Annotated in this window: 49 protein-coding genes; 17 read left to right on the plus strand and 32 right to left on the minus strand. The window is 73.3% G+C overall.

The features are described from left to right. Positions 1-101 precede the first annotated feature (101 nt). Entirely contained in the window at positions 102-488 is a 387-nt protein-coding gene (locus ACFWR9_RS21100) for a nuclear transport factor 2 family protein (RefSeq protein ID WP_383844335.1), read from the minus strand. A gap of 375 nt (positions 489-863) precedes the next feature. On the opposite strand from ACFWR9_RS21100, the gene ACFWR9_RS21105 reads away from it, so the two are divergent. Next, positions 864-1,274 carry a hypothetical protein gene (locus tag ACFWR9_RS21105; protein ID WP_383844338.1) on the plus strand — a complete coding sequence of 137 codons (411 nt, stop codon included), beginning with the start codon at positions 864-866 and terminating at the stop codon, positions 1,272-1,274. A 173-nt stretch (positions 1,275-1,447) separates the two neighbouring features. On the opposite strand, the gene ACFWR9_RS21110 is transcribed toward ACFWR9_RS21105, so the two are convergent. The 3 genes from ACFWR9_RS21110 to ACFWR9_RS21120 all read right to left on the minus strand — a co-directional run bounded on the left by ACFWR9_RS21110 (position 1,448) and on the right by ACFWR9_RS21120 (position 3,824). Next, on the minus strand, positions 1,448-2,749 hold the full coding sequence (locus ACFWR9_RS21110; protein ID WP_383844341.1) for a streptophobe family protein: 1,302 nt from the start codon (positions 2,747-2,749) through the stop codon (positions 1,448-1,450). Between the two features lie 74 nt (positions 2,750-2,823). After that, positions 2,824-3,243: a PRC-barrel domain-containing protein gene (locus ACFWR9_RS21115; protein WP_383844484.1), complete on the minus strand. Its 420-nt coding sequence runs from the start codon at positions 3,241-3,243 to the stop codon at positions 2,824-2,826. Then, positions 3,240-3,824, minus strand: coding sequence for a PRC-barrel domain-containing protein (locus ACFWR9_RS21120; RefSeq protein WP_383844344.1), 585 nt, complete (start codon positions 3,822-3,824; stop codon positions 3,240-3,242). The genes ACFWR9_RS21115 and ACFWR9_RS21120 overlap by 4 nt, the downstream gene beginning before the upstream one ends. Before the next feature lie 144 nt (positions 3,825-3,968). Here ACFWR9_RS21120 and ACFWR9_RS21125 point away from each other — a divergent pair, with 144 nt between their 5' ends. Then, entirely contained in the window at positions 3,969-4,424 is a 456-nt protein-coding gene (locus tag ACFWR9_RS21125) for an ATP-binding protein (protein WP_383844347.1), read from the plus strand. 65 nt (positions 4,425-4,489) lie between these two features. Here the strand turns inward: ACFWR9_RS21125 and ACFWR9_RS21130 are convergent, their stop codons facing one another. Continuing rightward, positions 4,490-5,389, minus strand: a complete 900-nt coding sequence (locus tag ACFWR9_RS21130) for an RNA polymerase sigma factor SigF (protein WP_383844487.1) — start codon at positions 5,387-5,389, stop codon at positions 4,490-4,492. A gap of 235 nt (positions 5,390-5,624) precedes the next feature. Here ACFWR9_RS21130 and ACFWR9_RS21135 point away from each other — a divergent pair, with 235 nt between their 5' ends. Next, the gene (locus ACFWR9_RS21135; RefSeq protein WP_383844350.1) at positions 5,625-6,053 is read left to right on the plus strand and encodes a helix-turn-helix domain-containing protein; all 429 of its coding nucleotides are present in this window, start codon (positions 5,625-5,627) and stop codon (positions 6,051-6,053) included. 44 nt (positions 6,054-6,097) lie between these two features. Here ACFWR9_RS21135 and ACFWR9_RS21140 read toward each other — a convergent pair whose 3' ends face one another. After that, on the minus strand, positions 6,098-6,700 hold the full coding sequence (locus ACFWR9_RS21140; RefSeq protein WP_383844353.1) for a ClpP family protease: 603 nt from the start codon (positions 6,698-6,700) through the stop codon (positions 6,098-6,100). Between the two features lies 1 nt (position 6,701). After that, positions 6,702-7,355, minus strand: a complete 654-nt coding sequence (locus ACFWR9_RS21145; RefSeq protein ID WP_383844355.1) for an ATP-dependent Clp protease proteolytic subunit — start codon at positions 7,353-7,355, stop codon at positions 6,702-6,704. A 216-nt stretch (positions 7,356-7,571) separates the two neighbouring features. Here ACFWR9_RS21145 and ACFWR9_RS21150 point away from each other — a divergent pair, with 216 nt between their 5' ends. The 4 genes from ACFWR9_RS21150 (at position 7,572) to ACFWR9_RS21165 (ending at position 10,942) form a co-directional block, all read left to right on the plus strand. Beyond that, entirely contained in the window at positions 7,572-8,054 is a 483-nt protein-coding gene (locus ACFWR9_RS21150; RefSeq protein WP_383844358.1) for a VOC family protein, read from the plus strand. 99 nt (positions 8,055-8,153) lie between these two features. Next, complete coding sequence (locus ACFWR9_RS21155) at positions 8,154-8,951, plus strand: VOC family protein (RefSeq protein WP_383844360.1); 798 nt, start codon at positions 8,154-8,156, stop codon at positions 8,949-8,951. Between the two features lie 31 nt (positions 8,952-8,982). Continuing rightward, a complete protein-coding gene (locus tag ACFWR9_RS21160) occupies positions 8,983-9,684 on the plus strand; it encodes a ribonuclease H (protein WP_383844363.1) in 702 nt (233 codons plus the stop codon). 274 nt (positions 9,685-9,958) lie between these two features. Next, entirely contained in the window at positions 9,959-10,942 is a 984-nt protein-coding gene (locus tag ACFWR9_RS21165) for an aldo/keto reductase (RefSeq protein WP_383844366.1), read from the plus strand. 16 nt (positions 10,943-10,958) lie between these two features. Here ACFWR9_RS21165 and ACFWR9_RS21170 read toward each other — a convergent pair whose 3' ends face one another. Continuing rightward, positions 10,959-11,300 carry a hypothetical protein gene (locus ACFWR9_RS21170; protein ID WP_383844369.1) on the minus strand — a complete coding sequence of 114 codons (342 nt, stop codon included), beginning with the start codon at positions 11,298-11,300 and terminating at the stop codon, positions 10,959-10,961. Between the two features lie 162 nt (positions 11,301-11,462). Here ACFWR9_RS21170 and ACFWR9_RS21175 point away from each other — a divergent pair, with 162 nt between their 5' ends. Further along, entirely contained in the window at positions 11,463-11,972 is a 510-nt protein-coding gene (locus ACFWR9_RS21175; RefSeq protein ID WP_383844372.1) for a DUF6328 family protein, read from the plus strand. A 7-nt stretch (positions 11,973-11,979) separates the two neighbouring features. On the opposite strand, the gene ACFWR9_RS21180 is transcribed toward ACFWR9_RS21175, so the two are convergent. The 7 genes from ACFWR9_RS21180 to ACFWR9_RS21210 all read right to left on the minus strand — a co-directional run bounded on the left by ACFWR9_RS21180 (position 11,980) and on the right by ACFWR9_RS21210 (position 21,497). Next, positions 11,980-12,405: an SsgA family sporulation/cell division regulator gene (locus ACFWR9_RS21180; RefSeq protein WP_383844375.1), complete on the minus strand. Its 426-nt coding sequence runs from the start codon at positions 12,403-12,405 to the stop codon at positions 11,980-11,982. A gap of 51 nt (positions 12,406-12,456) precedes the next feature. After that, complete coding sequence (locus ACFWR9_RS21185; protein WP_383844378.1) at positions 12,457-13,434, minus strand: LLM class F420-dependent oxidoreductase; 978 nt, start codon at positions 13,432-13,434, stop codon at positions 12,457-12,459. 57 nt (positions 13,435-13,491) lie between these two features. After that, on the minus strand, positions 13,492-15,099 hold the full coding sequence (locus ACFWR9_RS21190) for a serine/threonine protein kinase (RefSeq protein ID WP_383844380.1): 1,608 nt from the start codon (positions 15,097-15,099) through the stop codon (positions 13,492-13,494). A gap of 294 nt (positions 15,100-15,393) precedes the next feature. Next, positions 15,394-16,353 (minus strand): threonine/serine dehydratase, encoded by a 960-nt coding sequence (locus ACFWR9_RS21195; protein ID WP_383844490.1) that lies wholly within the window; start codon positions 16,351-16,353, stop codon positions 15,394-15,396. 8 nt (positions 16,354-16,361) lie between these two features. Further along, positions 16,362-17,039 (minus strand): AIM24 family protein, encoded by a 678-nt coding sequence (locus ACFWR9_RS21200; RefSeq protein ID WP_383844383.1) that lies wholly within the window; start codon positions 17,037-17,039, stop codon positions 16,362-16,364. Positions 17,040-17,102: 63 nt separating this feature from the next. Next, a complete protein-coding gene (locus tag ACFWR9_RS21205; protein WP_383844386.1) occupies positions 17,103-18,407 on the minus strand; it encodes a CAP domain-containing protein in 1,305 nt (434 codons plus the stop codon). A gap of 114 nt (positions 18,408-18,521) precedes the next feature. Further along, complete coding sequence (locus ACFWR9_RS21210; protein ID WP_383844389.1) at positions 18,522-21,497, minus strand: ATP-binding protein; 2,976 nt, start codon at positions 21,495-21,497, stop codon at positions 18,522-18,524. 197 nt (positions 21,498-21,694) lie between these two features. Between ACFWR9_RS21210 and ACFWR9_RS21215 the strand changes: the two genes are divergently transcribed. Continuing rightward, a complete protein-coding gene (locus tag ACFWR9_RS21215) occupies positions 21,695-22,564 on the plus strand; it encodes a universal stress protein (protein WP_383844392.1) in 870 nt (289 codons plus the stop codon). A 28-nt stretch (positions 22,565-22,592) separates the two neighbouring features. On the opposite strand, the gene ACFWR9_RS21220 is transcribed toward ACFWR9_RS21215, so the two are convergent. The 3 genes from ACFWR9_RS21220 to ACFWR9_RS21230 form a co-directional block, all read right to left on the minus strand. Further along, positions 22,593-23,825, minus strand: a complete 1,233-nt coding sequence (locus tag ACFWR9_RS21220; protein WP_383844395.1) for a DUF4032 domain-containing protein — start codon at positions 23,823-23,825, stop codon at positions 22,593-22,595. 9 nt (positions 23,826-23,834) lie between these two features. Then, positions 23,835-24,581: an MBL fold metallo-hydrolase gene (locus tag ACFWR9_RS21225; protein WP_383844398.1), complete on the minus strand. Its 747-nt coding sequence runs from the start codon at positions 24,579-24,581 to the stop codon at positions 23,835-23,837. Between the two features lie 76 nt (positions 24,582-24,657). Further along, the gene (locus ACFWR9_RS21230) at positions 24,658-25,287 is read right to left on the minus strand and encodes an alpha-ketoglutarate-dependent dioxygenase AlkB (protein ID WP_383844401.1); all 630 of its coding nucleotides are present in this window, start codon (positions 25,285-25,287) and stop codon (positions 24,658-24,660) included. 110 nt (positions 25,288-25,397) lie between these two features. On the opposite strand from ACFWR9_RS21230, the gene ACFWR9_RS21235 reads away from it, so the two are divergent. Further along, positions 25,398-26,021 (plus strand): TetR/AcrR family transcriptional regulator, encoded by a 624-nt coding sequence (locus tag ACFWR9_RS21235; RefSeq protein WP_383844404.1) that lies wholly within the window; start codon positions 25,398-25,400, stop codon positions 26,019-26,021. Between the two features lie 66 nt (positions 26,022-26,087). Further along, positions 26,088-27,761, plus strand: coding sequence for an FAD-binding dehydrogenase (locus ACFWR9_RS21240; protein WP_383844493.1), 1,674 nt, complete (start codon positions 26,088-26,090; stop codon positions 27,759-27,761). A 40-nt stretch (positions 27,762-27,801) separates the two neighbouring features. Here the strand turns inward: ACFWR9_RS21240 and ACFWR9_RS21245 are convergent, their stop codons facing one another. The 3 genes from ACFWR9_RS21245 to ACFWR9_RS21255 all read right to left on the minus strand — a co-directional run bounded on the left by ACFWR9_RS21245 (position 27,802) and on the right by ACFWR9_RS21255 (position 29,426). Next, on the minus strand, positions 27,802-28,155 hold the full coding sequence (locus ACFWR9_RS21245) for a DUF488 domain-containing protein (protein WP_383844408.1): 354 nt from the start codon (positions 28,153-28,155) through the stop codon (positions 27,802-27,804). Next, positions 28,152-28,406, minus strand: coding sequence for a WhiB family transcriptional regulator (locus ACFWR9_RS21250; RefSeq protein ID WP_383844411.1), 255 nt, complete (start codon positions 28,404-28,406; stop codon positions 28,152-28,154). Before ACFWR9_RS21250 ends, ACFWR9_RS21245 begins: the two co-directional genes overlap by 4 nt. A gap of 114 nt (positions 28,407-28,520) precedes the next feature. Beyond that, positions 28,521-29,426 (minus strand): LysR family transcriptional regulator ArgP, encoded by a 906-nt coding sequence (locus tag ACFWR9_RS21255; protein ID WP_383844496.1) that lies wholly within the window; start codon positions 29,424-29,426, stop codon positions 28,521-28,523. A gap of 69 nt (positions 29,427-29,495) precedes the next feature. Between ACFWR9_RS21255 and ACFWR9_RS21260 the strand changes: the two genes are divergently transcribed. Further along, positions 29,496-30,110, plus strand: a complete 615-nt coding sequence (locus ACFWR9_RS21260) for a LysE/ArgO family amino acid transporter (protein ID WP_383844414.1) — start codon at positions 29,496-29,498, stop codon at positions 30,108-30,110. Between the two features lie 73 nt (positions 30,111-30,183). Here ACFWR9_RS21260 and ACFWR9_RS21265 read toward each other — a convergent pair whose 3' ends face one another. The 3 genes from ACFWR9_RS21265 to ACFWR9_RS21275 all read right to left on the minus strand — a co-directional run bounded on the left by ACFWR9_RS21265 (position 30,184) and on the right by ACFWR9_RS21275 (position 32,692). After that, positions 30,184-30,639, minus strand: a complete 456-nt coding sequence (locus ACFWR9_RS21265) for a cyclic nucleotide-binding domain-containing protein (protein ID WP_383844417.1) — start codon at positions 30,637-30,639, stop codon at positions 30,184-30,186. A gap of 314 nt (positions 30,640-30,953) precedes the next feature. After that, positions 30,954-32,432 (minus strand): aminotransferase class I/II-fold pyridoxal phosphate-dependent enzyme, encoded by a 1,479-nt coding sequence (locus tag ACFWR9_RS21270; protein ID WP_383844420.1) that lies wholly within the window; start codon positions 32,430-32,432, stop codon positions 30,954-30,956. 44 nt (positions 32,433-32,476) lie between these two features. Further along, positions 32,477-32,692 carry a hypothetical protein gene (locus ACFWR9_RS21275; RefSeq protein WP_307009496.1) on the minus strand — a complete coding sequence of 72 codons (216 nt, stop codon included), beginning with the start codon at positions 32,690-32,692 and terminating at the stop codon, positions 32,477-32,479. 168 nt (positions 32,693-32,860) lie between these two features. Here ACFWR9_RS21275 and ACFWR9_RS21280 point away from each other — a divergent pair, with 168 nt between their 5' ends. The 5 genes from ACFWR9_RS21280 to ACFWR9_RS21300 all read left to right on the plus strand — a co-directional run bounded on the left by ACFWR9_RS21280 (position 32,861) and on the right by ACFWR9_RS21300 (position 36,105). Next, positions 32,861-33,298 carry an ATP-binding protein gene (locus ACFWR9_RS21280; protein WP_383844423.1) on the plus strand — a complete coding sequence of 146 codons (438 nt, stop codon included), beginning with the start codon at positions 32,861-32,863 and terminating at the stop codon, positions 33,296-33,298. Positions 33,299-33,484: 186 nt separating this feature from the next. Then, entirely contained in the window at positions 33,485-34,336 is an 852-nt protein-coding gene (locus ACFWR9_RS21285; RefSeq protein WP_383844426.1) for a SigB/SigF/SigG family RNA polymerase sigma factor, read from the plus strand. Between the two features lie 24 nt (positions 34,337-34,360). After that, positions 34,361-34,621 (plus strand): DUF5133 domain-containing protein, encoded by a 261-nt coding sequence (locus ACFWR9_RS21290; protein WP_383844429.1) that lies wholly within the window; start codon positions 34,361-34,363, stop codon positions 34,619-34,621. 187 nt (positions 34,622-34,808) lie between these two features. Continuing rightward, positions 34,809-35,642 carry a DUF1206 domain-containing protein gene (locus tag ACFWR9_RS21295; protein ID WP_383844432.1) on the plus strand — a complete coding sequence of 278 codons (834 nt, stop codon included), beginning with the start codon at positions 34,809-34,811 and terminating at the stop codon, positions 35,640-35,642. A 28-nt stretch (positions 35,643-35,670) separates the two neighbouring features. Further along, entirely contained in the window at positions 35,671-36,105 is a 435-nt protein-coding gene (locus tag ACFWR9_RS21300; RefSeq protein ID WP_383844434.1) for a hypothetical protein, read from the plus strand. Between the two features lie 18 nt (positions 36,106-36,123). Here ACFWR9_RS21300 and ACFWR9_RS21305 read toward each other — a convergent pair whose 3' ends face one another. The 8 genes from ACFWR9_RS21305 to ACFWR9_RS21340 form a co-directional block, all read right to left on the minus strand. Further along, complete coding sequence (locus ACFWR9_RS21305; RefSeq protein WP_383844437.1) at positions 36,124-38,370, minus strand: FUSC family protein; 2,247 nt, start codon at positions 38,368-38,370, stop codon at positions 36,124-36,126. A 100-nt stretch (positions 38,371-38,470) separates the two neighbouring features. Further along, complete coding sequence (locus ACFWR9_RS21310; protein ID WP_383844440.1) at positions 38,471-39,847, minus strand: NAD(P)/FAD-dependent oxidoreductase; 1,377 nt, start codon at positions 39,845-39,847, stop codon at positions 38,471-38,473. A gap of 368 nt (positions 39,848-40,215) precedes the next feature. Then, positions 40,216-41,949 carry a PP2C family protein-serine/threonine phosphatase gene (locus ACFWR9_RS21315; protein ID WP_383844443.1) on the minus strand — a complete coding sequence of 578 codons (1,734 nt, stop codon included), beginning with the start codon at positions 41,947-41,949 and terminating at the stop codon, positions 40,216-40,218. Continuing rightward, positions 41,946-43,010 (minus strand): ATP-binding SpoIIE family protein phosphatase, encoded by a 1,065-nt coding sequence (locus tag ACFWR9_RS21320; RefSeq protein WP_383844446.1) that lies wholly within the window; start codon positions 43,008-43,010, stop codon positions 41,946-41,948. The genes ACFWR9_RS21315 and ACFWR9_RS21320 overlap by 4 nt, the downstream gene beginning before the upstream one ends. Then, the gene (locus tag ACFWR9_RS21325) at positions 43,010-43,450 is read right to left on the minus strand and encodes an anti-sigma regulatory factor (protein ID WP_383844449.1); all 441 of its coding nucleotides are present in this window, start codon (positions 43,448-43,450) and stop codon (positions 43,010-43,012) included. The genes ACFWR9_RS21320 and ACFWR9_RS21325 overlap by 1 nt, the downstream gene beginning before the upstream one ends. Then, positions 43,450-43,881, minus strand: a complete 432-nt coding sequence (locus ACFWR9_RS21330; protein WP_383844452.1) for an STAS domain-containing protein — start codon at positions 43,879-43,881, stop codon at positions 43,450-43,452. Before ACFWR9_RS21330 ends, ACFWR9_RS21325 begins: the two co-directional genes overlap by 1 nt. Then, positions 43,878-44,768 (minus strand): STAS domain-containing protein, encoded by an 891-nt coding sequence (locus tag ACFWR9_RS21335; protein ID WP_383844455.1) that lies wholly within the window; start codon positions 44,766-44,768, stop codon positions 43,878-43,880. The genes ACFWR9_RS21330 and ACFWR9_RS21335 overlap by 4 nt, the downstream gene beginning before the upstream one ends. Before the next feature lie 154 nt (positions 44,769-44,922). Beyond that, complete coding sequence (locus ACFWR9_RS21340) at positions 44,923-45,315, minus strand: STAS domain-containing protein (protein ID WP_383844500.1); 393 nt, start codon at positions 45,313-45,315, stop codon at positions 44,923-44,925. Positions 45,316-45,359: the final 44 nt, after the last annotated feature.

The raw sequence follows: 45,359 nt of genomic DNA on the forward strand, positions 1-45,359 counted from the left end.
CCACACAAACACTATCTCTTGTTGTGCGCCTGATCTTTTTTTTTTACCGAGCCGGGGGGGGGCCCCCCCCCTCCGGGACTCGGGTCGTTCCCCGGGCACCCTCACGCCCCGGCGGGCACCCGGTCCAGGAAGCCGAACACGGCGCTGATCCGGCCCTCGTCGTCGAGCGTGACCACGTCGAACCCGGCCACCGGTGCGGAGCCGTCGGCCTCGCTCACCAGCTCCCAGGAGAAGCGCGCCGTGTCGTGGTGCCCGTCCACGGCACCGGACAGCCGGAAGGCGAAGCCGGGGAACTGCTCGTGCGCCGCCGCGATCACGGCCGCGATCTGCTCGTGGCCGCGGACTTCGGCCAGCGGGTCGGTGTAACAGCCGTCATTGGTCCAGGCCGCGGCGACCGCCTTGGCCCGCGTGTCCGGTGCCGCGTTCCATGCCTCGAAGTAGCGGGCGACGGCGTCTTCGTGGCGGCGGGCGGGTGCGGATGCGGACATGGCGATCAGCCTCCATCGAGGTCGTGTGCGCTGGTCAGGGACCGGATCCCGGTCTCGGCGACCCGGTACCGCAACCATGCCCGCACCTGCGGGCACCGTCGATTACCCCCGGGGTCATGGCGGCACCCCGCGCGGCCGCCGGTGGACCGTCCACCCGGAATCGGGATTCCCGACGGCACGGGTCGGCTTTCGGCCATCAACTGCCGTGAATATGCCAGGAGACTGGCCGGAAATTCATGGTGACAGTGATTCATCGGTGAACATACTCACCTCTAGGGCCTCTCACACCATGCGACAGCGCCCTCACGCACAGCACACGAGCCGCACGGACGCCCTGCCCGACCGGCAGGCGGTGGGTGACGGGGGAGGGTAGCAGTGCACGACGAGTTCCTGTGCCACGTCACGGCCTACGGCGTCTGTGACGGCCGGCGCATCGGTGTCCCGCTCGGTACCTACCGGGCTCCCACCCTCGCCCTGGCCCTGTGGTGGCTGCGCGACCGCGCCTCCTGGATGGCCGAGCGGCTGGACCCGCAGCCCGACACCCCCCACTTACCGCGCGCCGCCCTGACCCCCGTCGCCGACGACGCGCCCGACGTGCCGCGCGTGCTGCGCACCTGGTGCGCCGACGACCTCCAGCAGGAACTGGTCGCCGACGAACTGGCCGCGGGTCACCTGGTGCGGATCGCGACCAGGGACGACACCACCGAGTACGAGCTGATGGCCGAGTCCGTGGACGCACTCCGCATGCAACGGGCCTCCCCGCCCCTCGTCGTCCCGGTGGCCTGACCCCTGCGCCGCAGGCGCCCCGAGGACACGTCGGACCGCCCCCGGCGCCTGTCCGACGATCCCCGTCTGTACTGTGGGACCCTCATCGCAGGCGCTCCGGGCCTTGTGATCGCACGTACCGGACGCCGCCGGACCCGCCCCACGGGCGGACGACGGGAGTCGTCGGACAGGACCTAGGAGCCCGTCGCAGCCCGGCCCGTCCGCCGGCCCGCCCACCGTGCGAGCAGCGCGCCGAGTGTTCCCGCGACCAGACCCCACAGCAGGGCGAGACCCACCGCGCCCCACAGTCGCGGCCGCAGGAAGAGCCGGCCGGACAGGCCGCCGCCGAGGTCGCCGATGCCGAGTACGGACAGCCCGTAGTGGGCGAAGACGCGGCCGACGAGGCCGATCATCAGGACCGTCAGCGCCAGGGCCACGGCCAGGTGCATCGCGTGCAGCCAGACCGGCATCCTGGCCGGTGAGCGGAGTGCCATGACGAACCCGGCCGCCACGACCAGGACCGCCGCGGCGACCAGCAGCCACCACATCCGCCCGTCCTGCTCCGTGAGCGTGCCCAGGTTCACGGTCGAGACGTCCTCCGTGCGCAGCACCTCGTCCACCACGCGCGGCATCGGCAGCCCGAACGGCCCCTCGACCCGCCCGTTCCAGGTCCCGCCCAGGCCGATCGTGAGCGCCGGCCACGCCAGGTTCGGCAGGCCAAGGAGCAGCACGGCGAAGGTGTCCGCCGGATGCCCGCGCGTCCCGGCGACGACCAGGCCGACGACGACGCCGATGACGACGTAGGCGAGCAGCAGCGCGACCATCGCGTACGCCGCCGGCCGCACCGACGTCTGCAGGCGCAGCAGCCGGCCGGGCAGCGGCGCCCCGCGTGAGACCAGCAGGGCGAGCACCAGCACCCCGGCCAGCCACAGGAGTCCGAAGAGCACGGTCAGCGGCACGTCCGCGGTGAAACCGACGGTCGGGGTGATGCCGAACAGGTCGCCGAGGTCGCTCAGCGCACCCTCGCCGAGCGAGACCTCGAAGGTCTGCCGCGCGGCGAAGGCCAGCCCGAGGAGGGCGAGCAGCCACAGGAACGCGATCCGCCCGGCCCAGCCGGCCAGCTCCGGGGCACCGGCGACGGCGCGGTGGCGCAACGGCCGCAGGAAGCCGTAGGCGATCACCAGCGCACCGGTCAGGGTGACGGACAGCGGCATCACGGTCAGTCCCGCGTCGGTGTCGGCGAACTCCCCGGCGTCTCCGGCCAGTTCCAGCGCGCCGCCCAGGGCGGTGACGACGGTCGCCACGACCACCCGCGGGAAGGCGTTGTCGGGCAGGTTCGCGGCCCCGGCCGCCCACAGTCCGAGCGCGGCCGCGACGCCCATGGCGACCAGCGCGGCCAGCACGGTGGCCAGGGCCTGCGCCCAGCCGTGCCGGGGGACCGCCCGACCGGGGGGTGCGGCCCTGCCAGGGGGTCCGGAGGGGTTTCGCGCACTCACGCTGCCACGCTAAGCAGGCCCCGCCGGGCCCGCCCGCCGACAGGGCCGTCCGCGCGGCCGGCCGGGGGCGCCGCTCAGGCGGCGCGAACCACCAAGGCGTGGTCGCCGAGCCCCAGCAGGCGGCCGGGCGACACCTCGCCCCTGGTGGTGAAGACCGCGAGGACACGGCCCGTCGCCGTGTCGAAGGCGGCGTCCAGCACCGTGCCCTGCGCGGTGCCCGCCTCGGTCAGGACCCGGCGGCCGAGCAGGTCGTGGTGGGTCACGACCGGCTCGGTACCGCCCGTGGACCGGACCCGGACGGCGCTCGGCCCGATCGTGACCACCGCGTCCCAGGCCAGCACCTTCTCCCGGTGCAGGTGCCCGACGCGGAACCGGACGCCGCTCACGCTGCCGGAGGTGACGTCGACGGTCAGGGATACCACGGTGCCGAGCGGACCGGCCCCGGCGGCCGACGGCACCACCGGCAGCCCCCGCACCTCGGTGAACAGCATCACGGCAGCGAGCCCCGCCACGGGCCGGGCACACCGCCCACCAGGGAGCTGAAGCCCGGCAGATCGTCGGCGACGTGCCGGACGGCGTCCTCGGGCAGGACGAGGGCGCGACCGGTGACCGAGAGAGTCCCGCCGCGCGGCACGTACACCCGCCGCCGGTGCCGGGCCGGCCCCGGCACGAACCGCCGGCTCGCCGCCACCCGGAAGCCGACGACCCGCCCGGCGGTGCCGCCCTCCACGACGACGTCGAGCACCGTGCCGACCTCGGCGCCGGCCTCGGTCAGCACCCGCGCGCCCAGCAGCCGGGCCCGCAGGGGCTGCTGCCGCGCCGTCATGGCCGCGGAGTTCACCAGACCCCGCCGGTCGCGGATCATCACCGCGTCGTGGCCCAGCGCGTACACGGCCGCCCAGGGTAGGCCGTCCTTCAGGGAGCCGGACAGCAGCCCTCGCCCGGTCAGCGTGAAACCGGTGATCCGGGCCGCGGCGGCGTCGCATACGGTGTCCTTGACGTGGGCGACGGCGTCGCCGCCGAGGGTCACCACCGGCCGGGTGGTGATGCTTCGCGCGGCCATCAGCTCGTTCATCGCACCCCTTCCCGCCTTCTCGGGTTCCCCGCTCCACTGTGACGATGCCCGCACTACGAGAAGACGGGGACTGCGCCGCGCGAGTCGGGGTACGAGGACGGGTGCAGCAGCGTCCGGCCAGTCCGGCTTCCGAGAGAGACACGCATGACCGAACACGTGGACGGGGCAGTGATACCTACTGGTTTCGACGTCCCCGTTGAACCGCTGAGGCGGGCGGCACACTACTCCGGTGAGCCGGGATGCATAGCGCAGGCGCGAGGTTTCGCCGCGCTCTTCCTCGACCGGCTGAGGACCGAGTGGTGCGCCCTGATCGGTGCCCGCTCCGACGGCGCGGTCCTGCTGGTGGTGAGTGAACTCGTCACCAACGCCGACCGCCACAGCAAGGGCCCGTACATCCTGGAACTGGAGGGCACCGGCGCCTCGGTGGCGGTGACCGTCTACGACAGCAGCGGCGCGGTGCCCGAGCGGTTCCCCAAGGACCCCGAACGCGTGGGGCACCACGGCCTGGAGATCGTGCACGCCCTGGCGGAGACCGTCGTCGTCGAACCCGTCCCGGTCGGCAAGCGGGTGCGTGCCGTGGTGCCGCTCTCCGAGGCGTGAACGTGAATGTGGTGCTCCTCATCGAAGTGTGAGGAGCACCACGAAGAACCACGGGCACCGCCGGGTCAGGCGCAGCCGAGTTCGCCCAGCATGCCCTCGCGCAGCCGCGTGATGATCCGCTTGATCAGCCGGGACACGTGCATCTGCGAGCAGCCGAGCTCCGCGCCGATCTCGGCCTGGGTGGCCTCCTCGACGAACCGCATGTGGATGATCCGGCGGTCGCGCTCGCTCAGCTCGGCCATCAGCGGCGCGAGCGAGTGGAAGTCCTCGACGAGCCGCAGCCCGTCCTCCTCCACACCGATGAAGTCGGCCAGTACCGACTCGCCGTTCTCCGGACCGTCGCCGGTCAGCGCCGCGTCCAGAGAGGACGAGTTGTAGCCGTTGGACGCGATCTGGCCCTCGATCACCTCGTTCTCGCCGATGTTCATCAGCGTGGCGAGTTCGGCCACGGTGGGCTCGCGGTCCAGGCGGGAGGAGAGTTCCTCGCGGGCCTTGGCCAGCTCCACGCGCAGCTCCTGGAGCCGGCGCGGCACATGCACCGCCCACGTGGTGTCCCGGAAGAAGCGCTTGATCTCGCCGACGATGTACGGCAGCGCGAACGACGTGAACTCGACCTCGCGCGACAGCTCGAACCGGTCGATGGCCTTGATCAGGCCGATCATGCCGGTCTGGACGATGTCCTCCATGTCGTCCCCGCGACCGCGGAAACGGCCGGCGGCGAACCGCACGAGCGACATGTTCATCTCGATCAGGGTGTTGCGCGCGTACTGGTACTCGTGCGTGCCCTCTTCGAGCTCCGTCAGGCGCTGGAAGAACTGGCGGGACAGCTGCCGCGCGTCACGCGGCGCCACGGTGCGGGGGTCCACGACCCCGGGCAGAGTTCCGTCACCCGTCCCGCCCCCGGCGGTCTTCCCGACAACCTGCGCTTGCGGCCGGACCACGGCGGTCTCCCTTACCTCTCCCACGAAAGTCACGGTTCAGACGTCTCCCTAGGTTTTTTCCCGCCTGCGGGTACCCGGGTCACGGCAGCACATACCCCCCGTTCTCACGGGTGGCGGAAAACGGGTGCCGCCGCGTCGTCGCGGGGTGATGCCTCCTCTCTCAGCGTAGTCCCGCGGGTGGCGCCCGTCACCCGCGGATTTCCCTCAGGGCGGAACGCCGGCCCCTTCCGTGACGCGGCCGGGCTCCTAGGCTGAGGAGGTGACCAGCCACGTGCCGAACGAAGCCCGCGTCATTCCGCTGCGCCCGCAGGCCACGCGCCCGGGAGCCCGCCCCGCCGTCCCGCCGGTGCCCCCCGAGCGAAGGCCGCCCACCGTCCGCGAACCCCTCTGGCGCGATCTGGTCGGCGACGTCCTGCGCGGCGAACGCCTCGCCCAGGAGCGGACCCTGAAGGAGGTGTCGGACGCCGCCCGGATCTCCATGCCGTACCTGTCGGAGGTGGAGCGCGGGCGCAAGGAGGCGTCGTCGGAAGTGCTCGCCGCCGCCGCGGGCGCCCTCGGGCTCTCCCTGGGCGACCTGCTGGCCCGGGCCCACGGAGAGCTGGTCCGCCTCACCTCGCGGCACACCGGCGCGGGCGCCGGCCGGGGCGCCTCCGGCGCGCGGTACGACGGGATGTGCCTGGCCGCCTGAGCGACCGTCCGGGCCGGCGCCCCGTGCGACGCCGGCCCGGTTCCTCACACCCTCGCCACGCGCCGGGCGAGTACCTCGTCGGCCAGCCCGTACGCCACCGCCTCCTCGGCGGTGAACACCTTGTCGCGGTCCATGTCGGCGCGCAGGGCCGCGACGTCGTGACGGGTGTGCCGGGCCAGCACCTCCTCGACCTGGGAGCGGATCCGGACCATCTCCTTGGCCTGCAGCGCCAGGTCGGAGACCGTGCCCTGCCGGCCGCCGCTGGCGGGTTGACCCAGCAGGACCCGCGCGTGCTCCAGCACGAACCGCCGCCCCGGATCCCCGCCGGCCAGCAGCACGGCCGCCGTGGACGCCGCCTGCCCGACGCAGAACGTCGAGATCGGCGCCTGCACGAACGTCATCGTGTCGTAGATCGCCATCAGCGAGGTGAACGAGCCCCCCGGGGAGTTGATGTAGACGGCGATCTCGGTCTCCGGGGCCGACGACTCCAGGTGCAGGAGCTGCGCGATCACGACGTTGGCCACGCCGTCGTCGATCTCGGTGCCCAGGAAGATGATCCGCTCCGACAGCAGCCGGCTGAACACGTCGTAGGACCGCTCGCCCTGCGGGGTGCGCTCGACGACGTTCGGAATCGTGTAGCTCCCCATGTCACAGTCCCATCCGTCGGGCGGGGGCGGCCGGGCGTACGTCCGCGAGGGACTGGACGACCCGGTCCACGATGCCGTACTCCTTGGCCTCCTCGGCCGTGAACCAGCGGTCGCGGTCGCCGTCCCGGGAGATGGTCTCCGGGGTCTGGCCCGTGTGCTCGGCGGTGATCCGCTCGATGGTCCGCTTGGTGAACTCCAGGTTGTCGGCCTGGATCTCGATGTCGGCGGTGGTGCCGCCGATGCCCGCGGAGGGCTGGTGCATCATGACGCGCGCGTTCGGCAGCGCGTAGCGCTTGCCCGCCGCGCCGACGCTGAGCAGGAACTGACCCATGCTGGCGGCGAAGCCCATGGCGAGCGTCGAGACGTCGTTGGGGATCAGCCGCATCGTGTCGTAGACGGCGAGCCCCGCGTGCACGGAGCCGCCGGGGCTGTTGATGAACAGGCTGATGTCGCCGCGCGGGTCCTGGGCGGACAGGATCAGCAACTGGGCGCAGACCCGGTTCGCGGAGACCTCGTCGACCTGCGTGCCCAGCAGCACGATCCGCTGGTCGAGCAACTGCGCGGCGAGCTGTTCGTCGAACCGGGTCGTGGGGGTGTCGCCCTCCTCCGCGCGGGGCGGTGCCGCGGGGCCGGGGCCGGCGATGAGTGGAGACATCGGCGCTCCTTGTCGAGTCGTGGACGGTCTTGGAGGGTGGGTGGTACGCGGCTTGCGGCGCCGCGTTCCTTCACTCGTTCACTCTCGGCCCGCCGCGGACCCGGGCGGCGCGTTCTCTGCCCGCGGCAGATTCGCCACGAGCAGAGCGATTACTTTCGCGGTCCGCGCCGGTCGACAGTGGTGACCGAGTTCGACGCCCAGGCCCAGGAGGCAGTCATGAGCACCGACGGATTCACCACGTGTCTCTGGTTCGACGGCGCGGCCGAGGAGGCCGCCCAGTTCTACGTGTCCCTCTTCAAGAACTCCGGCATCGGCGCCGTCACCCACTACCCCGAGGGCTCGTTCCAGCCCGCCGGCACCGTCCTCACCGTCGACTTCACCGCCAACGGCCAGAAGTTCGTCGCCCTCAACGGCGGCCCGGAGTTCCGGTTCAACGAGGCGGTCTCCTTCCAGATCTCCTGCGAGAACCAGGACGAGGTCGACCACTACTGGGCGAAGCTCACCGAGGGCGGCGGCGAGGAGGGCCCGTGCGGCTGGCTCAAGGACCGGTTCGGCGTGTCCTGGCAGGTCGTCCCGATCCGGCTGGAGGAGATGTTCCGCGACCCGGACCCCGCGAAGGTCGCGCGCGCCAACAAGGCCATGATGGCGATGCACAAGCTCGACATCGCCGCACTGGAGCAGGCGTACGCCGGGAAGTGAGGCGTGCCTCCGGCGCGCGGGGCGGGCCGGGGGTGACTAGCGTGAGGAAGCGGACGGCCCCTGCCGTCCGGACCAGTCATTCGCACGGGAGGCGGCACCATGGCCGTGCAACCTGAAGGGGCCCCTTGCTGGGCCGACGCGATGTTCGGCGACGTCGAGGCAGCCAAGAGCTTCTACGGCGACGTCCTCGGCTGGACCTTCGGCGAGGCGTCGTCGGAGTACGGCAACTACACCGAGTGCTACGCGAACGGCAAGGCGGTGGCGGCCGTGGTCCCGCCCATGCCCGGCCAGGAGGGCCCCGCGCAGTGGTGCCTCTACCTCGCGTCCCCGGACGCGACGGCGACCGCGGAGCGGATCCGGGCGGCCGGCGGCGAGGTCGTGATGGAGCCGATGCAGGTCGGCGACTACGGCACCATGTGTCTGGCCCGCGACCCGAGCGGCGTCGTCTTCGGCGTCTGGCAGAGCGGCACCCACGAAGGCTTCGAGGCGATGGCCGAGCCCGGCGCGTACTGCTGGGCCGAGGTCTTCACCCGCGAACCCGGGAAGTCGGACGCCTTCTTCCCCCAGGTCTTCTCCTACAAGGCGAAGCAGATGGAGGACGACGCGGTGGACTTCCGCCTCTTCGACCTCGGCGACCGCACCGTCCTGGGCCGCATGGCCATGGGGGACGACTTCCCGCCCGAGGTCCCGCCCTACATCAACGTCTACTTCACCGTCCCCGACTGCGACGCCGCCGTGGCCCGCGCCACCGAACTCGGCGGCATCCTGAGCTTCGGGCCGATGGACACCCCGTTCGGCAGGTTCGCGGCGCTGAGCGACCCGCAGGGCGCGAGCTTCTCGGTGATCGACATCACCAGGACCGAGGGGGAGATGCCGAAGATGACGGACGTCGCCTGAGCCCCGTCCGGGCACCCCGCCGCGCCATGGCATGATCGGGCGCATGGGTGAACGTGTGGTGGCCGCGTGCGACGGGGCCTCGAAGGGAAACCCGGGTCCGGCCGGCTGGGCCTGGGTGGTCGCCGACGCCTCGGAGAGCCCGGTCCGCTGGGAGGCCGGGCCGCTCGGCAGGGCCACCAACAACATCGCCGAACTCACGGCGCTTGAACGCCTGCTGGCGTCGACCGACCCGGACGTGCCGCTCGAGGTCCGCATGGACTCGCAGTACGCCATGAAGGCCGTCACCACCTGGCTGCCCGGCTGGAAGCGCAACGGCTGGAAGACGGCCGCCGGCAAGCCGGTCGCCAACCAGGAACTGGTCGTGCGCATCGACGAGCTGCTCGCCGGCCGCTCGGTCGACTTCCGCTACGTCCCCGCCCACCAGGTCGACGGCGACCGCCTCAACGACTTCGCCGACCGCGCCGCCAGCCAGGCCGCGGTGGGCCAGGAGCCCGCGGGCAGCGGCCTCGGCTCCCCGGAGCCGCCGCCCGCCCCCGACGTCCCGGCGGCCGGGAAGGCACCGCGCCGCAAGCCGGGCACCACCCGCAAGAGCAACGGTTCCGCGGCGCGCACCATCAAGGCGAAGTTCCCCGGACGCTGCCTGTGCGGACGTGCGTACGCGGCGGGGGAGTCCATCGCCAAGAACGACCAGGGCTGGGGCCACCCGGAGTGCCGCACGGCGGCCGCCGGCTGATCCGCGCCGGCCCCTCGGCCGGGTGGCGCCGTTCCACATCCCCACCCTTGCTGCTCTGGGTCTACGGGTAAGGGTTCGGCCCCGGCGGCAGCACCTCCGTCGTCGAGTGCGAGCCCGAGACCTGGACCGGTCTTGGCCTGGACCGGGCAAACGAGAACCTGCCCCGCTACCTCCGGCTGCCCCCGGAACGGATGTTCGCCCGGCTGGGCCGGCGCCACTCACCCCTGCTTCCGTACGTCCCGCCCAGGCGCCCGGCGGATGACAGACTGACGCCATGGACGAGCGCACTTTCGACAGGTCGGATCAGCACGCGTCGGTGGTCGGCCTCGGCACCTGGCAACTGGGCGCCGACTGGGGGGACGTCGACGACAAGGAAGCCCTCACGGTGCTGGAGGGGGCGGCCGAGTCGGGGGTGACCTTCTTCGACACCGCCGACGTCTACGGCGACGGCCGCAGCGAGGAGACCATCGCCACGTTCCTGCGCGGCAGGCCCGACCTGCACGTGCTGGTCGCCACCAAGATGGGCCGCCGGGTCGAGCAGATCCCCCAGAACTACGTTCTCGACAACTTCCGCGAGTGGAACGACCGGTCGCGCCGCAACCTCGGCGTCGACGTCGTCGACCTGGTGCAGCTGCACTGCCCGCCGACGTCCGTCTACTCCAGCGACGAGGTCTTCGACGCCCTGGACACCCTGGTCGAGGAGGAGCGCGTCGCCGCGTACGGCGTGAGCGTGGAGACCTGCGCTCAGGCGCTGACCGCGATCGCCCGGCCGAACGTGGCGAGCGTGCAGATCATCCTCAACCCGTTCCGGATGAAGCCCCTGGACGAGGTCCTGCCCGCGGCCCGGGAGGCGGGCGTCGGCGTCATCGCCCGGGTGCCGCTCGCCTCCGGACTGCTGTCCGGCAAGTACACCCGGGACACCGTCTTCGCCGCGAACGACCACCGGAACTTCAACCGGCACGGCGAGGCCTTCGACCAGGGCGAGACCTTCTCCGGCGTCGACTTCGCCACCGGTGTGGAGGCCGCCGCGGAGTTCGCCGCGCTCGCCCCCGAGGGATACACCCCGGCCCAGCTGGCCCTGCGCTGGGTCGTCCAGCAGCCCGGTGTGACCACGGTGATCCCGGGAGCCCGTTCGCCCGAGCAGGCGCGCGCCAACACCGACGCCGCCCGGCTCCCGGAACTGTCCGACCGGACGCTCGCCGCGGTCCGCGACCTCTACGACCGGCGGATCAAGGACCAGGTCGAGGGCCGCTGGTAGCCGGTGCGCCGCGGCCTCACGGCACCAGGAGCAGCTGCCGTTCGCGCTCCTGGTCGCCGGCGGCCGCTCCCTCGTCGCGCGTGCTGAAGGCGTGCGACAGCGTCGTGCTCGCCGCCTCGACGGCCTGCGGGGTGCCCTGAACGGTGACCGTCACCGGCGCGGACAGGGCGGCCCGCGCCGGTGCCGGGGCGGCCTCCGGTGAGGGCGGGGAGTCGAAGGTCGCGGTGCGCACCGTCGCCCGTTCGTCGGCCGGACGGCCGTCGGGTGCCCCGAAGACGTCCTCCAGGGCGCGGACGATGGTCTGCGCGTCGTCGAGTCCGCCGCCGCTGAGCGTCACGGTGAGCTGTGTGTCGGACATCCTTCGCACTTCCTCCCTGCGGGCCGACTGGTCCGGCCCGTGTAACCGCTCGCCGTTCCCTCAAACCGGGGGTCCTCGTCCCGGCCCGGCGCCTGAGTGCGGGGATCGCGGGAACAGAGACGGGAACGGAGAACACGCGGGCGACGGCGATCGGGAGGAACCGTGACTGACTCGGGCACGGCTGACGGCGAGGGGCGGCGCAGAGGCCGCAACGAGACCGAGGAGGAGCGGGCCGACCGGATGTGGTCGGAGCTGATCCAGGAGGTACGCGTCGCGCAGATGGGCGTGCAGATCCTGTTCGGCTTCCTGCTCACTGTCGTGTTCCAGTCCAAGTACGACGAACTCTCGGCCACCGACCAGCGGATCTACCTGGTGACGGTGGTGCTCGGCGCCGTGACCACCGGCGCTCTGATCGGCCCGGTGTCCCTGCACCGTCTCGTGTCCGGGCGGCTGGTCAAGCCCCAGGCGGTGAGGTGGGCGTCGCGGCTGACCATGCTCGGCCTGGTGGGGCTGCTCGCCACCATGGCCTGCTCACTCCTGCTGATCCTGCGCGTCGCGACCCACAACGGGTTCGTGCCCTACGTCGTGACCGGCGTCGTGATCTGGTACCTGCTGTGCTGGTTCGGGATCCCGATGTGGACCCGGCACCGGCACCGGCACACCGCCGACTGAGGCGGGGTCAGCCCTCGGCCGTCAGTTCCGCGAGGAAGTCGTCGACGCGCACCTGCTCCCTGCCCGGCCGGACGACGGCGTGCGTCTCGCGCAGGAACGCCTGGACGGCCGCGGCCCAGACGAACACGACGGCGCGGTGACGGTCCCCGTCGGACCGGTCGTCGCCCAGCAGTTCGATGCGGAGTTCGTCCCACACGCCCCGCGACTCGGGCCGCATCCGTACGTCGCCGACGCCGACCGGCCGGGTCAGCCCCTCGCCCACCATCTGCCGGTCCAGCGTCCAGCGGGCGAGTACACGGCCGTCGTGGCTGAACACCACGGGGAGCGCGAACGGGTCCCGCGCGTCGTAGGCGAAGTGGGCGAGGACGGGAAAACGGTCGGTGTCGCCCGTCTGGAGCTGCACGACCAGGGTCCGGTGCACGGCGGTGTTCACGAGTGGCCTCCAGCGGGACGGACGTAGAGCCCTCTAGTACCCCGCGGGTGTTCAGCTACCGCCCAGCGCCTCGCGCAGCGCGGGCAGCAGGGTCTTCTCCGACCAGTCCAGGAAGGCGTGCTGGGTCTCGCCGCCGATCTGCACCAGGGCGATCTCGGTGAACCCGGCCTCCACGTACGGGCGCACGGCCGCCACGAAGGCGTCCGGGTCGTCGCCGCAGGGGATGGACCCGGCGACGTCGTCGGGGGTGACGAACTGGGTGGCCGCCGCGAAGGAGTCCGGGTGGGGCAGCTCCGAGTTGACCTTCCAGCCGCTGCCGAACCAGCGGAACTGGGCGTGGGCGCGTTCGACCGCCGCGTTCCGGTCGGGGTCGTAGCACACCGGCAGCTGGCCCACGCGCGGCTTGCCCGCGCCGCCATGCCGGTCGAAGGCCGCCAGCAGTTCCGCCTTGGGCTCGGTGGCGATCACCAGGTCGGCGAACTCGCCCGCCAGTTCGCAGGAGCGGTCGCCGGAGACGGCGATGCCGATCGGCGGCGCGCTCTCCGGCAGGTCCCACAGCCGGGCCGACTCCACGTCGAAGTGGGTACCGCGGTGGTTCACGTGGCCGCCGTCGAACAGCGCCCGGATGATCTCCACGGCCTCCCGGAGCATCTCGTGCCGTACGTCGACGGACGGCCAGCCGCCGCCCACCACGTGCTCGTTGAGGTTCTCGCCCGAGCCGAGGCCCAGCCGGAACCGGCCCTCGGACAGCAGTTGCAGCGTCGCCGCCTTCTGCGCCACCACCGCCGGGTGGTAGCGGAAGGTCGGACACGTCACATATGTCATCAGCGGGATGCGGGAGGTCGCCTGCGCCGCGGCGCCGAGCACGCTCCAGGCGTAGGGCGAGTGGCCCTGCGAGCGCAGCCAGGGGAAGTAGTGGTCCGAGGTCACCGAGAAGTCGAACCCCACCTCCTCCGCCCGCACCACATGGCCGACGAGTTCACGCGGGCCGGCCTGCTCGGTCATCATCGTGTATCCGATCTGCGCCATGGCGTCCGGGTCCCCGCCCGGCCCGAGGGAAAACCGTCGGAAACGGGAGGGAAGCGGTCAGGCCGTGTCCTCCCGGAAGCTTCCGAGGAACGCGGTGAGCGCCCGTTCGTTCTCGCCGTCGTCCCAGTCGGCCGCCGGGGTCGTCCAGCGCAGCGAGAAGCTGCGTCCGCCGCCGAGCAGGAACCCGCGGCCGAAGGTGCGTATCCGGTCGCCGTCGTCGTGGGCCACCCACTGCATGTCGGCGGCCTCCCGCCCCCGGTACGTCGTCGCCCGGATCTCGCCGATCCGCCGGTAGCCGCCCGAGCGTTCCAGCCCCGGCTCGACGTCGTCGCGCCACACCGCCACCGGGTCCGCGCCCGCGCGCTCGCTGTAGGTGACCGCGAGGGTGCGCGGGTCGCCGGACGCGCCGAAGACGACCCGGTACGCCCCACCCGGCACCCGCGAGGTGTCCAGTCGCCGCCAGTTCCCGGGCAGGGCCACGGAGAAGCCCTCCGGCGCGTCGTAGCGGCTGAACCCGGCGGGCAGGGCCGCGTCACTCGGCTTCGACGGTGACGGACTCGCGCTCGGCGGGGGAGTGGGCGAGGCGGGGGCGGTGTCCTCGGGGGAGGAGTCATCGGGGGACTGGACGACGGGGGCCGAGGGGCGCTGCCCGGCGTCCGTGGCGGAGCCGTCGTCGGTGCCGGGCAGCCCCTGGGTGGCGGCGACGACGGCGACCGTGACCGTGACGAGCGCGAGAGCGGTACCGGCGACCATGCCACGCCCGCTCCACCCCCGGCTCGCGTCCCGGGCGGCGGCGTACACACCGCGCAGCCGGGGGCGCGGAAGCTCGCGCACGGCCGTGTCGGGGTCCTCCGTCAGTACCCGGGTGAGCGCCTCGCGGACCACCGGGCGGGTCAGCCGCTCGCGGGAGTCCTTGCGCAGCAGCCCCAGCACGGCCTGGGTGAGCGGACCGGTGCGGACCGGGGTGCGCAGCGGCAGCCGGTCCACGCCCTTCAGCGTCGCCTCGGGCCGGCCGCGGTCGCGGAAGGGCGGACGCCCCTCGACCATGGTGTAGAGGATCGCGCCCAGGGTCCACAGGTCGGCCGCGGGGCCGATCCGCTCGTCGCGGGCCTGCTCGGGCGAGGCGTACGAGGGCGCGGTGAGCCGCGGGGCGAGGGTGGCGCCGGCCAGACCGAATCCGGTGACGACGACCGAGCCGTCCTCGCGCACGAACACCTGGCCCGGGCTCAGCTCGCCGTGCGTGATCCCCTCGCCGTGCGCGGCGTCGAGCACGGCCAGCAGTTCCAGGCCGACCCGTGCCGCGCGCACGTAGTTGAACGTGCCCTGCCGGTCCAGGAGATCGCCGAGCGGCACCCCGCCGACCCACTCGGTCACCGTCCACAGGGCGCCGTCCGCGACGGTCGCGTCGACCACCGGGGCGATCCGCCCCGGGCACAGCCGCTCCACGGTCTCGCAGGTGCGGACCACCCGCCCGGTGGCCCGGCGGGCGGTGTCGTCGGCCTGTTCCTCCGGGAGCGCGATCCGCGTGACCAGGCACGGACGGCCGGTGCCGGAGTCCTCCCCGGACCAGCAGACACGGTTCGTCTCCTGGTGGACGACCTCCAGCAGGCGGTACCGTCCGGCGACCAACTCGTGTGTGGAGGCGTGCGCCCAGCCCATGGCCATCCCTCGTTCGCACCGCTGGCTCTCAGCTTGTCCAGGGATACGGTGAGCGGGCCCGGGTGCGTTCAACGAATGCGCGATCGGGGCCGCTTTCTGACCCTTCTTCAAAAAGCGCCGAACACCTGCGCGAGTATGTATGCGGGGAAAGCGACCGGCCCGGTGCGCACCAGCCCTGAACTGCGTGGTCGCGCACGTCCGTCCGTCCCGAATTCCGGCACCGGACCGCACGGCACCGGAATTCCGATGCCCACCTGGGGTAACCGGCGGTAAATGCGGATCCGGTGCCGGAAAACGGTGTCAGCGCAACCCGAACCCGTCCGCCCAGGACGTCATGTCGGCGACCGTGGCATTGCCGCCGCACACCACAAGACCGAGCCGGGCGCCGTCACCCACCCGCTCCACCACACGCCGGGCCGCCGGCAGCAGACACCCGGCCGCCGGCTCGGTCCACACCTTCGCGTGCTCGGCGAGCGCCAGCGACCCCTCCACGGCCTCCCGGTCCGACACCACCAGCACTTCGGTGACCAGCGCCGACACATGCTCGTACGTCACCTGCGAGACGGCCGGGGCGCTGAGTGTGGTGACGATCGACGACAGGGCCACGGGCAGCGGCCCGCCCGCCGCCAGCGCCCGGGACATCGCCTCGGCGCCCTCGGTCTCCACGCCCCACACCCGCAGCTCCGGCCGCCGCGCCCGCCGCGCCGCGGCCACGCCCGCGATCAGACCGCCGCCCCCGATGCTCACCAGCACGTCGGTGAGGTCCCCGGCGTCCTCCTCGAACTCCAGCCCGACGGTGCCCTGGCCCGCGATCACCACCGGGTCGTCGAAGGGGTGGACCAGGGTCAGCCCCTCCTCCCGCAGCCGCGTCACGAGCGCGAAGGCGCTGTCCATGCCGTCGGTGAGCCGCACCAGCGCGCCCGCCTCCTCGGCGGTCTCGACGGAACGGGCCGGTGCCGTGCGCGGCATGACCACCGTCGCCTTCACGTCCAGGGCCGCGGCCATCACCGCCACGGCGATGCCGTGGTTGCCGCCGCTGACCGCGACGACCCCGGCGGCCCGCTCGGCCTCGGTCAGCGACAGCAGCTTCGCCGTCGCGCCACGCGCCTTGAACGAGCCGGTGCGCTGGAGCAGCTCCAGTTTCGCGGTGACCGGAACCCCGACCAGTGCGGACAGCCCGGGGCTGGGCACGGTCGGGGTGCGTACGACATGTCCGGCGATCCGCTCGGCCGCGGCTTCGATCTCCGTGATCCCGATCAAGGCGGTCATCAGTGCTGCTGCGCCTTCTGCGGCGTTGCCTCGCTCGGCCGGACGACGACGAAGCCCTCGCCCTGGAGGAGCAGTTGGACGGCCTCCCCGGAGCCGCCGCGCAGCATCGAACCCATGGACTGCGAACGGTGCAGGGAGGTCTGGAGCCCCGCCGACCAGCCGACGATCGCGTCCGTGTCGACGTAGACCGGGTACTGCGGGGAGACCGGGATGACCAGCGGACTGCCCTCGCACACCAGCCCCAGCCTGCCGTGTCCCGTGAAGACACTGTTGAACAGCCCGCCGCCGGCGATGCCCGAGCCCTTCACGGTGGAGATGCGGTACGACAACGAGGCGTCGAAACACAGGACGTTGCGGCCGTTCACCGTGAACTCGTCGCCGGGCTCGACCTCCACGATGAAGCAGTTCTGCGCCTCGTGCGCGAACCAGGCCTCGCCCTGTCCGCGCACCGCCATCAGCGGCAGCCCCTCGCCGGTGACCGCGCGCTTGAGCATGCCGCCCACGCCCTGGCCCTTGCGTTCGAACTGGAGTCCGCCGCGGTAGGCGATCATCGCGCCCTGCCGGGCGAGCATCTCGCCGTTCACCGAGTAGCGGATGCACTTGGAGTTCTCGACGGTCATGCCCGGCGCGGAGGCGGGCTGCACCATGTGCTCACTGGAAAAGAGGTCACCCTTCATACCGGCATCCTGACCCGGAGAGTGCCGTTCCGCCAAGATCGGTGCCGAGTCCGTTCCAGGTGTTCAGCCGCCGAAGAGCTGGGTCCAGTAGGTGCCCGCCCGTCCGCCGCCGGCCAGGCCGACGCCGATGTGGGTGAAGTCGGCCTTGAGGATGTTGGCGCGGTGTCCGGGGCTGTTCATCCAGCCCTCGACCACGCCGGCCGCGGAGCGCTGCCCGCAGGCTATGTTCTCGCCGACCGTGCGCCGGGCGGCTCCCGCGGCGGCGGCCCGGTCCCAGGGCTTCCCGCCGTCGGGGTCCGTGTGGGCGTAGAAGTCCCGGGCCACCATGTCCGCGCTGTGCGCCTGCGCGGCCCGGGTCAGCGCGGCGTCGACGGCCAGCGGACGCAGCCCCGCCCCGGCCCGCTCCCGGTTGGTGAGGCCGACGACCTCCGCCGTGGTGCGGTCCAGCCCGTCCGGGGTGAGCGGCACGGCCCACAGCGCCGTCCAGTACGTGTCGCCCGAGGGGCCGCCGGTGGCGTGACCCCAGCCGGCGTGCGTGAAGGCGGTGTCGTGCAGCGTGCGCCGGGTGCGTTCGGTGCCCAGGCAGTACGAGACGAACTCGGCGGGGGTGCGCGGGCCGGAGACCAGGTGCTCGCCGACGGCGAGGTAGGCGAACCCGGCCGAGACGACACGCTGATGCACGGAGAGACCGTCCCGTGTCTCGACGCTCAGGGTGCCCGCGGCGGCCATCGCGGCGGCGTGCGCCCCGGCCGCGGAGACCAGCCGGGCGTCCGCGGTCAGCGGCGGGGAACCGGCCGCCGTCCGGGCGGAGTTGACCAGGCCGAGGAAGCCGTCCGCGTCGGAGGTGAACGCGGTGGGCGGGGCCGGGGTCCCGTGCGGAACGGGGGCGTCGTCGATCACGTCCACCCCGAAGTCCCGGGCGAGTCCGGCGAGTCCGTCTGCGTACCCCTGGCCCAGGGCGCGCAGCTTCCAGCGTTCGCCGCGCCGGTACAGCTCCGCGAGCAGCAGCACGGTCTCCTGCCCGGGGCGCGCGGGGGTGAACCGGGCCAGGGTCCGGCCTGCGGTGTCGGTGACGTGGAGGGCGGGGGAGGGGAGCGCGCTCAGGGCGGCCCCGGGGTCCGACGGGCTGACCACCACCGTCACCCGGCTCGCACCGGGCCGCAGCCGGGCGGGATCGACGGTGAGCGTCCCGCCGAGGAGCCGGGCGCCGGGCGCCTCCGGCTGGTTGTAGAAGACGAAGTCCCCGTCCCCGCCGACCTTTCCGCCGTCGTCCGTGACGAGCGCCGACACGTCGAAGGGGCCGGGCACCCGTACCTGCACGGGGCCGCCGGGCAGAGGGACGTTGCCCCCGGGGACCAACTCGCTCATCGTGCCGCCCTGTGTCGTGGTTCGCGCTCCGGGTGCGGGTAGGGGTACGCGCACGGGTGTCGGTGCCGGGTCAACGTCCGCCGGGCGGCGGGGGTTCCCGGCGCCGCGCCCGCCTCATCGGTCCGACGACGCCGGCTCCGGGACGATCAGGCCCTGCCGGTAGGCGACGGCGACGGCCTCGGTGCGGCCGGCCGCGTGCAGCTTGCCGAGGATGTTGGAGACGTGGACGCTCGCCGTCTTGGCGCTGATGAACAGCTCCTCGCCGATCCGGCGGTTGCTGTGGCCCAGGGCGAGCAGCCGCAGGACGTCCCGCTCCCGGGCGGTGAGCACCGCGGCCCCCGGCCCGCCGCCGGGCGCCGGGTCCGTGAGGCGGCCGCGGCGGGTCAGGTCGTCCAGCCGCTCGCGCAGCACCGTGGCGCCGAGCCGGTCGGCCTCCCGGCGTACGGCTTCGGCCTCGGTGGCCGCCTCCTCGCGGCGGCCGGCCGCCAGCAGGGCCTCCGCGAGGCGCAGCCGGCACCGGGCGAGTTCGTAGGTGTCGCCGAAGGTGAAGGCGGCCACCGTCTTCTCCCAGGACGCCGGGTCCGGGCCGGTCCCGGTGGTCCGGATCCACTCCGCCTCGGCCCGCGCCAGCCACGCCTGCCCCTCGGGGCCCTGGGGCGTACCGTCCTCCCCGTACCCCGCGGACGACCGCGCCTGCGCCACCAGTTCGGCCGCGGTGTCCGCCCAGTCGGCGGCGCCGGGCTCGTCGCCGGTCCTGCGCAGCTCCACCACGGTGTCGGCGACCGCGGACAGGGCGAGGGCGGCGAGCCTGACGGTCGCCAGGGGCGGTGTGCCCGCGTCGTCGCTGAGCGACTCGACGGTGGACCGCATCGAGGTCACGGCGTCCGTCGCGTCACCGCGCAGGGCGGCGGCGTCGGTCAGCACGATGCCCCCGACGAGCCGGGCCATCCAGTCGAACGGCCCCTTCAGCAGCGCCCGGGCGCGGTCGGCGGCCCCCGCATCGCCGCGCGCCAGGGCCACGTACAGCCCGGGACCGAGGATGTGACCGCCCCAGGCGGGCAGCGCCCCGCTGTGCTCCTCGTACCCGCGTACGCACTCGTCCCAGTGCCCCAGCGTGTACTGCACCAGCAGCCGCAGATACCGCATCTCCCGCGGATACGGCGAGGACAGCAGCCCGGAGCGGCGGGCCCGGTCCAGTCCCTCCGACGCCCGGGTCAGGCACTCCTCCAGGTCACCGGACTCGAAGCTGCCGATGGCCAGGTTGTACAGGGCGCGCAGCTCCACCGGCGCGTTGCCCGCCCGCCGTGCCAGCTCCCGCGCCTCAAGGAGCCGCTCGCGGCCCTCCGGGGTGCTCCGGTTGCCGCCCTCCAGGCTGGTCAGGGAGATCAGGAGGTCGGCGCGGGCGTCGGTGATGCCCAGCTCCTCCGCCACTCCGAGGGCCCGGCGCGCCACGTGCAGCGCCGTCCCGTTCTCCCCGACCTGGCGGGCCGCCATCACGTGGGTGGCCGCGGCCCACAGCCAGGTCGCCGACGGGGGCTCGGCGGGGATCAGGCCGAGCGCCTCGCTGCTGTGGGCGTACGCCGCCGACTGGTTGTCGACGCTGAGCAGGTTCCCGGCGAGCGTGTAGCGCACGCGGGCGGCCAGTTCCAGGTCGGCGTCCTGGCCGAGGCCGGCCAGCGCGGAACGGGTGAGGGAGACCGCCCGGTGCACCTCTCCGGCGTGCGCCGCGGCCGCCGAGGCGCGCAGCGTCAGCGTCACCGCGTCGGGTCCCGTGGGCCGCGCGGCGGCGTCGACCGCCGACCACAGGTCGAGGGCCGCCTCGACGTGCCGCAGCTCCTCGGCGGGCGCGCCGACGCGCTGGGCGTGGTCGGCGGCCTCCAGGGACGCGGCCAGCGCCTCGGGCAGGTCGTGGCTCTCACGGTAGTGGTGGGCGCGTTCGGCCGCGCTGTCCGAGCGGCGGTCCGGCCCGGCGAGCAGCCGCGCGAACCCGCCGTGCAGCCGGGCCCGTTCCCCGGGGAGCAGATCGGCGTAGACCGCCTCCCGGGCCAGGGCGTGCCGGAACGAGTACGTGTCCCCGTCGCCGGAGACGAGCAACTGCCGCTCCACGGCCTCGCGCAGCGCCGACTCCAGCTCCTCCTCGGGCAGCCCCACGGCGTCCCGCAGCAGATCGTGCCCCACGCGCCGCCCGGCGACGGCGGCGGTCCGCAGGACCTGCTGCGCGGTCTCGGACAGCTGCTCGAAGCGGATGAGCAGCACGTCGGCCAGGCCGCTGGGCACGCCCCCCGCGGGCGCGTCCGTGGCCGCCACCAGCTCCTCGGCGTAGAAGGCGTTGCCCTCGGCGCGTTCGACGATCCGGTGCACGGTGGTGTCCGGCAGCGGCCGGTCCCGCAACGCGCGGACCAGCCGGGCGACGTCGGCGTCCGGCAGGGGACGCAGCTCCAGCCGCTCCACGGCGGGCAGCCGCACCAGCTCGGCCAGCAGCGGGCGCAGCGGGTGGCGGCGGTGCAGGTCGTCCGCCCGGTAAGAGGCGAGCACCGCCGGCCGGTGGCCCGGGGCCCCGCCGGCCGGCCGCTGCAGCACGCCCCGGCTCAGCAGGAACCTCATGAGATCCCGGGAGGACTGGTCGGCCCAGTGCAGGTCCTCCAGGACCAGCAGCAGCGGCGCGACGTCCGCCAGGTCGGTGAGGAGCGCGGCCACGCCCTCGAAGAGCCGCAGCCGCGACCGGGTGGCGGCGTCCCCGTCGTCCGGGCCGCCGCCGAGCAGCCGGTCGGCCACCGGGTGGGCGGCCAGCACGGCGGCGAACCGCTCGTCGGCCGCCAGAGCCCCGAGGATCTCGGTGAACGGCAGATAGGGCAGACCGACGTCGCCCAGGTCCACGCAGTGCCCCGTGAGCACGGTGGTCCCGGCCGCGGCGGCCCGTGCGGCGACCTCGTCCAGGATCCGGGTCTTGCCGACCCCGGCGTCCCCGGCGACGAGCACCGCCCGGGCCTCCCCGGCGCGGGCGCGCTCCAGGACGCCGGTGAGACGCGCGAGTTCGTCCTCGCGGCCGACGAGTGGGCTGGTGAGTGAGGTCTGCGGCACGCCGCCCATCCTGACACGAGGGTCCGACAGCGCCTCCTGTCCGTGGGGCCGGGATTGCCCGCACCGGTCGGGGATCGCCGGACCGGTCCGGGGGCGGTCAGCGCCGCAATGTGGCGGCCCAGTCCTGCTCCCACTCCAATGGCATGCGGACATCGTAGGGAAGACTGGTCCCCATGGACGTCACCGCGACACAGGGAGGGACCCGTATGACGCGCCCGATCACGGCAGGCGTGGACGGTTCGGAGGAGAGCCTGGCCGCACTGGCCTGGGCCGCGAGGGAGGCGGTCCGCCGGGAGGCGGAGCTGCACGTCGTGCACACCTGGCAGGCGCGGGACTCGGCCGGCACGGGGGACCGGGACGCGCAGGAGCGGTGGGTGCGGGAGGCGGTCGCCGAGCCGGTCCGGAGCATCGCCGAGCGGCACCCGGAGCTGACCGTGTCCACGGAGGTCCGCGAGGCCGACGACCCCGTCGCCGTACTGCTCGCCGCCGCGGCCGACTCCGGGACACTGGTGCTCGGTTCGCGCGGCCACGGGGCGGTCGTCGGATTCCTGCTCGGGTCCGTCGGCCGGCAGGTGATCGCCGAGGCGACCCGGCCCGTCGTCCTCGTGCGCGCCGGTGACGAGGCCGCGGGCGAGGCCGCCGGCCGCGAGGTCGTCGTCGGCCAGCAGGGCGAGCCCGAGGACAGTGCCGACGTGATCGGGTACGCCTTCGAGGCGGCCGCCGCGCGCGGCGCCACCGTGCGCGCCGTGCGGGCCTGGACCCTGCCGACGGTGTTCACCTACAGCCCCGGCTCGATGGCGCTCGCCGACGAGGCCGGCGGGCTGGAGCAGTACGAGCGGAAGGCGCTCGGCGAGGCGCTCGGTCCCTGGCGCGAGCGTTTCCCGGACGTCCCGGTGGTCGAGCACGTGGAGATGGGCAGCGCCGGCCAGGTGCTGCTGTCGGTGGCCGCGAACGCCCAGTTGACAGTCGTCGGCCGCCGCGCCCGCCGTACTGCCGTCGGCGCCCGGGTCGGGTCGGTGGCGCACGGCGTGCTGCACCACGCGGACTGCCCGGTGGCGGTGGTCCCGCACACGTGAGACCGCACGGGCGGGGCGGCCCGGGGCGTCAGTCCGACGTGGGCTGAAGGGTCTCCCGGGCCTTGGGCAGGATGTTGACGAGGTAGTCCTCGACGACCGTGTCCAGGCCGATGTCGTGCTGGGCCCGCTCGGAGAGGTACCAGCGGTGCTCAAGGAGCTCGTGGTAGATCTCCGCCGGGTCCATCGAGCCCCGCACGTCCGGCGGCACGGCGCGCACGGTGGGCCGGAAGACCTCGCGCACCCAGCGGTGGGCGAGGACTTCCGGACGGGCGCCGAGGGGGTCGCCCGGGGCGTAGTCGTCCTGGGTGGCCATCCAGCTCTCCAGGTCGTTCAGCAGCCGCCTGGCCTGGTTCTCCTCGGCGTCCAGGCCGGTCAGCCGCAGCAGCTGGCGCTGGTGGTGGCCGGCGTCGACGACCTTGGGCACGAAGGTGACCGTGTCGCCGTTGGAGGCGTGCTCTATCTGCATCTCGGCCACGTCGAAACCGAGGTCGTTCAGGCGCCGGATCCGGCGCTCGATGTAGTGGTACTTTCCCGCCGGGTACACGGAGGTGCGGGTCAGTTCCTCCCACAGCGTCCGGTAGCGGGCACAGATCTCGGTGCCGAAGTCGATCGGGTCGACGGACGGGTGCAGCGCCCCGGAGGCCTCCAGGTCGAGCAGTTCGCCGCTGATGTTCACGCGGGCGAGGTCGAGGTCGTAGTCGCGCTGTCCGGGGCTGAGCCGCGGGTGCAGGTCCCCGGTCTCGGCGTCGACCAGGTACGCGGCGTAGGCGCCCGCGTCGCGTCGGAAGAGCGTGTTGGACAGCGAGCAGTCGCCCCAGGCGAACCCCGCCAGGTGCAGCCGCACCAGCAGCACGGCGAGGGCGTCCATCAGACGGTGCATGGTCGCCGGGCGCAGCGTGGTCTCGAACATCGACCGGTACGGCAGTGAGCCGCCGAGGTGCCGGGTGACGAGCACCGGCTCCAGCTCCTCGCCGGCGGTGCCGGTGCGGCCGGTCACCACGGCCAGCGCGTCCACCGCGGGGATGGCGAGCCGGTCCAGGTCGCGCAGCAGCTGGTACTCGCGCAGCGCGGGCCGTTCGGCCAGCTCCTTGACGGCGATGACCTCGTCCCCGGCCCGGGCGTAGCGGACGACGTGCCGGGAGATACCGCGCGGCAGCGGCACGAGGTACTCCTCGGGCCACTGCTCCAGCGGCAGCTGCCACGGCAGTTCGAGCAGGAGCGCGGGGTGCTCCGGATTGGTGGCGCTGATCTGCAAGGCCATGCCAAGACTCTAGGCGGCCCGTTCCCGGGCCAGGAGCGCGGCTTCCTTGACGAGGCCGCGGTGGACGGGCCCGTGCCCGGGGAGCAGGACGTCGCCGTCGAGTCCGGCGAGGACGTCGAGGGAGCTCAGGGTGCGCGCCCGGTCGTGGTGGAACATGTCGGGCAGCAGCTGCGGTCCCTCGATCCTGGCGGTCGCGTGCCCGCTGACCAGCGCGTCCCCGGAGATCACCACCCCGGCGTCCGGGAGGTGGTAGGCGCAGTGCCCGTCCGTGTGCCCGGGGGTGTGCACCGGCACCGGCCGCCCGGGCAGGTCCAGGGCGCCGCCCGGCGGGAAGGGCGCGGGCGCGGTCACCGGGTGCTGCTCGGTGCCGCCGGAGCGCAGCACGTGCGCCATCCAGGGCAGCACGCCCGGCCGCCAGGCGTTGCGCAGGACCGTGCCGACCGAGACCTGCTGGAGGAAGTCCCGCCGGGCGTGCGGCACTTCGGCCTCGTGCAGCAGGACCGGGGTGCCGTGGGCGGCGCGCAGGTACTCGGCGGAGCCCAGGTGGTCGTTGTGCGCGTGGGTGATCAGTACGGCCGCCACCGCCTCGGGCGAACTGCCCACCGCGGCCAGGGAGTCGAGCAGCAGCCGCCGGTCGCCGGGGTAGCCGGTGTCGACGAGGGTCACCGCGTCGCCGTCGGTGAGGATCACCCAGTTGGTGTGGGAGCCGTGCACCAGGTAGGTGCCGTCGGCCACTTGTCGTACGTCCGCGCTCATGGGGTCTCCCGCGTTCCCTTTCCGCCCCCGCTCGCACCAGCCAAGCAGACCCGGCACGCGGACGGCCGCCCGCCCCTCAGCGCACGCCGTGCGGACGGAACTGGACGCTGATGCGCGGGCCCGCGGCACGGGTGCTCTTCGGGACGCAGTGCTCCCAGGTGCGCTGGCAGGAGCCGCCCATCACGATCAGGTCGCCGTGGCCGAGCGGGCGGCGCACGGTGTCGCCGCCCCCGCCCGCAGGGCGCAGCAGCAGATCCCGGGGTGCGCCGACCGAGAGGATGGCGACCATCGTGTCCTGGCGCGCGCCGCGTCCGATCCGGTCGCCGTGCCAGGCGACGCTGTCCCGGCCGTCGCGGTAGTGGCACAGCCCGGCCGTGGTGAACGGCTCGCCCAGCTCGCCGGCGTAGTGCGCGGACAGGGCGTCGCGGGCCTCGGTCAGCAGTGGGTGAGGCAGCGGGTCGCCGGCGCCGTAGAAGGCGAGCAGCCGGGGCACGTCGACGACCCGCTCGTACATGGCACGCCGCTCCGCGCGCCACGGGACCTCGGCGGCCAGCCGCTCGAACAGCGCGTCGGCGCCGTGCAGCCAGCCGGGGAGCAGGTCGATCCAGGCCCCCGCCCCGAGGTGGGTGCGGCGCAGTCCGCCGAGCGGGCCGAGCCGGACCTCGTCGGTCTGGTCGAAGAGCGAGCCCTGGAGGTGCGTGGTCATGGGACCAGCGTACTCTCTATTCGAAAAGATGTTCTAAATCTGTTCTCTCTCTTTCGATACGTCGGTGTATCCGATACATTCGCGCATCGAACGGAGCGAAGGAGCCGGGCATGGCGGTGAAGGCGCCCACCGGGCGGGTGACCAGGAGGCGCGTGCGCACCCGCGCGAACCTCCTGGACGCGGCGTTCGCGGTGTTCGCCGCCAAGGGGTTCGGACGGGTCTCGATCGAGGAGGTCTGCGAGGCGGCCGGGTACAGCCGGGGTGCCTTCTACTCCAACTTCGACAGCCTCGACGAGCTGTTCTTCGCCCTCTACCGGGACCGGGCCGACCTGATCGCGGAGCAGGTGGCCGGCGCCCTCGCCCAGGACGGACCCGGCCTGGACGTGCCCGCCGCCGTGGACCGCGTCACCGAGGTGCTGCTCCTGGACCGGGACTGGCTCCTCGTGAAGACGGACTTCCTGGTGCACGCCGCCCGCGACCCGGAGGTCGCCGGTGCCCTGCTGGAGCACCGGGCCCGCCTCAGGCGCGCGATCGCCGACCGGCTCGCCCGGGCCCGCGGGCACACCGCCCTGCCCGCCGTGCTGGGCGACGCCGAGAGCGCCGCGCACGCCGTGGTCGCCGCGTACGACGGGGTCACCACCCAACTGCTCCTCGACCGGGACGTCGAGCACGCCCGGGCCTGGCTGGGACAGCTGCTCACCGCGCTGCTCACCGACGGCAGCACTCGTCAATGACAGAGCATGAAAGAGCAATGACAGAGCAATGACAGAGCAATGACAGCGAAGGAAGGGACGGTCGCCATGGATGCCGACGTCATCGTGGTCGGAGCGGGCCTGGCGGGCCTGGTCGCGGCCCATGAGCTGACCAGCCGGGGCCGCAAGGTCGCCCTGCTCGACCAGGAGAACGCGGCCAACCTCGGCGGCCAGGCCTTCTGGTCCTTCGGCGGCCTCTTCCTAGTCGACTCCCCGGAGCAGCGCCGCCTCGGCGTCAAGGACTCCTTCGACCTGGCCTGGAACGACTGGCAGGGCAGCGCCGGCTTCGACCGGGCCGAGGACGAGGACTCCTGGGCGGTGCGGTGGGCCCGGGCCTACGTGGAGTGGGCGGCGGGGGAGAAGCGGTCCTGGCTCGCCGGGCACGGCATCAGCTTCCTGCCCACCGTCGGCTGGGCCGAGCGCGGCGACCTGAGGGCCGGCGGACACGGCAACTCCGTGCCCCGCTTCCACATCGCCTGGGGCACCGGTACGGGCGTGGTCGAGCCGTTCGTGCGCCGCGCCCAGCAGGCGGCGCGCGACGGGCTGCTCACCTTCCGCCACCGCCACCGCGTCGACGAACTGGTCGTCGAGGGCGGCACGGTGCGCGGCGTGCGCGGCACGGTCCTCGCCGACGACGACGCGCCGCGCGGCGTCACGTCCGGCCGCGAGGCGGCCGGTGACTTCGAACTCACCGCCCAGGCCGTGATCGTCACCTCCGGAGGCATCGGCGGAGACCACGGCATCGTCCGCCGCCACTGGCCCGACCGTCTGGGCACCCCGCCCGCCGAGATGGTCACCGGCGTCCCCGCCTACGTCGACGGACGGATGCTCGGCATCAGCGCCGACGCGGGCGCCCGCCTGGTCAACCGCGACCGGATGTGGCACTACACCGAGGGCCTGCGCAACTGGGACCCGATCTGGCCCGGCCACGGCATCCGCATCCTGCCCGGACCGTCGTCCCTGTGGTTCGACGCCCTCGGCCGCCGGCTGCCCGACCCCTGTCTGCCCGGCTACGACACCCTCGGCACCCTCCGGCACCTGCGCACGGCGGACGGCCTCGCCGAGCACGACCACTCCTGGTTCATCCTCACCCAGAAGATCATCGAGAAGGAGTTCGCGCTCTCCGGCTCCGAGCAGAACCCCGACATCACCGCCAAGGACCGGGCCGGCTTCCTGCGCGAACGCGTCCTCGGCAAGGGCGCCCCGGCCCCGGTGGACGCCTTCCTGCGCAAGGGCGCCGACTTCGTGACCGCGCCGAACCTGGAGCAACTGGTCGAGAAGATGAACGGGCTCACCGACAAGCCCCTCCTGGACGCGGCCCTGATCCGGCGCCAGATCGAGGCCCGCGACCTCCAGATGGCCAACCCGTACGCCAAGGACGCCCAGGTCCAGGGCATCCGCAACGCCCGCCGCTACATCGGGGACCGGCTCGGCCGGGTCGCCGGACCGCACCGCGTCCTCGATCCCGCGGCCGGCCCGCTGATCGGCGTCAAGCTGCACATCCTCACCCGCAAGACCCTCGGCGGCATCCAGACCGACCTCGACTCACGCGCCCTGACCGCCGACGGCACACCCGTCGAGGGCTTGTACGCGGCCGGCGAGGTGGCCGGCTTCGGCGGGGGAGGGGTGCACGGGTACAACGCGCTGGAGGGCACCTTCCTGGGGGGCTGCCTGTTCTCCGGACGGGCGGCCGGTCGCGACGCGGCGCGGGGGACCGCCTGAACGGCGACCGCGAACGCCACACCGGCACCGCTGCTCCGCCTCACTCCCCGTCGAGGAGGCGGAGCAGCACGGCGGCGTGGCTCTCCTCGGGCGACTTGGACGCCGTCAGCAGCGTCACGTCCCCCGCGCCCGCCAGTTCCCGCACGTGGTCGAGGAGTTCCGCCTCCTCGGGCGCGGCCAGTTCGGCCTCGTACCGCTCGGTGAACTCCGCGAAGGAGCCCTCGCCCGCGTGGTACCAGCGGCGCAGCCCGGTCGACGGGGTGAGGACCTTGGGCCACTCGTCCACCCGCGCCGCGTCCTTCGACACGCCCCGCGGCCACAGCCGGTCCACCAGGACCCGCACGCCGTCGTCGGGCTCGGGCGGGTCGTACACGCGGCGCACCCGGACGGTCACGCGCCCGACCTTCTGCGTACCGCCTCGCGCCGCTTGAGCGCACGGCGTTCCAGCTCGCTGGTCCCGCCCCAGACACCGATGGACTGCCCGGTGTCGAGCGCCCATCGCAGACACTGCTCCTGGACCGGACAGCCGCGGCAGACCGCCTTCGCCTGCTCGGTCTGCAAAGCGGCCGGGCCGGTGGTGCCGATGGGGAAGAACAGCTCGGGATCCTCCGTACGGCACGCGGCGTGTTCTCGCCAGTTGTCCATCAAAGTCACCTGCGATCGGTTTCGTTCGCGCCCTCGTGCATGGCTTACTCCGATGCGGGTGACCTGTCGACGGCGGGCCGAAACCGGCTCCACGCCGCGGACACCGCGATGTGTCTAGCGTCGCAGTGCCCGCCGGGCCGTCGCCATCACCGCGTCGGCCACCATGGCCAGCGCCGGCGAGTCGAGTTTCCACTGCTGCCAGTGGAGCGGGACGTCCACCGCCCGGTCCGGTGCGAAGTCGACGAGCCTCCCGGCGCGCAGTAGCGGCCGTGCCTGCGGTTCCGGGACCATGCCCCAGCCGAGGCCGGCGGCGACGGCCTCCACGAAGCCCTCCGAGGTCGGTACGTAGTGCCGCGCGGTGCTCGCGCCGCCGTGCCCGAACCGCCGGGCGAAGCCGTCCTGGAAGTCGTCCCGCCGGTCGAAGACCACCACGGGTGCCACGGCCAGCGCCTCCCGCAGCGGCCCGCCCAGATGCCGCGCCGCGAATCCGGGTCCCGCGCAGGGCAGGTAGCGCATCCGGCCCAGGAACCGGACGGCGCAGCCCGGGACGGGGTCGGGCGAGGAGGTCACCGCGGCCATCACCACGCCCTCCCGCAGCAGGGCCGCCGTGTGGGCCTCGTCCTCGCGGCGCAGCTCGAAACAGAGCCGGGGCTCCTGCGGCAGCTCCGTGAGCGCGCCGATGAACCAGGTCGCGAGCGAGTCGGCGTTGACGGCGACCGACACCCGGGTGGGCTCGCCGGCCGCCCCGCTCAGCCCCAGCTCGGCGTACGCGTCCCGCTCCAGCCGGGCGACCTGGCGGGCGAGGCGCACCAGCACCGCGCCGGACTCCGTCGGCCGCACCGGCTTGGTGCGCAGCAGCAGTACCCGGCCGGTGCGCTGCTCCAGGGCCTTCACCCGCTGACTGACCGCGGACGGCGTCACATGCAGCGCGGCGGCGGCCGCGTCGAACGTGCCCTCGTCCACCACGGCCAGCAGGGTGCGCACCTGGTCGAGCGGCAGATCCGCGGTTTCCTCCGTCATCACGAGCGCTAAGGATACGTAAGAATCTTTAGCTGTACCTGCGGTGATCGTCCGCTTAGCGTCGAGAGCATGACCAACGCCCTCACCGCCGCGGCCGCCGGCTTCGGTACCGGACTCTCGCTCATCGTCGCCATCGGCGCCCAGAACGCCTTCGTCCTGCGTCAGGGGATCCGCCGCGACGCCGTCCTCGCCGTGGTCGGCATCTGCGCGCTGTCCGACGCCCTGCTCATCGCCCTGGGCGTCGGCGGGGTCGGCGCGGTGGTGGTGGCGTGGCCGGACGCGCTGACCGTGGTCGGCTGGATCGGCGGCGCCTTCCTGCTCTGCTACGGCGCCCTCGCGGCCCGGCGCGTGTTCCGCCCGGCCGGTGCGCTGCGGGCGGAGGGCGACACCTCGGGTTCGCGCCGCCGGGCGGTGCTCACCTGCCTGGCGCTGACCTGGCTCAACCCGCACGTCTACCTCGACACCGTGTTCCTGCTGGGCTCGGTCGCCGCCGACCGGGGCGCTCTGCGCTGGACCTTCGGTCTGGGCGCCGTGGTGGCCAGCCTGGTCTGGTTCGCCGCCCTCGGCTTCGGCGCCCGCCACCTCGGCCGCTTCCTGGCCCGGCCCGCGGCCTGGCGGGTGCTCGACGGACTGGTCGCCGCCACCATGATCGTCCTGGGGGTGAGCCTCATCGCCGGCGCCTGAGCGCGCGCTCGAACTGGTCCTGGCGGCCGCGGTGCCGGCGCTGCGCCGCTACCGCGTCTGAGGGGGCCTTCGCCTACAGGGAGCCGCGCCCGTGCAGCGCGTAGTGCTCCATGAGCCGGCCCCTGGTGGTCTCCAGCCGGTGCGCGAGGATCTCGGCGACCGACCGCACCAGCACGATGCCCAGGTGCGGGTCCTCCTCGCACAGGTCGAGCACCGTGGCCGCGTCGAACTCGTAGGCGCGCACCTGGCTGAATGCCTCGGCGCCGAAGTCCCACTCGTAGGGCGGGAACAGCCAGGACCAGCCGAGCAGGTCGCCCACGCCGAGGCTGGCGACGGTGACCTTTTGCACGGACGTCACCTGCTGGGTCAGTGAGACCGCGCCGGAGCGGATGACCCAGAAGCGGTCGGCCCGGTCGCCCGCCTCGAAGATCCGGGCGTCCTCCGGAAAGGAGATCTCCCGCGCGAGTGCCATCAGCCGCTCGCGCTGGGCCGGGGGAAGGGCGGTCAGGAGTTTGATCGCTTTGGTCATGGCACGGGGCTCCTCGCCGGCGATTCGGTTCCGGGGCTTTCCCTATGCCCATTTCAGTCGGTCTCGGCGCGCTGGGCCATTCGGCGGACGGCGGATCCCGTACGGATTCGGTGCGGAATCCGGGGACGGCGGTGCGCGGGCATGAAAAAGCCCTGGCCGGACGGGGGAGGCCGGCCAGGGCCGTTAGCGGTGACCGCGGAGGACTTTTCGGTCGACTCCGTCGCCACGTATGGATGAACGCTAAACCATCCTGGGGTGTCCGGGGAAACCGGGGCGGCGACACGTGACCGGACTCACGCGCGGGCGGGCCCGTCTCATCCACCGCCCTCCGCGACCACCCGGACCGTCCGCAGCGACGGATCGCTCGGGTCCGGAAGGTACATCCCGGCGTCCAGGCCGGTGCGCAGATACCGCAGGACGGGCTCGGACAGCCGCTCGCCCGGCAGCACGGCCGGGATGCCGGGCGGATACGGCGTGATCATCTCCGCCGCGATCCGGCCGGCGGCCCGGGCCGCCGGCACGTCCTCGGTGGGCCCGAAGAACGCGTCCCGGGGCAGACACACCTGCGGCATCCGCAGCCCGGCCGGCGACGGCACCTCCACGCGCGGAGCGGGGTCCAGACCGGGGGCGGCACTCGCGAGGTCCTTGAGCGCGGCGAGCAGTTCGCCCGCGGTCTCCCGGTCGTCGCCATGGGTGAGCTGGGCGCCGACGCGGCGGTGGTCGGTCACGTGCGCGACCACGCTCCGGTGCTCGCGCAGCCAGTCCGCCGCCTGGAAACCCGAGACGCCGAGCCCGTCCAGGTCGACGATGACGGGCAGCGGATCGAAGCCGTGGGCCAGCCCAGGACCGCAGTAGTCGTCCCGGTCGTCGACGTGCATGCCGTCGATCTCCTCGACGGCCGCGCGGACCTCGGCCGCCAGGTCCAGCGCCCCGCCCATCAGCTCGTGCCCGCCCAGCGCCATCTGCCGGCGCCAGCCGTCCAGCCCGGCGAAGATCAGCGCCGAAGGGCTGGTGGTGCCCAGCAGGTCGGCCCGCATGGCGAGGAGCTTCGCCGGGACCAGGTCACCGCGCAGGTGGAAGACCGAGCCCTGTTCCAGACCGCTGCCCATCTTGTGGATGCTGGTCACGCAGATGTCCGCGCCCGCGTCCATGGCCCAGGACGGCAGATCCCGGTGGAAGGGGAGGTGCGCGCCCCACGCCTCGTCGACGATCAGCGGCGCCGAACGCCGGTGGCAGACCCCGGCCACGGCCCGCAGGTCGGCGCTCGCACCGTACGGCGTCGGGCTGGTGACCAGGGCGCCCTTGGCGTCGGGATGGGCGGCGAACGCCTTCTCGAACTCCTCGGCGGAAGGCGGGTGGGCCAGATGCCGCTCGGCGTCCCAGCGCGGCTCCACCCAGACCGGCTCGATGCCGGACAGGATCAGCCCCGACACCACGGCCTTGTGGGCGTCCCGGCCGATCAGCAGCTTCTCGTGCGGCCCCGCGACCGCCAGCATCGCCGCCTTCACCGACAGGGAACTCCCGCAGGTCGAGAAGAAGGTGTGGTCGGCGTGCACGGCGTCCGCCATCAGCTCCTCGGCGCGCCGCAGCACCCGCCCCCGGGTGAGCCGGTCGTCGAGCCCGCCCGTCGCCAGCACGTCACCGTAGAAGACGGCGTCGCCCAGCACCTCCCGGACCGCGGGGTCGGCGCCGCGCGCCTGCTTGTGGCCCGGCGGCGTGAACGACAGGCGTCCCTCGCGGCGGTAGGCGACGAGGGCTTCCAGGACGGGTGCTCGGGTGTGGTCGACGGTCATGCCGGGCCGGTTTCCCGTCCGGCGTCAATCCGTCCCGTCGCCGCTCACTGCGGGTGACGCCCCGGGGTCAGCACCTCGTCCAGCACTCGCAGGACGGCCTCGTACGCCACCGCCCGTACGGCGGCCTCCCGGGAGCCCTCCGGATCGGTCGGCCGCAGTTCCGCGCTCCGGTCTCGCCAGTTCCGCGTCTCCTCCAGCGCACAGGTCCTCGCCCGGTGCATCCGGCGGAGCAGTTCGTCCGAGTCCACAACATCCGTCATGTACTCCGCGTACCCGCGCACGGCACCCGGATGGCCGTTGGGCCGTAAGGAGGGCCCCAGGTTTGCCGGTGCGGGCAGAGGTCAGCCGGAAGGGACGGGTCCGTGCGGCGCCCACCCCGGCGCACGGTCCGGACCCAAGGCTCATGTCACCGATCAGGGAGCGGACGTATGTGCGACAGGCACACGACCGAAACCGTCGTGGATCAGTACGGCGCGGACCGGTACCGGCCGTGCCGGCCCGCCGACGCCCGCAGAGCCGTCGAACGCGCCGTCACCGGGCGCCGGGGCGCCGACGGTCCCGCGCGGTACGACGCGGGTGCCCTCTCGGACGCCGTACTGGTCGCCTCAGAGCTGACCACCAACGCGATCCTGCACGGCGGCGGCATCACCGACTTCCGGGTCGACGTCGTGGGACCCGGCGTGCGCCTGTCGGTGAGCGACCGCAGCCACGACCTGCCGGTGGCGGTGCCGCCCACCGACGACCAGGGCCGCGGCCGCGTCGGCGGCCGGGGCTGGCCGATCGTCTGCCGGCTGGCCCACGACGTGCGGGTGGCAGACCTTCCCGCCGGCGGCAAGTGCATCACCGTCCTCGTTCCGCTGTCCTGATGACTTTTCGAGAAGCGGAGTTTGTTCCCCCGGGGCGGGGGCAGTCGCAAAGTCGTGCTTCGGACCGGAGGCGCAGCAGCGGGAGTGGTATGGCCGCTTCGGACCTCCGGATTGCTTCCGGAGTTCGCCCGGACGGCGTCGTTCCCGCGGAATGTCCCGGATACCACCGTTCAGGAGCGAATCCGCATGCTCGTTGAAACGCCCACCACCCGTCCCGCGGCTCCCGACGCCTCCGCCGCCCCCCACCGTCGCCGGCACGACGACGCCCCCGACACCATGGCCCTCTTCGGCCGCCTCGCGGGTCTGCCGGACGGTCCCGAGCGGGACGCCCTGCGCGACGAACTCGTCAGCGCCTGGCTGCCCATGGCCCACCGGATCGCCGGCCGGTTCCGGGACCGCGGCGAGTCCCTGGAGGACCTGCGCCAGGTGGCGGCACTCGGCCTGGTGAAGGCCATCGACCGCTTCGACCCGGAACGCGGCGCCTTCGAGAGCTACGCCGTGCCCACCATCACCGGCGAGGTCAAGCGCCACTTCCGGGACCGGATGTGGGCGCTGCGGGTTCCCCGCCGGGTCCAGGAGCTGCGGAACAAGGTGCGGGTGGCGCGTCGCGAACTCACCCAGAGCCCGGGCAGCCCCGAACCCTCCCTGACCGCCCTCGCCGCCCACACCGGGCTGACCGAGGACGAGGTGAGCGCCGGCATGGAGGCGCTGGAGAGCTTCAGCACCCTGTCACTGGACGCCGAGCTGTCGGCCGGCGACGACGGCTACAGCCTCGCGGACACCCTCGGCGCGGCGGACACCTCGTACGACACCGTGATCGACCGCGAGTCCGCCAAGACGGGCCTGCGCCGGCTGCCCGAACGCGAGCGCGCCATCCTCTACATGCGCTTCTTCGAGGACATGACGCAGAGCCGGATAGCCGACCAGCTGGGCATCTCGCAGATGCACGTCTCGCGGCTCATCAGCCGCAGCTGCGCCCGGGTGCGCGACGAGGCGATGGGCGAGCGGGCGGGCGGCGGCCGGCCCCCGCGGAACTGACCGATGCCATGAGGGGACGCACAGATGCTGATGCCCCACCCCGCGGTGCTGCGCGCGCTCGTCGAGCGGTACGAGGCGGCGAAGGTGAGCGAACCCCCCGACCCCTCGGGCGGGCCGGGCCCGGCGACACGGGACCTGGAGTACACGCTCTGCGTGTCGATGGGCACGCGCGACGTGCGACAGGCCCTGGAGACGGCCCGTCGCCTGCTCGCGACGGGTGCGGCCAGTGCGGCACCGGCGGCCGGGCCGGGGCCCGTCGCCGAGCCCGCGGGAGTGGCCGACTGACCCGGGACGGGACACCGGGGAAGGCGTGAACTCCGGCCCGTACACCGCTGGGCGGTGTACGGGCCGGACCGTGTCCGGCGACCGGGACGACACGGCCCCGCCGACGCGCGAGCCGCGCGACACGCACGGACTCTCCTGCGTGCGGGGCCGATGCCGGGGCATGCGGAGTCCCGGAGGGGAGGTCCACATGAACGCACGAGTCATGGCACGCACCGGCCGCAGCGGAGCCCGGAGGGCCGCGAACGGATCGGCCGCCGAGGGGGCCGCCAGGGCGGGGCTCACCGCTCGCGGAGTCATCTACCTGCTGGTCGGCATCCTGGCCCTGCAGATCGCCTTCGGCACCGGAAACCGGCAGGCGGACCGGGGCGGCGCCCTGGAGGAACTGGCGGACAAACCGTTCGGCGCCGTACTGCTGTGGGCGCTCGGCATCGGGCTCGTCGGCATGGCCCTGTGGCGGCTGTCCGAGGCGGCCTTCGGCGCCACCGGCAAGGACGGCCACAAGGCGAAGAAGCGGGCGCCGGCCGCGGCCCGCTGCGTGTTCTACGCCTTCGTCGCCTACTCCGTCCTGGCCTTCGCGGCCGGCGCGGGCGGCAGCGGTTCCAGCGACCGGCAGTCCCGGGACATCACGGCCAGGGTGATGGAAATGCCGGCCGGACGGTGGCTTGTGGGCCTGGTCGGCGCCGGCATCGTCGTCGCCGGGGTGGTGATCGGCGTCCAGGCCGTGCGCCGCACCTATCACAAGAAGCTCAAGCTCGGCGCCCTGAGCGCCCGGTCCCGACAGCTGCTCGATGTCACCGGTGTCGGCGGCGGAGTGGCACGCGGTGCCGTGTTCGCCGCGGCGGGCGCCTTCGCCGTGCGGGCCGCGGTCGACTACCAGCCCGACCGGGCCAAGGGGCTGGACGACACCCTGCGCTCCTTCGCCGAGACCCCGCTCGGACCCTGGCTCCTGGCCTGCGTCGCCGCGGGTCTGGTGCTGTTCGGGGTGTTCTCCTTCGCGCTGGCACGCTGGCGCCGCGTCTGAGGCGGGCGGCACGGGGAACACGGGGCGAATGAACGAACACGAGATTCCTCCGCCGGACGGACGTCCCGTGGACGTCTACCTCGACCTCCTGCGCGTCCGCATGCCGAACGACGACTACCAGCTGCTGCTCAGCGTGGTGGAACCGGTCCTCCAGGCGATCGACGAGCAGCAGATGCCGACCATCGACTTCTCCCTGGACGGCGACAACGCCGAGGCACTGCCCCAGGAGATCAGGGACGAGGCCGCCCTGGTCATCGCCACCGCCGTCACCGGACGGCTGGACAACGAAGTCGTCGAGATCCGCACCGACGAGACCGGCCCGGTCCGGGTCGTCACCGACGCGACCACCGCCTCCGACCCCGAACGGCTCGGCGAGATAGCCGACTACCTGAAGGAACGCCACCGGCAGAACGAGGAACTGCGCGGCATCGCCGAGGCGAGCGGTCTGCCCAGCGACTTCTGACCGCCCGGCTCCGACCTCTCAGCGCTGCGGGGTCTTCACGGCCACATCCAGCGGCCGGGCGAGGCCGACCACCGCCTCGTCCAGCCGCTCCAGGTGCCGCAGTACCCGGCCCGTGATACGGCCGTACCGCGGCACCCCGGCGGCGTCCGGCTCCAGCAGCGAGGCGATGCTGGGGCCGGTCTCCACCTCGGTCCTGGTGTCCTGGTCCGCGACGTGGGCGGCGATCGCCTCGATGTTGCGCACCGTGCGCCGTACCGCCCCGCGCAGCCTCGGGTCGGCCGCGATCGACGGGTGGGTGGGCAGCAGCTCGGCCGTCGCGGCCAGGGACCGCGCGTGGTAGGCACACGTCTCCAGCAGCGCCACCACGTACTGCGCCGTGCTGCGCCGGGTGCGCAGCGGCGTGATCGGATGGGTGAGCGGTTGCACGGCGGCCCGCAGGTCGCCCAGCGCCTGGTCCAGCTCCCGCGCCAGGTCCAGCAGGTCGGCCGCGGGACCGCCGCTGAGCTGGTCGACGGCGCCCTCGGTGACGTCGGTGAGCCGCTCCAGCACCGTGCCGAGCAGTTCGTTCGTCCGCCGGTCGGTCCGTATCGGCAGCACCAGCGCCGCCGCGACGATCCCGCACGCCGCGCCCAGCGCCGTCTCCTCCACCCGCAGCAGCAGCACCGACATGCTGTACGTGTGCAGCAGGGTGTACAGCAGCCCCAGCATCGCCGTGACGAAGAACGACATGAGCGTGTAGGACAGTGGCGCCGTGTAGAACATCGCGAAGATCAGCACCAGCACCAGCCCGAACGCGGTCCACGTGTGGTTGCCCACCAGACCGGCCAGCACGATGCCGGCCACCACCCCCAGCACCGTGCCCAGCAGCCGGCGGTAGCCCTTGACCAGGATCTCGCCGGTGGACGCGGTGTTGATGAAGACGATCCAGCAGGTGAGGACCGCCCAGTACCAGCGCTGCGTCGACAGGAGCTCACCGCCCACGATGGCCAGCGACGACCCCACCGCCACCTGCACCGCGGCCCGCGTGGTGGGCCGCCTGAGCCCGGTCGGCTCGTCCTCGGCCGCGGCCTCCTCACCGGCGTCGATCGCCGCGTCCTCGGCGTCCAGCTCCTCCCGGGAACGGGCCGTCGCGGGTGAGTCGTCCGACTCGTCCTGCGGCCCGTCCAGCGCGATCCGCAGACCCATGACCGCCCGCGCGCTCTCACCGATGCCGCGGAACACGTCCTGGACGGCCGGGGTCGCCTCGGGGAGGTTCTCCTCGTCGCGGTAGCCGAGGAGCCGGTTGCGCAGATGGGACAGCGCGGTCCCGCGCGCCTCGGCCGGCGGCTTCAGCACCAGCGTGCGCAGCGCCGCCAGATCCCGGCGCAGTATGTCCGTCGCCTCACCGGGCGCCGGTGAGCGGCCCACCGAGGGCGCGGGCGCTCCCGGCAGATGCAGCGTCAGGGTGTCCGCCCGCTCCGCGCTGCGCGCGGTCAGCAGCAGGAGGCCGAGGCGTTCGGCGGCGATCTCGGCGTCCGCGATGCGCCGCTGCACCAGCCGCGCGGTGGACTCGTCGGGCGTGCCCTCCTCCAGCCGGGACTGGATCATCAGGGCCGTCTCGTGCAGCCGCGCGGTGCCCTCGCGCAGCCGCTCCAGGGTCTTCTCGATGTCGTCGGGACCGGCGTCCAGCAACTCGGCCTGCGTGGCGATCAGCTGCGCCAGCCGGGCCCGGAACGCCTGCCGCAGCCGTCGCAGGATCCGCGCCGGCGTCGCCGGTACGACCCCGAAGCGCACCACCGCGCTGGACGCGAACGCCACCGCGAAGGCGCTCCACAGCCCCGGCAGCCCCGACACCTTCGCGCCGACGAACAGCGACACGAAGTAGACCTGGAAGCCGATCAGCCCCAGCGCGGTGCCGCGGTCGCCGAACCGGCGGACGAAGACCGCGCAGAAGATCAGGACGACGAAGATCGCGTCGCCGAGGATCACCCGCGAGGTCAGCAGCGTGCTGAGCGACACCGAGGCCAGGGCGACGGGCAGACCCAGCGCCAGCGTCACGGCCTGCGGGCCCAGCTCCTTCTCCCGGATGGCGAACGTGGCGACCATCGCCGCCATGGCGCCCGCCACCAGATGCTTGACGTCCACGCCGAACACGGCGAGCACCGCCAGCGTCAGCGCGATGGCGCCCACCGTCCGCAGTCCCGCCGTCAGCCGCAACAGCCCGGGGTCGGACGCGGCGACGCTGTCCCGCAGCCGCGTCCGCACCGAGCGCCCCGCTGCCTTCACGCCGCCGTACACTCTCCCGATTCACAGCCGATTCCCGGCCGGTTCACGCCGAGATCCACTTCTCAGCATGTCATGCCGCGGGCCGGACCGGGCCGCGGGGTCACCGCTCCGCCAGGCCCGCCCCCTCGACCCGCTCCCGCACCTGTTCCGGGGTCAGATAGGCGTCGGTGTACTCGAAGTCCCTCAGCTTGGCCGGTTTGCGGGCCTGGAAGCCGGTGCGTACGAAATCGTCGCCGGCCACCGCGTTGATCGCCCAGTTGGCCGCCACCCGGGCCTTCGCGACGCCCGTGCGCAGCGCCGACCAGTGGTAGCCGCGGGCCACGGCCTGTGCCGGCAGACCCTTCAGCTCGATGCCGAGCGGCTTGGAGACCGCGTCGGTGCCGCCGAGGTCGACGACCAGACCGAGGTCCTTGTGGACGTACGGCCGCATCGGCTGGTTGCGCAGGGTGGCGATGAGGTTCTCGGCGACGTGCCGGCCCTGCCGCATCGCGTGCTGGGCGGTGGGCGGGCACACGGCGCCGTCCTGGCCCTTGGCGAGGTCGGGCACCGCCGCGGAGTCGCCCAGCGCGAACACCCCGTCGTGATCCGGCAGGCACATCTCGGCGGTGACCGCGAGCCGTCCCTTGACCGTCTGCGCGCCGAGCGTGGCCATCAGCGGGCTCGCCACCACACCCGCGGTCCAGATCAGCGTGCGGGTCGGCACCACCCGGCCGTCCGTGAAGGTGACCTCCTCGGGCCCGGCCTTGTCGATGGACACGCCCAGGGAGATTTCGATGCCGCGCCGGGCGAGGACCTCCTGCGCGTCGCGCCCGAGTTTCTCACCCAGCTCGGGCATCAGCTTCGGGGCGATGTCGATCAGATGCCACTTGATCAGGCTCGGGTCCAGCCGGTTGTAGCGCTTGACGGCCGCGTGCGTCAGCCGCTGCAGACAGGCCGCCGTCTCGGTGCCCGCGTAACCGCCGCCGACCACCACGAACTGCAGCCGGGAGGCGCGCTCGACCGGGTCCTGGCTGGCGTCGGCGAGATCCAGCTGGGAGATGACGTGGTCGCGGATGTACGCGGCCTCCGCCAGCGTCTTCATGCCGAACGCGTTGTCGGTGAGCCCCGGAATGTCGAAGGTGCGGGTGATGCTTCCGGGCGCGAGGACGATGTAGTCGTAGGGCTCGTTGACGATCTGGTCGGTGATGGTGCGCACCACGCAGACCTTCGCCTTGAGGTCCACGCCGATGGCGCCGCCCGGGATGATCCGGGTCCGGTAGCGGCTGCTGCGGCGCAGGGAGAGCGCGATCGACTGCGGGGTCAGCACCCCGGAGGCGACCTGGGGCAGCAACGGCAGATAGAGCTGGTAGGAGAACGGTGTCACCAGGGTGACGTCGGCCTCGCGGGGGGAGAGCTTCCGCTCCAATCGGCGGACGCACTCCACGCCGGCGAAACCTGCGCCGACCACCAGAATCCTGGGTCGTGTCACGGTGTTCATCCCTTTCTGCGGCTTCGGACGGTCCGCCGCGAACGCCCTTCGCCTGCCCCTGGATCGCTGCTTCGCACCTAGGGGCTGTCGATTGGATCAGCCCGGCGGGCGCGGGGCGTGGCACGCACTCCCCCACTGCCTTAAGGGCGTGGGAGGTACCCCCAGCGGCGTTGTCGTCGGTTGCCAGGGCTCCGCCCTGTCGCCCTCCTCCGCCTTGCAGCTGCACGCACCACACCCCGCTCACGGTCTTCAGCGGTACCGCCAGTCGGGGCCGGGCCGATCCAAGCGACAGCCCCTAGTCGATCCCATCGTGCCCCCGCAGGGTCGGCCAGCCGGGTGCGGCAGGCGGGTGCGGTCAGGGGAGTGGCGGCGTCGGGTCAGGCCCGGCCGTGCAGGTGGCAGAGCAGCAGGCACACGTCGTCGTCGCGCTCGGAGTCGCTGAGCAGCGGACGCAGGAGCCCGTCCGCCGAACCCTCCAGGTCCGTCTCCAGCTCCGCCGGCGCGAACGAGCCCAGCGCGTCGGCCAGTCGCCCGATGCCCGGGTCTATGCCCAGGGCGCGGCGCTCCACCAGACCGTCGGTGTACAGCGCGAGCGTGGAACCCGGCGCCAGCGGCACCGCGTGGTCGGCGATCTCCTGCCGGAGCGGGATGCCGAGCATCGCACCGGGCTTGTCGTCCAGGATCCGCACCTCCCCGTCCGGGGTCCGCAGCACCGGCGGCGGATGACCGGCGGCGGCCCACGTCAGGGTCGGGTCGTCGGGGTGGAAGCGCGCGATGACGGCGGTGGCGAACAGGTCGGGCTGCAGATGGTGCAGGAACGTGTGCAGCCGGGTCAGCAGCCGGCCCGGACTGCCGCCGTCCACGGCATACGCCCGCAGCGCCGTACGCAGCTGACTCATCATCACGGCGGCGCGCAGCCCGTGCCCGGTGACGTCGCCGACCACGGTGATGACCCCGCCGTCGGGCTGCCGGAACGCGTCGTACCAGTCGCCGCCGATGTTCAGCCCGTGGGTGGCCGGCAGATAGCGCGCGGCAAGACCGAGGCCCGCCGGGGAGGGCAGCTCCGTCAGCAGGGCCCGCTGGAGCGTCTCCGCGATGTCGCGGTTGTGCTGGTAGCGGCGCGCGTGGTCGATCGCGATGCTGGCCCGCCGGGTCAGCTCCACCAGCATGACGGCGTCGTCCGGGTCCCACAGCTCCCCGGGCGGGGACAGGGTCACCACGCCCAGGGGCGCCTGCCGGGTCGGCAGCGGAATGCACAGCGCGGGCCGGTCCGGGTCCGGCGCCGAGGGCGGCTGGTCCTCGACGCCGGGCAGGCCCCCCGGACGCGTGGCGGCGTACTGCGGCCGCCCGGTGCGGGCCGCGACCACGGCGGCCGCCGGATGGGCCGGCCCCGGCCGCCCGCCGTCCTGCTCGAACAGCCAGACGTCGACGCTCGCCGCGTACTCGGGCACCAGCAGCTCCGGCAGCCGGCGCACGATCTCGTGGTGGTCCATCGACGCCGTCAGCACCGCGCTCGCGTCCGCCAGGAAGGTCAGCCGGCGCCGGGCGTTCTCCGCCTCCGTACGCGCCTTGCGTTCGGCGGCGAACGCCTCCCGCTGGGCCCGCCCGGCGGCGTCCAGCTCGGCGTGCAGCGCCACGACGCCCTGGTTCGTCTGCTGCAGCTCCTCGCGGTGGAAGTCGACCAGGCTCTCCTGCTCGCCGAGCCGCTCCAGCACCAGCGCCGTGTCCTCGTCGGCGCTCAGCAGGGCCTCCGCCAGCCCGGCCGGGTCGTCCGCCACGGGGTCCTCCGCGGCGTCCGGCACCACCTCGGGGCAGGGCACCGTGGCCCGCCAGGGCGGCTCACCGGCGGCAGCGGCGTCGGGCGAGGGCGTCACCACGGCGTGCAGGGCGCCCTCCCCGGCCTCCGCCGTGGCGCGGCCCGCCGGGCCCGTCGTCAGGGTCAGCCGCCAGGTGCCGCCCTTGGTCAGGCACAGCCGCAGCTGCGCGCCGAGCGCGGCCGCCAGGCGGGTGCGCTCCAAGGGCGGCACACCGCAGGCCGCGGCCAGCCGCGCGGTGGCGATGCGCGCCCGGGCCGCGTCGGTGACGTCGGTGATCCGCCACGTACGGGTCATGGGCGGTCCGGCGGGACGGGGGCCAGCACGGCGACCGCGGTGTCGTCCCGTACCGGACGGGCCGGGCTGCTCGCGTCGCGGATGGTGACGGCGGCGGTCACCGCCGGGTCGGCCGTCGTGCGGCAGGTCTCGGACGTCGGCGTCCAGCGGCTCGGCAGACCGTCGCTGTGCAGGACCAGCACCCGGTCGTCCGCCCAGTCCGCCTTCTCCTCACGCAGGGTCGTGGGCCGGTGGGTGCCGACGATGCCGGGCCGGGACACCAGGTGGCGCCAGGTGCCGCCCTCGCACAGCCGCGCCCCGATGTTGCCGACGCCGGCGAACTTGAGCACGCCGGCCCGCGTGTCGACCTGGGCCACCGCCACGGCCGCGCCACGGGTGCGCGTCAGGGCCTGGTCGAGCCGCCGCAGCGCTTCGCCGGGGGTGACGTGGGCCGCGTCGCGCAGTGCCCCCACGGCCGCGGTCGAGGCACGGGCCGCCTCCGGGCCGTGACCGAGCCCGTCGGCCAGCATCAGGGTGACCAGGTCTCCCGCGCGCACCCAGGCCCAGGCGTCGCCCGAGTACTCCGCCCCGCCGAAGGGGACGTTGACGCCCCCGGCCCGCACCCGGTCCGCCGGGCCCGGCTCGGCGGCGGCGCGGTCGGACACGGCGCGGATCCGGGCGACCACCACCGTGCCCCGGCCCGGCACGCTGTGCAGGTCGAAGTCGTCGGCGAGGCGCGCACAACTGCCGAGACCGGCACCGAGGGAGCGCGCGGTGGTGAAACCGTCGCCCAGGGCGGCGGGCACGTCGGCGATCCCGGGGCCGTGGTCCACCGTGGTGACCTGTACGAGCCGGGCCCCGTCCCGGCCGCCGGCGAGGACGGGCGGGGCGACGACGTCGATGAGGACCCGGCCGCCCCCGGCGTGCTTGAGCAGGTTGGTGGCCAGCTCGGTCGCCACCAGGGCCGCGGTGGCGGTGCGCTGCTCGTCCAGTCCGGCGAGGCCGGCCGCCTCCTCCGCGGCCACCCTGGCGTCGCGCACCCGGGTCGAGTCGTGCACCGGCACGTCCCACACGCGCGGCATCAGGTCCCCTCGCGCGGCCGGGGCGGCCGGCCCACCCAGGAGGTCACCCGTACCGTCGTGCCCGTGCCCGGGGCGGTCTCGATGGCGAACTCGTGCACCAGCCGCCGGGCGCCGCCCAGCCCCAGGCCCAGCCCCTCACCGGAGGTGAAGCCGTCGCTGAGCGCCTGCTCCAGATCCGCGATGCCCGGTCCCTCGTCGGCGAAGGTGAGCCGCAGCCCCTGGGTGCCCCCGTCGGTCAGCGGCTCGGCCTCCATCGTTCCGCCACCGCCGTACACGAGCGTGTTGCGGGCCAGTTCACTGGCCGCTGTGACCAGCTTGGTCTGGTCCACGAGGCCGAAGCCGGTCTGGGCGGCGGCCTGCCGCACATGCTGTCGCACCCACACCAGATCCATGTCCGAACGGATCGGCAGGCGGGCCTGGGAGCCCGCGGCAGTGTGCATCACAAAGTCTCCCGGCGCAGGCCGCCGGAGCGGGACGACACGGCCTGCCCCGTGAGCAGCTCGATGGCCACCTCGGTGTTGAGCGCCGTGTGCACGCCCGGCAGCGTCAGACCCAGCTCCACCAGCGTGATGGCGACCGCGGGCCGCATGCCGACGATCACGGTCCGCGCGGCGAGCAGGTCGGTCTGCCCGGCGATCTCGGCCAGCACCCGGCCGAGGAAGGAGTCGACGATCTCCACGCCGGAGATGTCGATGATCACGCCGGTGGCACCGCTGCGCACGATGGTCTCGGCGAGATCGTCCTGGAGCTGCTGCGCCGTGCTGTCGTGCAGGTCCCCCTGGAGGGTGACCAGCAGTACGTCGCCGAGCCGCAGGACCGGAACACGAACCGACGCGGGAGCCCCGTGGGGCCCCGGGAACGCCTCGCTCACCGCGCGACCGCACCGTTCGTGCCGGGCGTCACGATGCCCACCCCGAGTTCGTGCAGCACGTACCCCAGTGCGTCGGCCAGGCTCGCGCGGGTGACCACGTTGCCCAGGTCGAGACCGAGGTGGACCATGGTCTGCGCGATCGCGGGTCGGATGCCGGAGACGATGCACTCGGCACCCATCAGCCGGGCCGCCGCGACCGTCTTCATCAGGTGCTGGGCCACCAGCGAGTCGACCGTCGGGACGCCGGTGATGTCCAGGATCGCGAAGCGCGCCTGCTGCTCCACGATGGACTCCAGCAGGGTCTCCATCACCACCTGGCTGCGGGCGCTGTCCAGCGTGCCGATCAGCGGCACGGCCACGACGCCGTCCCACAGCTTGATGACCGGGGTGGCCACCTCCAGCAACTGCAGCCGCTGCCGGTCGATGAGCGCCTGACCCTCGCTGAGCGCCGTCTGCATCACCACCACCCGCAGGGTGCCCATCAGCACACCCAGCGTGGTGAGACAGGAACGGGTGTGTTCGACGGAGTCGTCGGGCAGATCCGCCAGGAGCAGGTTCTCGACCGGCGAACGCAGCGCGGCCAGTTCGCCCGACACCTGCGCGCTGCTCAGGCCGGCCCGCGAGCGGGCCGCGCCCATCCGCGCCAACTGCTCGCGCACCGTGGTGAATCCCGCGGCGTCCGGATCCTCCACCCGTTCCGCGTCGGCGACTTGAGCCAGCGCGTCCACCACGGCCTTGCCCGCCTCGACCGCCTCGTCGCGCGAGACGGTGAAAACGGCCCGGAACAGGGGCTCGTCCGCCCATCGCTGTGCGATCTGCTCACGGCGGTGCCGCAGAAAGTCCCTGATCTCAAGCGTGGGCGATCCCGCGGTTCCCTCTTCCGGCACCTGTTCCACTCCTCGTCCGCGTTGTGCCGCACACAGCGCGCGAAGCGGTGTGGCGGTGATGTGACTCTGCCGGGCGACAACTGTAACCACCCGCCGACCTCGTACGACACCTGCTCCCGCACGACCGGTCCGGATGAGCGGCGGGGACGGGGGCTCAGGCTTCCGGCACGTCCGGCCCCTCCGGCTGAGCGTCGACGCGCGAGAGCGCCTCCTCGGTGCTCTCCGAGACCGGCACCGTGAGACTCACCCCGGTCAGGTCCAGGACGCGCCGCACCGCCGGGGCGGGCGAGATGATGTGCACACTGCCCGGCAGCTCCCGGGCCTCCTGGTAGACCCGCAGGATGATGTTCATGCCGGAGGAGTCCATGAACGGGACCTCCGAGAGGTCCAGCAGGAAGTGCCGTCGGCCGTGGTGGAGTTGGTTGGCCAGGTGGTGCTGGAGCTCGGTCGCGGTGTCGACGTCCAGGTAGCCCTCCACCTTCAGCAGCGCGATCTCCTCACGCGGCAGCGTCACCTCGACGGACAACGGGTTCTGGGCGATGGGCACGTTTACCTCCAACAACGCGGCGGCGCGGCGGACCGTCGTGATCC

Source organism: Streptomyces sp. NPDC058534, assembly GCF_042717365.1.
Lineage (GTDB): Bacteria > Actinomycetota > Actinomycetes > Streptomycetales > Streptomycetaceae > Streptomyces.

Coding starts and splice junctions, on each gene's coding strand:
- ACFWR9_RS21320 (WP_383844446.1), bottom strand. CDS start 43,010: ATGCCGCGCGTGTGGGACGTGCCGGTGCACGACTCGACCCGGGTGCGC.
- ACFWR9_RS21325 (WP_383844449.1), bottom strand. CDS start 43,450: ATGCACACTGCCGCGGGCTCCCAGGCCCGCCTGCCGATCCGTTCGGAC.
- ACFWR9_RS21140 (WP_383844353.1), bottom strand. CDS start 6,700: ATGGGGAGCTACACGATTCCGAACGTCGTCGAGCGCACCCCGCAGGGC.
- ACFWR9_RS21240 (WP_383844493.1), top strand. CDS start 26,088: ATGGATGCCGACGTCATCGTGGTCGGAGCGGGCCTGGCGGGCCTGGTC.
- ACFWR9_RS21230 (WP_383844401.1), bottom strand. CDS start 25,287: ATGACCACGCACCTCCAGGGCTCGCTCTTCGACCAGACCGACGAGGTC.
- ACFWR9_RS21250 (WP_383844411.1), bottom strand. CDS start 28,406: ATGGACAACTGGCGAGAACACGCCGCGTGCCGTACGGAGGATCCCGAG.
- ACFWR9_RS21225 (WP_383844398.1), bottom strand. CDS start 24,581: ATGAGCGCGGACGTACGACAAGTGGCCGACGGCACCTACCTGGTGCAC.
- ACFWR9_RS21260 (WP_383844414.1), top strand. CDS start 29,496: ATGACCAACGCCCTCACCGCCGCGGCCGCCGGCTTCGGTACCGGACTC.
- ACFWR9_RS21280 (WP_383844423.1), top strand. CDS start 32,861: ATGTGCGACAGGCACACGACCGAAACCGTCGTGGATCAGTACGGCGCG.
- ACFWR9_RS21255 (WP_383844496.1), bottom strand. CDS start 29,426: ATGACGGAGGAAACCGCGGATCTGCCGCTCGACCAGGTGCGCACCCTG.
- ACFWR9_RS21190 (WP_383844380.1), bottom strand. CDS start 15,099: ATGGCCATGGGCTGGGCGCACGCCTCCACACACGAGTTGGTCGCCGGA.
- ACFWR9_RS21285 (WP_383844426.1), top strand. CDS start 33,485: ATGCTCGTTGAAACGCCCACCACCCGTCCCGCGGCTCCCGACGCCTCC.
- ACFWR9_RS21205 (WP_383844386.1), bottom strand. CDS start 18,407: ATGAGCGAGTTGGTCCCCGGGGGCAACGTCCCTCTGCCCGGCGGCCCC.
- ACFWR9_RS21200 (WP_383844383.1), bottom strand. CDS start 17,039: ATGAAGGGTGACCTCTTTTCCAGTGAGCACATGGTGCAGCCCGCCTCC.
- ACFWR9_RS21125 (WP_383844347.1), top strand. CDS start 3,969: ATGACCGAACACGTGGACGGGGCAGTGATACCTACTGGTTTCGACGTC.
- ACFWR9_RS21145 (WP_383844355.1), bottom strand. CDS start 7,355: ATGTCTCCACTCATCGCCGGCCCCGGCCCCGCGGCACCGCCCCGCGCG.
- ACFWR9_RS21220 (WP_383844395.1), bottom strand. CDS start 23,825: ATGGCCTTGCAGATCAGCGCCACCAATCCGGAGCACCCCGCGCTCCTG.
- ACFWR9_RS21120 (WP_383844344.1), bottom strand. CDS start 3,824: ATGAACGAGCTGATGGCCGCGCGAAGCATCACCACCCGGCCGGTGGTG.
- ACFWR9_RS21160 (WP_383844363.1), top strand. CDS start 8,983: ATGATCGGGCGCATGGGTGAACGTGTGGTGGCCGCGTGCGACGGGGCC.
- ACFWR9_RS21235 (WP_383844404.1), top strand. CDS start 25,398: ATGGCGGTGAAGGCGCCCACCGGGCGGGTGACCAGGAGGCGCGTGCGC.
- ACFWR9_RS21165 (WP_383844366.1), top strand. CDS start 9,959: ATGGACGAGCGCACTTTCGACAGGTCGGATCAGCACGCGTCGGTGGTC.
- ACFWR9_RS21185 (WP_383844378.1), bottom strand. CDS start 13,434: ATGGCGCAGATCGGATACACGATGATGACCGAGCAGGCCGGCCCGCGT.
- ACFWR9_RS21100 (WP_383844335.1), bottom strand. CDS start 488: ATGTCCGCATCCGCACCCGCCCGCCGCCACGAAGACGCCGTCGCCCGC.
- ACFWR9_RS21210 (WP_383844389.1), bottom strand. CDS start 21,497: ATGGGCGGCGTGCCGCAGACCTCACTCACCAGCCCACTCGTCGGCCGC.
- ACFWR9_RS21290 (WP_383844429.1), top strand. CDS start 34,361: ATGCTGATGCCCCACCCCGCGGTGCTGCGCGCGCTCGTCGAGCGGTAC.
- ACFWR9_RS21150 (WP_383844358.1), top strand. CDS start 7,572: ATGAGCACCGACGGATTCACCACGTGTCTCTGGTTCGACGGCGCGGCC.
- ACFWR9_RS21295 (WP_383844432.1), top strand. CDS start 34,809: ATGAACGCACGAGTCATGGCACGCACCGGCCGCAGCGGAGCCCGGAGG.
- ACFWR9_RS21215 (WP_383844392.1), top strand. CDS start 21,695: ATGACGCGCCCGATCACGGCAGGCGTGGACGGTTCGGAGGAGAGCCTG.
- ACFWR9_RS21275 (WP_307009496.1), bottom strand. CDS start 32,692: ATGACGGATGTTGTGGACTCGGACGAACTGCTCCGCCGGATGCACCGG.
- ACFWR9_RS21310 (WP_383844440.1), bottom strand. CDS start 39,847: ATGAACACCGTGACACGACCCAGGATTCTGGTGGTCGGCGCAGGTTTC.
- ACFWR9_RS21265 (WP_383844417.1), bottom strand. CDS start 30,639: ATGACCAAAGCGATCAAACTCCTGACCGCCCTTCCCCCGGCCCAGCGC.
- ACFWR9_RS21300 (WP_383844434.1), top strand. CDS start 35,671: ATGAACGAACACGAGATTCCTCCGCCGGACGGACGTCCCGTGGACGTC.
- ACFWR9_RS21155 (WP_383844360.1), top strand. CDS start 8,154: ATGGCCGTGCAACCTGAAGGGGCCCCTTGCTGGGCCGACGCGATGTTC.
- ACFWR9_RS21270 (WP_383844420.1), bottom strand. CDS start 32,432: ATGACCGTCGACCACACCCGAGCACCCGTCCTGGAAGCCCTCGTCGCC.
- ACFWR9_RS21315 (WP_383844443.1), bottom strand. CDS start 41,949: ATGACCCGTACGTGGCGGATCACCGACGTCACCGACGCGGCCCGGGCG.
- ACFWR9_RS21170 (WP_383844369.1), bottom strand. CDS start 11,300: ATGTCCGACACACAGCTCACCGTGACGCTCAGCGGCGGCGGACTCGAC.